Origin of the sequence: Vibrio sp. ArtGut-C1, from assembly GCF_002105475.1 — a bacterium.
Lineage (GTDB): Bacteria > Pseudomonadota > Gammaproteobacteria > Enterobacterales > Vibrionaceae > Vibrio > Vibrio diabolicus.
This window is the reverse complement of record NZ_NCTH01000016.1, coordinates 1-57671: the sequence shown is the minus strand read 5'-3', so window position 1 is coordinate 57671 and position 57671 is coordinate 1. Positions and strand designations below refer to the sequence as shown.

Annotated in this window: 52 protein-coding genes; 23 read left to right on the top strand and 29 right to left on the bottom strand. The window is 44.4% G+C overall.

Translation table 11 applies throughout. The features are described from left to right. Positions 1–12 precede the first annotated feature (12 nt). Positions 13–207 (top strand): hypothetical protein, encoded by a 195-nt coding sequence (locus B7360_RS14745; protein ID WP_005394200.1) that lies wholly within the window; start codon positions 13–15, stop codon positions 205–207. 98 nt (positions 208–305) lie between these two features. Here the strand turns inward: B7360_RS14745 and B7360_RS14740 are convergent, their stop codons facing one another. The 3 genes from B7360_RS14740 to B7360_RS14730 all read right to left on the bottom strand — a co-directional run bounded on the left by B7360_RS14740 (position 306) and on the right by B7360_RS14730 (position 5765). Further along, on the bottom strand, positions 306–3116 hold the full coding sequence (locus B7360_RS14740; RefSeq protein ID WP_085343860.1) for an Hsp70 family protein: 2811 nt from the start codon (positions 3114–3116) through the stop codon (positions 306–308). A gap of 61 nt (positions 3117–3177) precedes the next feature. Further along, positions 3178–5133 (bottom strand): Hsp70 family protein, encoded by a 1956-nt coding sequence (locus tag B7360_RS14735; protein ID WP_085343859.1) that lies wholly within the window; start codon positions 5131–5133, stop codon positions 3178–3180. Further along, complete coding sequence (locus B7360_RS14730; RefSeq protein ID WP_085343858.1) at positions 5133–5765, bottom strand: DUF2760 domain-containing protein; 633 nt, start codon at positions 5763–5765, stop codon at positions 5133–5135. Before B7360_RS14730 ends, B7360_RS14735 begins: the two co-directional genes overlap by 1 nt. A 289-nt stretch (positions 5766–6054) precedes the next feature. On the opposite strand from B7360_RS14730, the gene B7360_RS14725 reads away from it, so the two are divergent. After that, complete coding sequence (locus tag B7360_RS14725; RefSeq protein WP_085343857.1) at positions 6055–7596, top strand: sensor domain-containing diguanylate cyclase; 1542 nt, start codon at positions 6055–6057, stop codon at positions 7594–7596. Positions 7597–7679: 83 nt separating this feature from the next. Continuing rightward, a complete protein-coding gene (locus tag B7360_RS14720) occupies positions 7680–8210 on the top strand; it encodes a 3'-5' exonuclease (RefSeq protein ID WP_005394213.1) in 531 nt (176 codons plus the stop codon). 252 nt (positions 8211–8462) lie between these two features. Here B7360_RS14720 and B7360_RS14715 read toward each other — a convergent pair whose 3' ends face one another. The 3 genes from B7360_RS14715 to B7360_RS14705 form a co-directional block, all read right to left on the bottom strand. Then, entirely contained in the window at positions 8463–8903 is a 441-nt protein-coding gene (locus B7360_RS14715) for a TerB family tellurite resistance protein (RefSeq protein ID WP_085343856.1), read from the bottom strand. Positions 8904–9093: 190 nt separating this feature from the next. Further along, complete coding sequence (locus B7360_RS14710) at positions 9094–11034, bottom strand: alkaline phosphatase D family protein (RefSeq protein ID WP_085343855.1); 1941 nt, start codon at positions 11032–11034, stop codon at positions 9094–9096. A gap of 9 nt (positions 11035–11043) precedes the next feature. Further along, complete coding sequence (locus B7360_RS14705) at positions 11044–11394, bottom strand: hypothetical protein (RefSeq protein ID WP_005377676.1); 351 nt, start codon at positions 11392–11394, stop codon at positions 11044–11046. Positions 11395–11630: 236 nt separating this feature from the next. Here B7360_RS14705 and B7360_RS14700 point away from each other — a divergent pair, with 236 nt between their 5' ends. Continuing rightward, positions 11631–12935, top strand: coding sequence for a MipA/OmpV family protein (locus B7360_RS14700; RefSeq protein WP_085343854.1), 1305 nt, complete (start codon positions 11631–11633; stop codon positions 12933–12935). Positions 12936–12997: 62 nt separating this feature from the next. Beyond that, the gene (locus B7360_RS14695; RefSeq protein ID WP_225480717.1) at positions 12998–13417 is read left to right on the top strand and encodes a hypothetical protein; all 420 of its coding nucleotides are present in this window, start codon (positions 12998–13000) and stop codon (positions 13415–13417) included. Positions 13418–13496: 79 nt separating this feature from the next. On the opposite strand, the gene B7360_RS14690 is transcribed toward B7360_RS14695, so the two are convergent. Beyond that, positions 13497–14081, bottom strand: coding sequence for an FMN-dependent NADH-azoreductase (locus tag B7360_RS14690; RefSeq protein WP_085343853.1), 585 nt, complete (start codon positions 14079–14081; stop codon positions 13497–13499). Between the two features lie 185 nt (positions 14082–14266). On the opposite strand from B7360_RS14690, the gene hrpA reads away from it, so the two are divergent. The 5 genes from hrpA to B7360_RS14665 all read left to right on the top strand — a co-directional run bounded on the left by hrpA (position 14267) and on the right by B7360_RS14665 (position 22093). Next, positions 14267–18253, top strand: coding sequence for an ATP-dependent RNA helicase HrpA (gene hrpA / locus B7360_RS14685; protein ID WP_173670001.1), 3987 nt, complete (start codon positions 14267–14269; stop codon positions 18251–18253). A gap of 182 nt (positions 18254–18435) precedes the next feature. Then, positions 18436–18915, top strand: a complete 480-nt coding sequence (locus tag B7360_RS14680) for an outer membrane beta-barrel protein (protein ID WP_005394221.1) — start codon at positions 18436–18438, stop codon at positions 18913–18915. Positions 18916–19114: 199 nt separating this feature from the next. Further along, positions 19115–19630 carry an outer membrane beta-barrel protein gene (locus B7360_RS14675; RefSeq protein ID WP_005394222.1) on the top strand — a complete coding sequence of 172 codons (516 nt, stop codon included), beginning with the start codon at positions 19115–19117 and terminating at the stop codon, positions 19628–19630. Between the two features lie 372 nt (positions 19631–20002). After that, positions 20003–21583 carry a BCCT family transporter gene (locus tag B7360_RS14670; protein ID WP_005394224.1) on the top strand — a complete coding sequence of 527 codons (1581 nt, stop codon included), beginning with the start codon at positions 20003–20005 and terminating at the stop codon, positions 21581–21583. A 120-nt stretch (positions 21584–21703) separates the two neighbouring features. After that, complete coding sequence (locus B7360_RS14665) at positions 21704–22093, top strand: ATP-binding protein (RefSeq protein WP_085343852.1); 390 nt, start codon at positions 21704–21706, stop codon at positions 22091–22093. Between the two features lie 19 nt (positions 22094–22112). Here the strand turns inward: B7360_RS14665 and B7360_RS14660 are convergent, their stop codons facing one another. The 16 genes from B7360_RS14660 to B7360_RS14585 all read right to left on the bottom strand — a co-directional run bounded on the left by B7360_RS14660 (position 22113) and on the right by B7360_RS14585 (position 40494). After that, on the bottom strand, positions 22113–22751 hold the full coding sequence (locus B7360_RS14660; protein ID WP_005394228.1) for a sugar transferase: 639 nt from the start codon (positions 22749–22751) through the stop codon (positions 22113–22115). A gap of 10 nt (positions 22752–22761) precedes the next feature. Next, positions 22762–23949, bottom strand: a complete 1188-nt coding sequence (locus tag B7360_RS14655) for a glycosyltransferase family 2 protein (protein ID WP_085343851.1) — start codon at positions 23947–23949, stop codon at positions 22762–22764. Further along, the gene (locus B7360_RS14650; protein ID WP_005394230.1) at positions 23942–25060 is read right to left on the bottom strand and encodes a glycosyltransferase; all 1119 of its coding nucleotides are present in this window, start codon (positions 25058–25060) and stop codon (positions 23942–23944) included. The genes B7360_RS14655 and B7360_RS14650 overlap by 8 nt, the downstream gene beginning before the upstream one ends. Before the next feature lie 220 nt (positions 25061–25280). After that, positions 25281–26714, bottom strand: coding sequence for a chain-length determining protein (locus tag B7360_RS14645; RefSeq protein WP_006742947.1), 1434 nt, complete (start codon positions 26712–26714; stop codon positions 25281–25283). Continuing rightward, positions 26711–27835, bottom strand: coding sequence for a glycosyltransferase (locus tag B7360_RS14640; protein WP_085343850.1), 1125 nt, complete (start codon positions 27833–27835; stop codon positions 26711–26713). The genes B7360_RS14645 and B7360_RS14640 overlap by 4 nt, the downstream gene beginning before the upstream one ends. Before the next feature lie 115 nt (positions 27836–27950). Continuing rightward, positions 27951–29315, bottom strand: a complete 1365-nt coding sequence (locus B7360_RS14635; RefSeq protein ID WP_085343849.1) for an O-antigen ligase family protein — start codon at positions 29313–29315, stop codon at positions 27951–27953. Beyond that, positions 29312–30742, bottom strand: a complete 1431-nt coding sequence (locus tag B7360_RS14630; RefSeq protein WP_048626366.1) for a lipopolysaccharide biosynthesis protein — start codon at positions 30740–30742, stop codon at positions 29312–29314. The genes B7360_RS14635 and B7360_RS14630 overlap by 4 nt, the downstream gene beginning before the upstream one ends. Further along, a complete protein-coding gene (locus B7360_RS14625; RefSeq protein WP_074191436.1) occupies positions 30735–31907 on the bottom strand; it encodes a glycosyltransferase family 4 protein in 1173 nt (390 codons plus the stop codon). The genes B7360_RS14630 and B7360_RS14625 overlap by 8 nt, the downstream gene beginning before the upstream one ends. Positions 31908–31918: 11 nt before the next feature. Then, positions 31919–33103 (bottom strand): glycosyltransferase, encoded by a 1185-nt coding sequence (locus B7360_RS14620; protein WP_085343848.1) that lies wholly within the window; start codon positions 33101–33103, stop codon positions 31919–31921. A gap of 155 nt (positions 33104–33258) precedes the next feature. Then, a complete protein-coding gene (locus tag B7360_RS14615; RefSeq protein WP_085343847.1) occupies positions 33259–34329 on the bottom strand; it encodes a glycosyltransferase family 4 protein in 1071 nt (356 codons plus the stop codon). Further along, positions 34304–35827, bottom strand: a complete 1524-nt coding sequence (locus B7360_RS14610) for a sigma-54 dependent transcriptional regulator (protein WP_085343846.1) — start codon at positions 35825–35827, stop codon at positions 34304–34306. Before B7360_RS14610 ends, B7360_RS14615 begins: the two co-directional genes overlap by 26 nt. A gap of 264 nt (positions 35828–36091) precedes the next feature. Continuing rightward, positions 36092–36484, bottom strand: coding sequence for an Hpt domain-containing protein (locus B7360_RS14605; protein ID WP_085343845.1), 393 nt, complete (start codon positions 36482–36484; stop codon positions 36092–36094). 11 nt (positions 36485–36495) lie between these two features. Further along, positions 36496–37182 (bottom strand): AAA family ATPase, encoded by a 687-nt coding sequence (locus B7360_RS14600; RefSeq protein ID WP_085343844.1) that lies wholly within the window; start codon positions 37180–37182, stop codon positions 36496–36498. Next, positions 37182–39284 (bottom strand): SLBB domain-containing protein, encoded by a 2103-nt coding sequence (locus B7360_RS14595; protein WP_085343843.1) that lies wholly within the window; start codon positions 39282–39284, stop codon positions 37182–37184. The genes B7360_RS14600 and B7360_RS14595 overlap by 1 nt, the downstream gene beginning before the upstream one ends. Beyond that, a complete protein-coding gene (locus tag B7360_RS14590; protein ID WP_046875254.1) occupies positions 39281–40147 on the bottom strand; it encodes an OmpA family protein in 867 nt (288 codons plus the stop codon). Before B7360_RS14590 ends, B7360_RS14595 begins: the two co-directional genes overlap by 4 nt. A 26-nt stretch (positions 40148–40173) precedes the next feature. Next, entirely contained in the window at positions 40174–40494 is a 321-nt protein-coding gene (locus B7360_RS14585; RefSeq protein ID WP_085343842.1) for an STAS domain-containing protein, read from the bottom strand. Positions 40495–40917: 423 nt separating this feature from the next. Here B7360_RS14585 and B7360_RS14580 point away from each other — a divergent pair, with 423 nt between their 5' ends. Continuing rightward, on the top strand, positions 40918–41763 hold the full coding sequence (locus B7360_RS14580) for a DNA ligase (RefSeq protein WP_046875255.1): 846 nt from the start codon (positions 40918–40920) through the stop codon (positions 41761–41763). A gap of 12 nt (positions 41764–41775) precedes the next feature. Here the strand turns inward: B7360_RS14580 and B7360_RS14575 are convergent, their stop codons facing one another. Both B7360_RS14575 and B7360_RS14570 read right to left on the bottom strand, forming a co-directional pair. Continuing rightward, positions 41776–42777, bottom strand: coding sequence for a DUF3080 domain-containing protein (locus B7360_RS14575; protein ID WP_085343841.1), 1002 nt, complete (start codon positions 42775–42777; stop codon positions 41776–41778). 133 nt (positions 42778–42910) lie between these two features. Next, positions 42911–44281 (bottom strand): MATE family efflux transporter, encoded by a 1371-nt coding sequence (locus B7360_RS14570; protein WP_005396222.1) that lies wholly within the window; start codon positions 44279–44281, stop codon positions 42911–42913. A gap of 394 nt (positions 44282–44675) precedes the next feature. Here B7360_RS14570 and B7360_RS14565 point away from each other — a divergent pair, with 394 nt between their 5' ends. Next, the gene (locus B7360_RS14565) at positions 44676–45287 is read left to right on the top strand and encodes a riboflavin synthase subunit alpha (protein ID WP_085343840.1); all 612 of its coding nucleotides are present in this window, start codon (positions 44676–44678) and stop codon (positions 45285–45287) included. A 75-nt stretch (positions 45288–45362) separates the two neighbouring features. Here the strand turns inward: B7360_RS14565 and B7360_RS14560 are convergent, their stop codons facing one another. Next, a complete protein-coding gene (locus B7360_RS14560) occupies positions 45363–45557 on the bottom strand; it encodes a CPXCG motif-containing cysteine-rich protein (RefSeq protein WP_005396219.1) in 195 nt (64 codons plus the stop codon). Positions 45558–45810: 253 nt separating this feature from the next. Then, on the bottom strand, positions 45811–46677 hold the full coding sequence (locus B7360_RS14555) for a fructosamine kinase family protein (RefSeq protein WP_085343839.1): 867 nt from the start codon (positions 46675–46677) through the stop codon (positions 45811–45813). Between the two features lie 224 nt (positions 46678–46901). Here B7360_RS14555 and B7360_RS14550 point away from each other — a divergent pair, with 224 nt between their 5' ends. From B7360_RS14550 to B7360_RS14540, 3 genes are all read left to right on the top strand, one after another. Then, the gene (locus B7360_RS14550) at positions 46902–47876 is read left to right on the top strand and encodes a response regulator (RefSeq protein ID WP_005396215.1); all 975 of its coding nucleotides are present in this window, start codon (positions 46902–46904) and stop codon (positions 47874–47876) included. Then, positions 47876–48838 (top strand): GGDEF domain-containing protein, encoded by a 963-nt coding sequence (locus tag B7360_RS14545; protein ID WP_005396213.1) that lies wholly within the window; start codon positions 47876–47878, stop codon positions 48836–48838. The genes B7360_RS14550 and B7360_RS14545 overlap by 1 nt, the downstream gene beginning before the upstream one ends. A gap of 190 nt (positions 48839–49028) precedes the next feature. Next, positions 49029–49373 carry a DUF3802 family protein gene (locus tag B7360_RS14540; RefSeq protein ID WP_005396212.1) on the top strand — a complete coding sequence of 115 codons (345 nt, stop codon included), beginning with the start codon at positions 49029–49031 and terminating at the stop codon, positions 49371–49373. Positions 49374–49417: 44 nt separating this feature from the next. On the opposite strand, the gene B7360_RS14535 is transcribed toward B7360_RS14540, so the two are convergent. Next, the gene (locus B7360_RS14535) at positions 49418–49912 is read right to left on the bottom strand and encodes an NlpC/P60 family protein (RefSeq protein WP_005396208.1); all 495 of its coding nucleotides are present in this window, start codon (positions 49910–49912) and stop codon (positions 49418–49420) included. Positions 49913–50046: 134 nt separating this feature from the next. Here B7360_RS14535 and B7360_RS14530 point away from each other — a divergent pair, with 134 nt between their 5' ends. The 6 genes from B7360_RS14530 (at position 50047) to B7360_RS14505 (ending at position 54464) form a co-directional block, all read left to right on the top strand. Continuing rightward, positions 50047–52065: a methyl-accepting chemotaxis protein gene (locus B7360_RS14530; protein ID WP_085343838.1), complete on the top strand. Its 2019-nt coding sequence runs from the start codon at positions 50047–50049 to the stop codon at positions 52063–52065. Between the two features lie 207 nt (positions 52066–52272). Further along, a complete protein-coding gene (locus B7360_RS14525; RefSeq protein WP_085343837.1) occupies positions 52273–52692 on the top strand; it encodes an NUDIX domain-containing protein in 420 nt (139 codons plus the stop codon). Continuing rightward, a complete protein-coding gene (locus B7360_RS14520) occupies positions 52682–53095 on the top strand; it encodes an NUDIX domain-containing protein (RefSeq protein ID WP_085343836.1) in 414 nt (137 codons plus the stop codon). Before B7360_RS14525 ends, B7360_RS14520 begins: the two co-directional genes overlap by 11 nt. Next, positions 53096–53569 (top strand): hypothetical protein, encoded by a 474-nt coding sequence (locus B7360_RS25000; protein WP_085343835.1) that lies wholly within the window; start codon positions 53096–53098, stop codon positions 53567–53569. Positions 53570–53805: 236 nt separating this feature from the next. Then, a complete protein-coding gene (locus tag B7360_RS14510; protein WP_054867073.1) occupies positions 53806–54186 on the top strand; it encodes a hypothetical protein in 381 nt (126 codons plus the stop codon). Positions 54187–54233: 47 nt separating this feature from the next. Beyond that, positions 54234–54464, top strand: a complete 231-nt coding sequence (locus B7360_RS14505) for a hypothetical protein (RefSeq protein ID WP_048626379.1) — start codon at positions 54234–54236, stop codon at positions 54462–54464. Positions 54465–54554: 90 nt separating this feature from the next. Here B7360_RS14505 and B7360_RS14500 read toward each other — a convergent pair whose 3' ends face one another. Then, positions 54555–55376 (bottom strand): sterol desaturase family protein, encoded by an 822-nt coding sequence (locus tag B7360_RS14500; protein WP_012841839.1) that lies wholly within the window; start codon positions 55374–55376, stop codon positions 54555–54557. A 149-nt stretch (positions 55377–55525) separates the two neighbouring features. On the opposite strand from B7360_RS14500, the gene B7360_RS14495 reads away from it, so the two are divergent. Further along, positions 55526–56275 carry a tRNA-uridine aminocarboxypropyltransferase gene (locus B7360_RS14495; protein ID WP_054867106.1) on the top strand — a complete coding sequence of 250 codons (750 nt, stop codon included), beginning with the start codon at positions 55526–55528 and terminating at the stop codon, positions 56273–56275. A gap of 173 nt (positions 56276–56448) precedes the next feature. After that, positions 56449–57357: an N-acetylglucosamine kinase gene (nagK, locus tag B7360_RS14490; RefSeq protein WP_085343834.1), complete on the top strand. Its 909-nt coding sequence runs from the start codon at positions 56449–56451 to the stop codon at positions 57355–57357. Positions 57358–57671 lie beyond the last annotated feature (314 nt).

Here is a 57671-nt window from a genome sequence, read left to right as displayed (position 1 = left end):
GGAGTGTCACAAATGAAGAAGGTCACATTAACGTTTGTCGGGGAAGGTTCGGAGCGTATCGCGGATAAATTTTATACTTGGCTGGCTGATGGCGGATTAGAAGACAGCTTAATTGAAACTCTATCGGACAGAGAAGTGTCGGTGGTCGGTATTAGCGATATGGATAACGAAACGCGCGATGTAGTGATTACGACAGAAATGAATTAGCGCGTTGTACACGATAAAAACCAAAAGAATGCGATACAACAAAGCCCTTCGTCGGAAGGGCTTTGTACGTCTAACTCGTCTTCTTGTGTAGAGTGGATTTAATGATGAACCAGCGTTAAACCGCTTGGTAAAGCATCACCGAAGACGCGTTTTGATTCGCTTTCTGAAAGCTCTTTCACTTCTTTAACTAGTGATACCCAAGATTCGGGCACTTTACTTTGTTTCAGCTTCATTAGAACTTGCTCTCGGTAATCGTCAGAAATATCAAACAGGCGGTCACCCGTCTTACGACAAATCATTACGGCTGCGAAAGCGATCATTGGCTCTTTCTGCCAGTTCTGCTCTAACAACTTAGGCAACCACTGTTCTGCTTGTTCACGAGGAATGACGTTGTGCTGGCTGCCATAAAGTGGTGTGCGAGAAGCTAAACGTCCCATCGCCCACCAGTGCGCTTGTTCAAACTGGTTTTGGTTGATCGCTTTACTCAAGAACCACGTTGCCAATAGAACTTTATCTTCCACTTCTAGATGCTCTAGAGAGGCTGAAAGACGCACCATGGATTCGTAACCCATGTCTTGTGCCGCTTTGGCGGACTGTGGGTTTTTCATCGCGCTAGGGTGTAGGTATTTCGCGATGTCTGCCAAAATGGTTTCTTGTTGTTCTTGGCTTAGACCGCCCGCGATACGTCGCCAGAATACCCACCAGTCTGTCCAGCCTTGATGGTTTTTGAACTGAATATTTTGTTGATACAGTCCCCAAACTTGCTCAATACGCCAAGAGTCTGTTGGATCGCCAAAGCCCGGACGCAGTGCAAAGCCCGCCAAACGAAGCCAGTTTTTCTCGTGCTGTTCAGAACGACGGCGACGTTTACGACCTTGTGCAAAGGTATCAAACAGTTGACGTAGGGTAGTGAAATCCCACTCGTCGCGCTTGCCAAGTTTCTTCTCAAGATCTTTTGCTAAGGTTTTGATCTCTTTGCTTTCCGCGCTTTTCTTATTACCGCTGTAAAGGCGAGCGATCAGCTCCTTACACTCGTTCAACTTAGGGTGAAGTTTAACTTGTTCACTGTCGTCGGTTTGCTTGTTACGAACTTCGAATTCCAGCTCCCAACGTTTGCTGTCATCTTCTGCGCTGACACATTCCATCTTAAGTGTGCCGACTTCGGTCAACTGACACGCCAGTTGTACTTCTACACGCTCTTTCTGGTTGGCTTGCAGTTCAGCGCCTTCACCTTCAAGGGTGGTGATATAAGGCGGCAGAGGAGCAAATAAGTCAGGATCAACGTCCACCATCACACCGTTTTGAATAGCGGTGTTATTGGTTAAGGTGTCGTGGGTAGAGGTCAGCAGGTTAAAGCGAACGGGTTCACCTAGGGTAAGCGAGAAACGACGACCACTTAAGCGGATCTCGTGTCCTTCTTCTGTACCTTTTGCAAGCAAACAGAGCGCTTGGCCCATCTTGTTCTTCTTTTGAAGGTGCAAGAAGTAAGAACGCGCTGCACCACCACCTATTTTTAGCTGTGCACCACGACGTGCTTTACCAAACGCAACGGCACCTAGTGCAACCGACCAATCTGGATGTGGGTTATCTAATACCGTAACTGGTGCGCCGCGCCAGTCAGAAAGTAGGGCGGTGACACGTTCAGTCACCAGATCACTGTTAAACACGCCTCCGTTCAATAACACGCCAACTGGAATCGCGTTTTGTTTATCGTCTTCAATGCCAAGAGCGGCACGAGCGACTTGCTGGTGCTGAGTTAAGAACTCGGCAACGTGCTTGCTCACCGCTGGGTCAGCAACGTATGGAAGGCCAAACTCGACAACCGCGCTACGACGTTTGTCTGGTACGTCACTGAAATCAGAAAGCGGGAAGAAGCCATCTAATGCGATTTGGTGCACTTCTTGTTTGCTTAGAGCAATACTCTTTGTGCCCCCAAGTAGCTTAGAGCCGCTACCTAACATGGTGATCTTCACTTCGTCAGGTGCGCTCGCTGAAAGCAGGTTCTCTTTCGCTTTACGTGTTTGCTGAATTAGCTTTGTTAGGCTTACTGCAGTGAGCTTCTTACTTTGATTGAAGCGGCTTTCTGCAAGGTGTGCTAATGCTAAGTCGAGGTTATCACCACCCAGCATCAAGTGTTCGCCAACGCCAATACGATCAAGGGCTAGCTCATCTTGAGAAGAGAAACTTGCTTCAATCAAGCTTAAGTCGGTGGTACCACCGCCCACATCGCACACCAGAATCAGCGGTAACTCTTTGAGCTCATCAGCTGCGGTTTTCTGATGGCGTGCGTACCAGTCGTAACATACGGCTTGTGGCTCTTCGAGCAGGACGATTTTCTTTAAACCTGCCAACTCTGCGGCTTCAAGCGTGAGCTTACGAGCCGTCTCATCGAACGATGCTGGAACGGTCACAACCACATCTTGGTCTTCTAGCTTGTTACTAGGATGTCGGTAGTTCCATGCTTGACGAATGTGGTTAAGGTAGCTTGCGCTGGCAATGACGGGAGAGACTTTATCTACGTCTTGCGCGCCAGCCCAAGGGAGAATGCCTGAGCTACGATCTACCGCTTGGTGCGATAGCCAGCTTTTTGCACTGGATACCTGACGTCCTTCCACCTTCGCGCCTAATTCACGAGCCCATTCACCAACGATGACATTGTCAATGTCGCCAGCAACAGGTTCGTTGTCCCAAGGAAGAGTGAGGTCAGAATGGGAGATTTGACCTACAGCTGGATGATAGCGGAAAGAGGGCAGAAGTGGTTTACGAACGACTTCGCCCGGACCAATCAGTTGGTCGATGTCAAATAGGGATACTTCGGATTGTTCAAGGTTGTCGGTGATTTCACAGTAGGCCACCACAGTGTTTGTGGTGCCGAGGTCAATACCAACAAGGAAACGAGGAGATGCCATACAAAACCAAACCTTCGTGTATTTAAAAACGGCACCCGATTGGATGCCGTTTGACTTCTAATTATTGTTCTTCGTTTGAGTCACTTTTCGCGTCTTCGCGCACATCGAACTCAACATGCCATTTTTGCCCGTTATCAGCGGCAATGGCTTCTAAGTAAAGCGTACCAAGCTCTGTGACACGAGAAGCTAGGGTAACTGGAACCACTTCACCTTCACGACGACCTTCAGATACAGGCAGCGTTACTTGAATTTCTGGAAGCTCTTCAAGCTCTTCTGGTGCCCAGTAGTCTAGGTGAGTACCTGCTAGGTCATCACGACGAACGGTTGAGCCGAAGAATTGGAAGTTAACTGGCTGGCCGATGATCAAACCAAACTCTTGGCTTGGTACGTCAACGCTTGAGCCTTCTTCCATACCAAATGGTGCTACACACAGTGCTTCCATTGGAGGCGCCATGCCCGGAATCGCAGGCATCGCACTTTCGATACCCACGTAGTACGCCGAAGCAATACCGCCGCGGATACGAACGCCTTGACCACGACGCACAGAGCCGTAGTAAGCCGCACCGCTAGCAACTGCAAGGTCTAGATCCACACCTGTTAGGCGTTTCGCCATTTCAGCATCTGCTTCTAGTAGCCATTCGTTGATCGTGTCTTCTAGACGAGTTGCTAGAAGTTTCGATTTCAGAACACCGCCGTTGAATAGGATTGCAGTTGGCTTGATGAAGTCAGCCGATTGCGCTGCATCCGCGCCAGGCATACCTGGCATGTTTGCAAATGGGTTGAAATCTTGAGCTTGCGCTGATTCACCGTCGCTTTGCGCGTGTGCTTGCTTAGACAAGAATGCTGCAATGTGGCGAGTAATACCCGCATCTTGTGCGTACGGCAGACCCATTTGCGTTAGTGCACCACGGTTACGTTGAACAGGGTGATCAGTAATCGCAACTTGAGGGAAGAAGCCGTCAACCAGTGTTTGTTGTACTTCTTCTTGAGTCAGTTCTGTTTTCAGAGTTGCGCCAAGCAGTTTAGAACCACGGCTTGGCACCACGATTGGTACTGACTGAAGTTCGCTGTCGTTCAATAGCGCTTCTTTCGCGTCACGACATGCGTGCGTCATCGCCTGAACTTGCCACGGCTGTAGCTCTTTGCCTTCTTGCGCTAGCTTCATCTTCAAGCGGTACGCAAGTGCAAGGTCCATGTTGTCACCGCCAAGTAGGATGTGTTCACCTACCGCGATGCGGTTCAAAGTTAGGTTGCCGTCGTCTTCAGTTACTTCAACCAAAGAAAGGTCAGTTGTACCACCCCCGATATCGACCACAAGCACGATGTCGCCAACTTCAACTTCGTCGCGCCATTTGTCGTTGCTGTTATCAATCCAGTTGTAAAGTGCTGCTTGTGGCTCTTCTAGAAGCGTTAGGTGCACAAAACCAACGTTGCGTGCAGCTTCGGCTGTAAGGTCACGAGCCGCAGGATCGAAAGAAGCTGGAACCGTAATGGTAACGTCTTGATCAGCAATGTTGTGATTTGGGTTTGCGTGATTCCAAGCATCTTTTAGGTGCTCAAGGTATAGCTCTGTCGCGCGAAGAGGGGATACTTTTTCCACTTCTTCTGGGCTACCTGCTGGCAGGAATGCATCACGACGATTCACACCAGCGTGGCAAAGCCAAGATTTTGCACTAGCAACTAAACGAATTGGTGTTTTTGAACCTAGGTTACGCGCGATAGCACCAACCAGAGCTTTTGGCTCACTCGACCACGGAAGAACGCGTGATTGCGGGTTCATTTCGTGTTCGTGTGGTTGGTATAGGAAAGAGCCTAATTGGCTACGAGTCTCTACCGTACCCGGCGCAGTCAGCTGCGGGATAGGCATTACTTCTACGCGAGCGTCTTCGTCGTGCGTATCAACAAAAGACATGACACAGTGTGTTGTACCTAAGTCGATACCAACACTGAATTTAGGCGTCTGTTGAGTTTCAACAGACGCTTCTTGAGAATGGTTTTCTTGGTTCATGTGTTCCATTACAGCTCAACCTCGGCTGGAGCAATCACAGATGCATCGTAGTTTTCAGCCAGTTTAGGCAGGTTCATAGACGTTGCCTTCCAACCTTTGTGAACTAACGTGCCGTGGAACGGCGCGCTGCCTGTCACGTTACCAGTTAGGCGGATTTCTTGTGGGTTGAAGCCTTCTTCAACCGTAATACGAGTTTCTTCTTCTTCGTTACGAACGTGCGCAAGTGTCACGTAATCGTTCAATACTTTTTGACCGCCAGTGTGAATAACACGAGCCGCAGCGCCTACTTCTTCATCAGAGAACGAAGTTAGGTCTTCTTGTAGGAAGTCGATCAGACGAGCTTCTTGCTGCATGATAGAAAGTAGCTGCATTGCAGAATCAGTAGAAGCTGTTGCGAGTTTCGATTCAACTTCAACGACTTTTTCTACGACCTTCTCAACTTCAACGACTTTTTCTACTTCGACGATCTTCTCAACTGGCTTCTCAACTTCGACGATTTTCTCGACCGGTTTTTCTATGACTTTCTCAACCACTTTTGATTTGCGAGAGACCGCGACTAAAAGAAGCAAAACGCTCGATGCGGTTAGGCCAGCGTGAAGCATATCGAACGTTTGAGGAATTAGGTTCAAATCAATGTTCATGACGTTTTTTCTCTTTCTATTGATTATTGGTGCTCAGTATTGGCTCATATGTGTTCACTAAAACGATCGTCTTTGCGATCTTGCACCAAGTTTAGACATTAAAATGATGACGGATGGTAGCATATTCAAGGCTTAAGGCTGTAATAATTCGTGACTATACCGTACGAACAGCGTGAAAAATCGACGATCGGACTGCCCAGCATAGGTTGTTGCTTGATGTTTGTGCGTTGCTAACGCAGTATTTCAATAGATCCCGAAGTTTAACTTACGGAAGTATCAAAATTACGATATGACACAAAGCACCGCTCACAAGAGCGTTATCAAACGACATTCAGACTCTATTCTAGCTTTTGCAGCGACGTTGTGTGTCACTGCTGGTGTGGTCGGTGCTGCTTATACGATGCAGCAACGGTATACGCAGACGACGTTTGATACTTTAGCTGACCGACAAGCAGAATCACTGAAAGCGAACGTCGAAAATGATTTAAAGTTCATTGGTGCAGGTGCAAACTTTTTTCATTCGATTGAACGCACCTATTGGTCTTCGTTCCCAATGTATGCGGAACAAGTAATCAATAGCTCGCGAAGTCTAATCGGACTTCAATGGATGCAAAAGGTCGAATTCGAAGACCTTGATGAGCATATTTTAAAGACCCGTCAAACATTTCCTGATTTCCAACCGTTTACCGTTCCTAAAGATGGCCCCAAAACCTACGGGTACATTTTTGAACACAAAGAGCCAATTTTTATCGCATCGGATATTTATCCAAGAACACCAGAAAACCTTTCTCTATTAGGTTTCTATTTTTCACGTAAACGCTTCGATCTCATCTTGGATGATATATCCACAAATGGGCGAGCAAATGTCTCGGATAAAGTTCGCTTACTGCAAGATGGGTATGACAAGTCCATTCCTAAAACTGGGCTGCTAGTGTTCCATCCAGTGTTTGACTTCGAGAACAAACATTTATTAGGTGTAGTGACAGGGGTGATTCGAAGTACGGTTTACTTTGAGGATTTGATCACGAAAACCGCGACTGAGCTAGATATGTCGGTGCGCGTAGAAGATTTAGGCTTTGACGCAGCAGATGACCCCGTTCTCTTCCAAAGTTCAAACTGGGATAACATTCGAGGAACGGTTATAAGCCGTACCATTCAGCTGCCTAATCGTGAGTGGCGGATTGATTTTAAACTTTCTGATGCCGTCTCTGCTTGGGAGCGTTCTATTTTAGCGGGCACGACATTAGCCGGGTTGGTAATCGCCTTTTTGATTAGTTGGATTGTGAATTTACAGTCGCGAGAAAAAGAGCGCTTGGCGGTCATGTTAGAGCTTAAAACCGTCGAATTAAAAAGGATGGCTGAGCGTGACCCTCTAACTCAGTTACTCAATCGCCGAGCGTTTAACGATCATTTGCTTAGCCAGATAAACAAAGGTGTTAGCTTCGCATTGGTTGGTTTTGATATCGACCACTTCAAAATTATCAATGACAAGCACGGTCATTTAGGGGGAGATGAAGCATTGCAGCATGTGACTAAGCTAGTCAGTGCGAATCTAAAACCTGGAGACCGATTTTATCGTGCTGGTGGTGATGAGTTCTGTATTATTTCTAAAGTCATTGATAAAGAAGCACTGGAAGCTTATTTGGAAAAGTTGCGGAGCATCGTGGCAAGTACGGCTTTTGACTATGGTGATGCTTCAATCATTTGCACGTTAAGTATCGGCGCGGCTGTCCATAAAGATGAAGATCCTGAAAGCTTGTATCACAAAATGGATAATCAACTTTATTTGAGTAAAAAAAACGGTCGTAATAATGTGTCGATTGGCGATTAAATGGGCGTGCAAATTCGAGTTTTACACCGTGTTACGGTAGAATCGCACGCTTTAAAATTTTATGTTAGGAATCAAGACAAGCTATGAACCATAACCGTATTGTATGCTTCGATTTAGAAATGTGTTGCTGGAACGAAAATGGTGTCGGCAGCACGGGTGAAATTATCGAAGTTGGGTTGGCTGAAATAGATTTGTCTAGAGGCGAGATAGTCAAGCGAGCTCAATACTACGTAAAACCTGAACATGATGAAGTTTCGCTGTTTTGTGCCGAGCTAACAGGTATTACGCCGCGTAAAATTGAAAAACAAGGGCGCCCATTAGAAGAAGTGCTTAAATCCATGGTTAAGAACTTTGGTGGTCGAAACAAGATTTATGCATCATGGGGCCGAGATGACCTCATCCTGCTTGAAGAGTGTAAGCAAAAAGGTATTGAAGCACCGTTTACGGAGTTCATCAACTTAGCAACGCTTTATCGCATTCAAAATCGTCTTAAGGATAAGCGTATTGGTCACCGAGCCGCTCAAGAAGCAAAAGGCATTGATTGGGAAGGGCGCCAACATTCTGGTTATGTGGATGCGTACAATTTAGCGAAGCTTGCTCTGACTATGCTTTAATAGTCCGCTATAGATAGGCAAACTTGTAATCAAATCGTCATTCAACCATTGTTGTTTTGTCATGGAATCTGTTTAGTGTAGAGCTCGTCAAACACATTCATATCTTGACCAGTATTTTAATAACAATGTCGTTGGCTTATCGAAAAAACGCGCGTAATACGCGTTTTTTTATGGCTATAGAACTCAATCTTCGCCATCATTTCACGGTAGACTTGAAATAGCTTGCGCGACTTACATGTTTACCTTGTTTCCTTACTGAGATTGCAACTTTGCTCGAATGAACTCACTGTGATCAACGTAGAGTAGTTCTGCTGTTTTGCGGATCACTGCATCTTCTAGTGGATCAATTTCGCCATCGGCATACGCCACTTCCCACATGCTTTTGATTAAGTTGTAGCGTGTTTCTTGAGTCAATTCTCTCAGTTGAGAAGTAAAATCGTACAGAGACGCGGAGTCTTTTATTTTCTGTTGCGCTTGCTCTAACAAAGCATTTGATTCTTCTTCATTTAATGACAGAAGCTTCATCAATAATGAACGCTTTGTTTTTTGCTCTTTATCATCGACGTTATGGTCTGCGCCAGATACTTCACACAGCAAGCACGCGATAGCCATATTCGGAGAGAGTGTGTTGGTTTGACTTAAATCAGAGCCTTCAATGAGCTGTTTAAATAATGAGGTAAGAGAGTTAAACATATTGAACACCGAGCTATTGTTTATTTGGTTAACATGGTCATAAATACGGTAGATCTCAAGGTGTGGTATCAAATTTAGCACGCCGTTGACAGTCAAGAGCTTTGCTCATCTACCCAAATCCCTCGTACTTTTTAGTTCAGTCAAAAATGACTTGTCTTCAAGAAAGGGCAAGTCATTTTGGGAGCGAGATTTAGCCTTCTGCACGAGTTGGTGGAAAATGTACCTCTTCGCCATCGCTCGTTAGAATGCTAATTTGGCTCGGCTTTCCTTCGTCATCAAGACGCAGCTCACCAATGGCGCTGTGGTTAACTAAGCGATAAAAATTGTGCGAACTTGGTGCGCGTTTGTAGATCTTTAGCCGCTTACGTTTTGTGAACCAGTTTAAAGGCGAACGAGGGCTATATAGAAGCCTATCTAGACCATCACAAATATTGAGCAATTGGGTTGGGAACTGATTTTTAATCCCGCTACAGGTGATTTGATAGATATTCGGACTATTTTTTCGGTAGCGAAGTTTAATGTCGTATGCAAAAGAGTAGTGCACGTCGCCAGAGAGAATAACGAAATTGGTCGGCGTCTTAGTATGTGTAAAAATACTAATAAGCGTATTCGCACTTCCGGGGTGCGCCATCCAGTTTTCAGCATCGACCATTAATGGTTTACCAAGCATCGTTACTACTCGCTGCAGTGCTTCGATAAATTTCACTCCGAACATCGGCGCGGCAGAAACAATGATAACTTTGTCTTGATGAACAAGTTCTTGGTGGAACTCAATCATTGCTTCCCAGTCCATTAACCCAGAGGGCTTGTTCATTTTAGACTCAGAACGCCAGCGTCTGGTTCGCGTATCTAGCACGACAACTTTTGGCGTCGTCGGAATGGTGTAATGCCAATTCTCAAAGCGATACAAATATTGAATAAATGCATCTTGAGTTTGTGAGGAACGCTCGTTGAAAAAGCGTTGAGCGATACTCATAAACTCATCATTGAATTTTTCTGGCGCGTTTCCCCACCCTTGGCAGAGCCAGTAGGCAATCAGGCTGTTGCCTATAATACGTTTTGCAAAGGCGTTGCTGTACGCGGCTTGTTCCCAGCCTATGGTAAGGTTCCAATCGTCGGTGACATCGTGATCATCAAAGATCATGTAGGTTGGAATGTGAGCAAGTAGGCGTTGAACATTATCTAGACCTGAGACGAATTTATCTATTTGAGCTTTTTCTTCTCGCCATTGCTGTTGCCATTTGGGGTCGAGAGTTGCTCCGCCGACAGTAAACTCATTTTCTAATAAGCGATCTGTCCGAATAAGCTTCCATAAGGTCGGAGACCAAACCAATAAGTACATTGCAAAGCATTCGGCAAAGCTTATTAGATGGTTTTCACACTCTTTGGCGCTGAATATTGGCGTCCCTCTGCGCGGGAAAAACGTACTCAGTAAACTGCCATCATTCACATAATGAGGCAACAATTTGTCCCGACCATAATAACAAGCTGAGTGCTGGTAGAGGGCATTGGTATTTTTTATCGGCGCTTGCTTGAATTCTTCGCCCGGTAAACCGAGTAGGGCAATGACTTGTTCGATGGCGTCCAGAGTAGGGCCTGCAACATGGTCTGCATAGATTTGATCACCACTCATGATGAGCATATCCGGTCTTTCTTCAATGGATTGAGATGCGATTTTATGATCCGCAGCGACCAATGTATCTTTACTGAAGTGGTGGGGATTCCGGCACGAGCCATGCAGAACATAATCTGCTTTTTCGCTGATTAGGAACTCAACGCCCAAATTTGGACAGTTATCTCGTTCATAAGTCAGGTGAGGGAGCAGTTCCGTCACTAAGCCATATTGCGTTTTTATTTGATAGCGTAACGCTTGATGGGTTGGAAACTCGCCTTCTAATTTAAGTAAGCAACACCACGCATTGAGGCCGATTTGAAGCTGTTCTTTTTGTTCACTTAAAGGGGCTTGATAAAGGATGGAGGCATTTTCATCCGTAATTTGCACCATACCCTCCAAGCGTTGGGTGGTGACTAGCCAAATATTGATTTCAGTTGCGGTCACTTTACGTAGGATCGGACCTGCAACGACAAGAGGAAGTGAAGAAATTTCAGTCGTGTTCATCAATGCTGGCAAAACGGCTCCTTATGTGTCAGCTTCTTCTTCTAATATTTCGATAACTTGCGAGCTACTAAGTTCATGTCCCATAAGGAACAAACCAAGCATCGCATCGGCTTTTGACGCGTTATCACTGTCTTCATCCAAAATTTGCTGAAGCCGCGTTCTGATTAGATCTATTTCGTGCTCGACGAAGCCGCGTCCCTCCTCGTCTCCCTGACCATCTTCTGGAGCATTATCAAAGTGCAAAAATAACATGTCCCCATCAAGTTGAGTCCCTATCAACCTTTCAGGCAGCCATGCTTCTCCCATCACAATGTCTGGGTCCGTGTCTGCGGGTAAATGATTCAAGGTAGAGATGAGTTCTGATGCTTTCACTTTTTACTTCATTATGTTTGATTTAGAACTAAGCTAGAGTTTTAAGAGCTTGTTACGATAGTAAAATATTCACAAATAAGCTCATCTAGTCGTGCTATGTTAATATAATCTTGGGACTCAAACTGTCACGAGGATGACAACATTTGTCATTGTAACGGCTATCATCAGAAGAACATAAGCTTTAAATGGCAAATCATTGATGTTTGCCTGCTTCTCAACCAACATTTTTCGAACTCATGAAGAGATTAATTCTAACAACACTCACTTTGCCTTTAGCTGCGATGGCTTCTTCTGCGTATGGTGTAGAAGAGCAAACGTGGGGAATTGCAGCGATGTATCGCACCGCATCGATCCCGTTTTATACCGCCGATAATGACTCGACGGTGAGTACATTTGTACCAATGATGTTCTTTGAAAACGAGCATTTGTATATTAATGGCATTGAAGGCGGCGTTTTTCTGTATGACGAGAGTGATTCTGACTGGCGCGCGAGTGCGATCATGCGATTGAGATTTGTTGATATTCCCATGTCGCTACAAAATGCCAATGAAGGGGACAGAGTCGACTTTGGTGGTCAAGTTCGTTATAGCATTAACGACAACTGGCGCGCGGAAGTAGAACTAATGACGGACGATGAACTCCAGTTTCACTCTAATTATCGCCTTGCCGCTAATTATGCGTTTGGTGATTGGGAGTTAGAGCCATCTATCACGATTCGATACAAAGACGCTGACTTCAACAGTGAATATTATGCGTTTAAAGATGTTACTGGGGAAAGAATTGGAGCAGGACTTGACGCCAACCTCGGCATCAAAGCGCGTTATCATGTGACTTCCAACTTGTATTTATTGGGGGAGACGAGTGTCACTCGCTTAGATGATAATGCCTACAACAGCCAGCTTGTAGAGGACCGATATCAAGGTGAAGTGTTTGTCGGTTTTGGCTTTTTCAACGATAAAGGCAAAGCTCCGAAATCAGCACTGAGCAATAAACCATACCTACGTATCGCGCATGGTTGGGCGACGCCTTCAAATATTGGTGAAATATTTAGCTTTGAGAGAGAAAAAGACCCATACGACAATCAACTTACTTCATTATTTTATGGGCACCCGCTAACGGACGAGTTGTTTGGTTTTCCTCTTGATATTTATTTAACGCCAGGTTTGGTTCATCACTGGTCGTCCAGTGTACAGTCCGCGAGCACAGAATACGTGATGGCGATTAAGGCTTATTATACCGTTAATTGGCCAACGACTTGGCGATTTGGTGTTGCGGAAGGTATGTCATACGTCGACAACATTACCTACATCGAAGGAACCGAAATGGAAGACAAGGGTTATACACCAAGTAAGCTACTGAACTACTTAGACTTCTCGTTTGATGTAAATATAGGTGACTTATTCAACCAAAAAAACTGGGAAAATATGTGGGTGGGTTATTCATTGCATCACCGCTCAGCAATTTTCGAAAGTGCGTCCCAGTTTGGGCGCATTAAAGGCGGAAGCAACTACAATACAATTTACTTCCAGTTCGAGTTTTAGAGCATCGTAAGATGCATATAGGTCGGATTTGCAACTGACTTCTTTATCGCCCATTATGAGTAATGATGAATAATACAATGCTGCTTTCAACGCGAACCTTCGTGTATCGTGCCAAAGTTAAGGCTGTTTGTGATGCATCTGATGAATCGGATGGCATGAGCACCATGAGTATCGACTCCTCATTCAATATTCAAATTGAGGCGATAAACTGTACCAACGATGAATTTGCCAAGCGCTTTTTTGTCGTCCACGGGGAAGGACATTTAGAGAGTGATGAATGGTTAGTGTTGTACGTCAATTCTCTTGAGGTTGACGTTGGAGACGATCTCGAAATTCCGAGTGATGTCGCGTTTGATGCGATGATTGAGAATATGATAAACGAAGCTGAGCAGTCTTTGGAAAAGCTCTATCACGAAGCGCTACACAACTTAGAGAAAGTGAATCGCTCTGGGAGAAATAAGATAACTTCTAAACACGATTAGGGTATTTTGATCGACAAGGGATTGGCGCGAACCAATCCCTTGTTATTTGTATTCTACTTGTTCTTGAACTTAGGCCAATTTACGCTATCGCTGCAAGTTGGCTCTGCGCTTCAGAAATGCCTTTCGCAGCGAAATCTTCACCCATGTTTAGCGCTTCCGCATAAACAAATTCCACATCAGTTATACCAACGAAACCTAGCACGGTACGCAGGTATGGTGTGACGTTGTCTGTTGGTGAATCTTTATGGATACCACCGCGAGTCGTGATGACAATCGCTTTCTTACCTTCGATCAAGCCTTGAACGCCGTTTTCTGTGTATTTGAATGTCACGCCAGCGCGAGCAATCAAATCAATCCAGTTTTTAAGCTGAGTCGGAATCGTAAAGTTATACATTGGTGCGGCAATAACCAAAGTGTCTGCGGCTTTTACTTCTTCAATAAGGGTATCCGACAGTTCGACAACCTCTTGTTGTTCTTGTGAAAGATCTTCCGTTGCGCGAAGTGCAGTGGCAACGGCGAAGTCCAAAACTGGTAATGGTTTTGCAGCCAAATCACGAACAGTTAGCTTGTCTTGGTCTACATTTTTGATGAAGTCTTCAACCAGTTTGTTTGATTGAGAGTAATCGCCAAGGATGCTTGATTTTAGAGCTAGTACACGAGACATAATGGTTATTCCTTAAATAAGTGCTTTTGACTATGGGAGCCATTATAAGCGAGGCACGTTGGTTAAAAAGTATAGGGATTCGCTGAACATGTTCGAAAAATTTGAATGTGGTTTCGGTTATCTTGTTGCAGATCTTGTGTGATACAATCCGCGCAGTTTTTGTAATGAAAAGAATAGGAAACGCTTTGACTTCGTCACAGCCCCCAAAAAAGAATCCCGCTGAAGAGCAAGCGACACCGTCAAATGGTGTGCAAAAGGCGACAGCGAAACAAGATAAAGCACCTCAGGCTCAAGTGAATAGCGCGGCGTCTCTACGTAAAGCGTTAAGCCAGTGCATGATGCGTGACCGCTTCCGTTTAAGTAAACGCATTTCTGGTGCGAGCAAAATTAAGAAAGACGCAGCACGTAATGCTGTGTTTGATGAAATTGCACTCGACATTGCTAAATCGATGATGGTTGCGGAACAACGCAGCAACTACAAACCAACGATTGAATACCCAGAAATTCTGCCCGTCAGCCAAAAGCGTGACGACATCGCTAAAGCGATCGAAGAAAACCAAGTGGTTATCGTCGCGGGTGAAACCGGTTCAGGTAAAACCACTCAGTTGCCAAAGATCTGTGCAGAACTTGGTCGCGGTAAGTTCGGCCTGATTGGTCATACTCAGCCTCGTCGTCTTGCGGCGCGCTCGGTTGCGAACCGTATTGCTGAAGAGATGGAAACCAAGCTTGGTGAGTTTGTTGGTTACAAGGTTCGATTCAACGATCAGATCTCTGAAAATACCCAAATCAAATTGATGACAGATGGTATCTTGCTGGCTGAGATTCAGCACGACCGTTTCTTGAATCAATACGACACCATTATTATCGATGAAGCGCACGAGCGCAGCCTTAACATCGATTTCATCTTGGGTTACTTGAAAGAGTTGCTACCACGTCGTCCTGATTTGAAAGTGATCATCACGTCGGCAACCATTGACCCAGAGCGCTTCTCAAAACACTTCAACAATGCACCAATTATTGAAGTGTCAGGTCGTACTTACCCAGTAGAAACTCGTTACCGTCCATTAAGCGGTGATGACGACAATGATCGTGACCAACTTGAAGGCATCTTCGAAGCGGTAGACGAATTGTGCGATGAAGGTTTAGGTGACATCCTGATCTTCATGAACGGTGAGCGTGAAATTCGTGATACCGCAGATGCATTGTCTAAACGCAATCTGAAGAGCACCGAAATTGTGCCGCTTTATGCGCGTTTGTCGGCTGGCGAGCAGAACAAGATTTTCCAACCTCATACTGGTCGCCGAATTGTACTGGCAACCAACGTGGCAGAAACCTCGCTAACCGTTCCGGGCATCAAGTATGTTATCGACCCGGGCACGGCGCGCATTAGCCGCTACAGTTACCGAACTAAGGTTCAGCGTCTTCCAATCGAGCCAGTTTCTCAGGCGAGTGCGAACCAACGTAAAGGTCGTTGTGGTCGTGTGGAAGAGGGTATCTGTATCCGTCTGTACTCAGAGGAAGATTTTGAGTCGCGCCCAGAGTTTACCGATCCCGAGATCCTGCGTACCAACCTAGCATCGGTTATCTTACAGATGACCGCTCTTGGCTTGGGCGACATTCAAGCCTTCCCATTTGTGGAAGCGCCGGACAAACGTAACATCCAAGATGGTGTTCGTTTGCTGGAAGAGCTTGGCGCGATTAATTCTGAGGTAAAAGACCCGAAAAAACGCCTGACTTCCATCGGTCGCCAATTAGCTCGTTTGCCAATCGACCCACGCTTGGCGCGTATGGTTTTGGAAGCGCCAAAATATGGTGCGCTTAAAGAAGTGATGATCATTGCAGCAGCCTTGTCGATTCAAGATCCACGCGAGCGTCCTTCAGACAAACAACAATCATCAGATGATAAGCACCGTCGTTTCTTCCATGAAGAGTCGGACTTCCTGACGTTTGTGAATTTGTGGGAATACATCCAAAAGCAGCAAAAAGCGTTGTCTAGCAACCAGTTCCGCAAGCAATGTAAGCAAGACTATTTGAACTACTTGCGCGTGCGTGAGTGGCAAGATGTGTACTTCCAAATTCACCAGTCGATGCGTGAAATGGAATTCAAACTTAACGATGAGCCTGCTTCTTACCATGGTGTACACAGTGCGATCTTGGTTGGTTTGTTGTCGCACATCGGTATGAAAGACCAAGAAAAGAATGAATATCAAGGCGCGCGCAACGCTCGTTTCCATATCTTCCCTGCATCGGGTCTATTTAAGAAACAACCTAAGTGGATAATGTCAGCCGAGTTGGTGGAAACCTCGAAACTTTGGGGTCGCATCATTGCCAAGATTCAGCCGGAGTGGATTGAGCCATTAGCCAAACATCTTATCAAGCGCAGTTACAGTGAACCGCATTGGTCGAAGAAACGCGCGGCGGTGATGGCGCACGAAAAAGTCATGCTTTACGGCGTACCAATCGTACCGAAGCGTTTGGTCAACTACGGCAGTATCGATCCGACCGTTAGCCGCGAAATCTTTATTCGTAGTGCATTGGTTGAAGGTGAGTGGGAAACCAAACACGCGTTCTTTAAGCAAAACCGTAAGCTTCTGCAAGAAGTGGAAGAGCTTGAACACAAATCTCGTCGTCGTGACATCTTGGTGGATGATGATGAGCTGTTTGATTTCTATGACCAACGTGTTGGTACCGAAGTGGTGTCTGGTAAACATTTCGATACGTGGTGGAAAAAAGCATCGAAAGAAGATCCTGAACTGCTGAACTTTGAAAAAGAGATGCTGTTCAAGGGCGACGCTAGTCATGTCACCGACTTGGATTACCCGAACTTCTGGCATCAAAATGGTTTGAAGCTCAAGTTGAGTTACCAATTTGAACCAGGCGATGATAGTGACGGTGTCACAGTGCATTTGCCGTTGCCGATTTTAAACCAAGTTGAACCAGCGGGCTTTGACTGGCAGATCCCGGGTTTGCGTCATGAGCTTATTGTTAGTTTGATTAAATCGCTGCCGAAGACGATTCGTAAGAACTTTGTACCTGCGCCAAACTATGCCGATGCATTCTTAGCACGCGTAACAGCAATGGAAGCACCGCTGCTAGACTCGCTAGAAAAAGAACTGCGCCGCATGACGGGTGTAGAAGTATTGCGTGAAGACTGGAACTTGGAACAAGTGCCTGAGCACTTGAAAGTCACGTTCCGAGCGGTTGATCATCGAAATCGTAAACTGAAGGAACATAAAGACCTTCACGAATTGAAAGAGAGCTTGAAAGACAAAGTTCAAGAAACGCTTTCCAAAGTGGCGGATGACGATATTGAACAGCAAGGTCTGCATACGTGGAGCTTCGGTGAATTGCCAAAAGTGTATCAACAAAAACGTGGTGGCTACGATGTAAAAGCGTATCCAGCACTTGTTGATAGCAAAGACAGCGTTGAAATCAAACTCTACGAAACGGAGTACGAGCAGATAACGGCAATGCGTGCTGGTCAGCGTCGTTTGATTTTGTTGAATGTGCCGTCTCCAATTAAATATTTGCACGCTAACTTACCGAACAAATCGAAGTTGGGTTTGTACTTTAACCCTTACGGCAAAGTGCTTGATCTGATCGATGACTGTATCGCCTGTGGTGTCGATAAGCTTATCGAAGAGCAGGGTGGCTTAGTTTGGGAGCCAGAGAAGTTCGAAGCGTTGAAAGAACACGTTCGTGCTGAACTGGGTGATACCGTTGTAGAGATCGCTCAACAGGTTGAGACTATTCTGACAACGGCGTTCAGCATCAATAAGAAGCTAAAAGGCAAAATCGACTTCACAATGGCGTTTGCTCTGTCGGATATCAAAGCACAAATTGAAGGCTTGATCTTCAAAGGTTTTGCGACGGAATGTGGCTGGAAACGCTTGCCGGATATTCTTCGCTACATGCGTGCGATAGAGCGTCGTATGGAGAAGTTGCCAATCGATCCAAACAAAGATCGTTTACATATGCTGAAGATTGAATCTGTGACTCAAGACTATAAAGAGTTGCTGAACAAGATCCCGAAAGGTGTGGCCATTCCTGAAAACGTAAAGGAAGTGCGTTGGATGATTGAAGAGCTTCGCGTGAGTTACTTTGCTCAACAATTAGGCACTCCTTATCCTGTTTCTGATAAACGAGTCAAAAACGCGATTGATGCTTGCTAATCAACCAGTAAAATAGCGTCAGATTTGTAATTATCGCGTATGAGGTTACTGGTACACTAATTGCTAGTAACTCAATAAGCGTAATTTTTTAGTTCTGGGAGGCAATGGTTCGCCTCCCTTTATTTGTAGTACCAACGACTGAGTTATGCAGACGTGGGAATAATAAAGAGTAAAGGTAGATGATGAAAAAAACTCTATTAGCAGTGGCGCTACTTGGCGCATCTTCTGCGGCAATGGCAGATTCTTGGATTTACGGTGGTGCAACAGTAGGTCAGTCTGACTACAAAGGTGAGACGGATACATCATACTCTGTTCACGTTGGTACAGGCATCCTACCTATCATTGGTATTGAAGCAGGTGTGACGCAACACGGTGAATTTAACGTAAATGGTCAAGACACTAAGCTAACGTCTTACTACGCAGCACTTAAGCCAAGCATCGACTTTGGTCCACTGCATGTGTATGCAAAAGGTGGCTTCCACCAGTGGGACAAAGAAGTGAAAGGCGGCAAAGACGATGACGATTTGGATCTAATGTACGGTGTAGGTGCTGAGTACTTCATTTTTGGTCCGATGTCTGTTGGTGCTAGCTACATGAACTACACGGCGGGTAAAGACGATATCGGCACGTTCTCTGTTAACGCAACACTGCATTTCCTATAAGCGTCTAGCTTTCTAACACCCATATGAAAAACACCGACTTTATGTCGGTGTTTTTTTGTCTGGAAGTCACAAAACAAAAGTTGAACATAAATTATTCACTTTTGGATCTTAAAATGCTCATGCTTTCCAATATATAGTGGCGATTAAATGCGCATATTTGCGTAATGTTTCGCTTAGGAATCGCTCAGGAAGGGATAGTATGAAAAAAACACTCTCGTTATTAGCTCTAACGTTGTGCTCAACATCAGCAATGGCTGACTCATGGATTTACGCTGGCGGTCAAATCGGTCAATCTGATATCGATAGCGAAAACGATACAACCTACGGTATTCATGTAGGTACTGGTATTTTGCCATTCATTGGCATTGAGGCAGGTTACTTTAACCATGGCAAGGTGGATTTATCACTGAGTGGCAGCAGGGGTAGTGCTGATTTTGATTCATTCTATTTAGCAGCGAAACCAAGCATCGACTTTGGGCCGCTTCATGTCTATGCCAAAGGTGGCATCAATGCATTCAATGTTGATTATGACGGCGGACTGAGAAATCTAGATAAAGATGATGGTGTCTCCTACATGTATGGTGTCGGTGCCGAATACTTCTTGCTCGATAATGTTTCTATTGGGGCAAGCTATCAAGCGTTTGGCGTGGATATTGACAGCGATAGTGACACCGTGAGCAGTGTGACGGGGAATATTACCTTCCATTTCCTATAATAATCAGTCTCTATGAAAACTTTACTGACTTGGTTTCATCGCTATCTTTGAAACCAAGTCAGTGTTACTTATCTCAATTTACGCGCCCATCAATGATAAAGCCACAGAGCGCAAGTATTTCCAGTGCTTTTCCAACGATCAAATTACGATAAAATCAATCGTTAGACCTCATAATTTTTGTGTTGATATTACTTTGTTCTCATCTGCCTTTAACTGAGCCAAAAATGCAATAAATGGCGATTTTTTGCAAAAATATGTGATTGCTGCTAAACTTCGCCCCGCTTTAAAACTTTAGAGTTCAAATTAATGGAGGGCGGTATTGGAGTTCTTCTCACCTGAGGGGCGTTTCAAATTCACGTTAAATTTGTATTTATGGATAATGCATTTAAAAAATATAGTATCGACACAACAGACTATCAGGTTGGACAGGACAACGTTCAAAAGTGGGGATTCGACATACATAACCCCGTTTTTGGCATCAGTGCGGGTCTCGTTGTTTTCTGTCTAATTTCACTTCTTCTTGTTGAGCCAACCACTGCTCGTGATGTATTAAACGGTCTGAAAAACGGAATTATCGAACAGTTTGATGCGTTCTTTATGTGGTCGACAAACTTCTTCTTATTATTCGCTGTTGCTCTTCTTTTTTCTCCGCTGGGTAAAATCCGCTTAGGTGGCAAAGAAGCAACGCCGGATCACTCAACCGTTTCTTGGTTGTCGATGCTCTTTGCAGCAGGTATGGGTATTGGCCTTCTGTTCTGGAGTGTGGCGGAGCCGACCGCGTACTTCACTGATTGGTGGGGAATGCCACTAAACGCAGTGCCATACACAGAAGAAGCGAAATCTCTAGCGATGGGTGCCACCATGTTCCACTGGGGTGTGCATGGTTGGAGTATTTACGCACTCGTTGCACTAGCACTTGCGTTTTTTGCTTTTAACAAGGGTTTACCGCTGTCATTGCGCGCGGCGTTTTATCCAATTTTTGGTGACCGAGCATGGGGTTGGTTAGGGCATGTTATCGACATTCTTGCCGTTTTATCCACGCTGTTTGGTCTTGCAACGTCGCTGGGTCTCGGTGCTCAGCAGGCGACCAGTGGTATTAACCATGTCTTTGGTCTAGAAGGCGGCATTGGTACACAAATGATTGTGATCACCTTTGTTACCTTTATCGCGGTGCTATCAGTAATTCGTGGTATTGATGGTGGTGTTAAGCTACTGAGTAACGTCAATATGGTGGTTGCGTTTGCCCTGCTTATTTTCATTACCTTTATAACGTTTGATACGGCGTGGGGTTCGCTACGAGACACAACAATGGCTTACATTGAAAATATTATTCCGTTGAGCAACCCCCACGGTCGTGAAGATGAAACTTGGATGCACGGCTGGACGGTATTCTACTGGGCTTGGTGGGTATCTTGGTCACCGTTTGTTGGTATGTTTATCGCGCGTGTGTCTAAAGGTCGTACGGTTCGAGAATTCCTGTTCGCAGTGATCGTTATTCCTACTGTCGTTACCTTGATTTGGATGTCTGTATTCGGTGGTATCGCGCTTGACCAAGTGGTGAATAAAGTCGGTGAGCTAGGTGCAAATGGTCTAACTGATATTTCACTGACTCTGTTCCATGTTTACGATGCGCTACCGTATAGCTCAGTGATTTCAATGCTTTCTATCGTGCTGATTCTGGTGTTCTTTATTACATCATCAGACTCTGGCTCACTGGTTATCGATAGTATCACTGCGGGTGGTAAGATTGATGCACCAATTCCACAACGTATTTTCTGGGCTTGTATTGAAGGTGCAATTGCAGCCGTTATGCTTTGGGTTGGTGGCAAAGAAGCCTTGCAAGCATTGCAGTCAGGCGTGGTTGCAACGGGATTACCGTTTACCTTTGTTCTGTTGTTGATGTGTGTAAGCTTGGTTAAAGGGTTAAGAACGGAACTGTCAGCTTACAAATAAACACTATCCACTATTGGATTTAAATGCCGAGCCTAATGCGCTCGGCATTTTTATTTCTACTTTTCTTTTTCAATAATTCCGTTACAGTTTGGGCTTATTCCCACCTCATTTAACAGCATTATGTCACTGGCTAAACTCATTCTTATTCGTGGACTTCCAGGTTCAGGTAAAACAACCTTAGCAAAGCAATTGGCGATAGAGCTTGGTGCTAAGCATTTTGAAGCTGACATGTATTTTGAAAATGATGAAGGTGATTATCACTTTAACCCGACTCAATTGCCCCAAGCGCACGAATGGTGTTTTCAGCAAACTCGAAAGTGGTTGAACAAAGGGAAAGTCGTGATTGTGAGTAATACGTTTGTTCGGCACTGGGAGATGAAGCGTTACTTGGACTACTGCGTGAAGAAGCGCATTGAGGTAGAGGTTAATGTGTGTCGCGGCGCGTATCAAAGCATTCATGATGTGCCACCAGCGACCATCGAAAAGATGCGACGCCAGTGGCAAGAGTGACCGTTACCAGAACCAGGGGTTACTGACCTCGTCCGTCAATCATCACAACGAATGTTTTGCTCATGATTGAAAGGTCCATTGAAATCCAAGAGTAGAACGAACCTAAGCTTAGTGCGTAACTGTGATCAAAACCAACTTTACGTCGTACATCTTCAATGCAAGCATCATAGCCTTGGTTAACTTGCGCTAGGCCCGTAATTCCCGGTAATACGCCATATGTGCGTTCTACAAAATAAGGGATTTCATCTTCCAACTTTTGGTAGAAAGCTGGGCGCTCTGGACGTGGCCCGATCATCGACATTTCACCTCTCAACACATTAAACAGCTGTGGTAACTCATCTAAACGCGTCTTACGTAAAAAACGTCCTACTGGTGTGATTCGAGGATCATTTTCGGTTGCCCAAACTGCACCGGAGCGTTGCTCCGCATCAATATACATGGTGCGAAACTTCATGATCTGAAAAAGATCCATTTTTTCTGGTGTACAGCGCCCAACACGCAGTTGACGATAGATCACTGGGCCTTTGGATGTGATTTTTATAGCTAGCGCGATAAATGGGAATAGTGGTGCAGTGACGAGCAAAATAAACATTGCAACCAGTACATCAAACGTTCTTTTCGCGTGGCATACATTTGAATCGTAGCGTGAGTTTTTCATGATGCTTTCCTTATTGGTTGACGCGTTTCCAACGCCCATTTTCCATTCCTAGCAAATACTTCATACCGCCGATGAAATTGGCGAGATGACCAATGACGATGTAGCTAATCAGTTTAAAAGGCTTGACTGTGTTAAGTGCAGGCACCAAGTAAGTGACAAGTGCGATACCATAAACACAGGCTTGAGCGAGCAGCACTATTTGAAACAGCGGGTTGTGTGCCAGTAGCAGTGAACAAACCAAGCAAACAATCATCAAATAGGGTGTTGCTAAGCGCAGAACCTTTCCCGATAGAAATGCAAAGGCAGTGCCACGATAGCGAGGTAGCAGTAATTTCTTTAATTGCATGAGCTGCTGCATGTTACCCGCTGAAATTCTTAGGCGTCGCTTGAAGTCTGCGTCGTCTGAGCTTTGTTCGAGTTCAAGAGCTAGCATGTTAGGTTCGTAGATAGCGTTATAGCCTCGCAAAACGATTCTCATAGGGAGAATAAAATCGTCATTAATGGTGCTGACTTCAAGTGGTTCAAATAGGTGGGTTCTGAATGTATAAAACGCACCGTGAGAACCAATCGTTGAACCTAGCAAGGATTCTTGGTGCTTCACTCGAGACTGGTATTGCCAGTACGCTGCTTCACCTTGGTTATCGGTACTCATTATTTGATATGTCGCGTTAACCACTCCAACCTTCTCATTTTGATAATGCTGACTAGCTAGCAACAGAGAATCGCAAGAAATCAATGCCGATGTATCACTCAGTGCGGTAATGTCCGAGCTAACATGACGCATTTCTTCGTTGAGTAGGGCAACTTTACCGCGATTGACTTGGTGGTCATTAATGATGAACAGTGTATCGGAGCAGATTGCTTCTTGAATCGTCGCTTGAGCAATCTCGGCTGTGTTATCTGTGCAGCCATCACATGCGATCACCACTTTCAATTTATCTCTTGGGTAATCTAAGCTCGCAAGGTTGCGGATCTTTTCTGCTATCCATTGTTCTTCATTGTAGGCGGGCACGATGACAGTAATAGATGGTAACTGACTGTCTGTTTGAGAGGCTTTGTAAGCTCGCTCTACAAATGGTGCTGTGGTTTTTTGCTGTTTTAAAGGAAGCCATTTAAGTAGCAATGGATAACCAACATGATGATAGACAATCAAAAATGCGGATAAACCAAAACCTGTAATCCAAAGTAAATCATTCATAGCTAGCCTCCTTGGCCAAACGTGAGTAGCGACCCACCATGTCTCTGATATCAAAATGTTTGAGAATAAAAGTTCGAGGAGAACCATGGGTTGATTTCAATTGCAGCGACAAAGCTTCCGCCAAAGAGAACACACGGTTGGCTTCAACCAATGTGCTGTTAATCGGGCAGAGCGTCTCTTTCACGCCACCAACATCGGTTGCGACACAAGGAACGTCACATGCTTGAGCTTCTAGTGTTGAGAGAGGGAAACCCTCTTGAAGCGACGGTAAACAAAATAAATCGAGGCTTTGGTAAAAGCTGGGCATATCGTCGACCAAGCCTAAAAAGGTAACGCGATCCTCAAGTTTTAACGTTCTAACTTGTGCTTCCAATTGAGCTCTCTGAGAACCATCTCCAGCAATGGCTAGGTGTGTGTTTGGCGTAAGATGAGAGAAGGCTTCGATAAGCACTTTATGGCCTTTAACTGCTTCTAAACGTCCAGCTACTCCAATTACGGTTTTGTTGGCTGGAAGCCCAAACAAGTTTCTCTTGGTTGCTTGATTACCGCTTTGAAATTTCTGGCAATCGATTCCATTGTGAATGGTGCAGACTTTGCGGTAATTCAGTTTTGTTTGGATTTGTTCGGCGACAAAGTTCGCATCGGCAACCACATGTGGACGAATCATTTTTAGCAGTAGGGACTGCAGTCGAGCTGACTTTCTGTTATTCAGATGCCAGGCGTCGTGCTCAGTATGGATAATTACTGGCACCTGCGCTAAGCGTGCCGCAATCCCACCATATAAGAGTGGTCCGATATGGTGAGTGTGGACCACATCAGGCTTAAGTCCTTTGAGCATGGAAGTCAGCGTACTGATGGTTTTTCCGCTGAATCCAGGTTTCTTATTGAGAAAGTGCAGCTGGCCTTGGTAGGGCGAGAGTTTTGACCAGCATTGCAGTGCTTGCGCTTTGCTTCCCTCTAAACTTACGACAAACACGGAATGATTCGGTTGCGCAAAACGAAGCATCTCTAATACGAGCGTTTCCAAACCGCCAGGAGCTAAGTGCTGCACGACGTGTAATATCACTTTTTTATTGCGTTGAGTGCTATTTTGTTTCTGTCTGAATTCCATTCTCAAACCCTCGTTGAGTTCTTTGTTTCTTTAGGAATTGCAGACTGCGTGCCAATAAATTAAGTGTTTAAAAACATGAGGTTAATGGCAGTGCATATGAAGGGCGATGTTTATTCTCAATTTGAGATTCATATTAGTGGAAACCTTATGCGGAGTTAGCATAAGCACAAAAAGAAAAGCACTCGCTGAACGAGTGCTTGTAATGGAGTGTTAACGGCTGTTAGCTTCCGTATACCACTTTAGGTAGGGTGGTGATCACAGGAACGCCAAGATGCTTTTCTAATGCTCTTTTAGAGCGGATAGAGTTATCTGCTAACTCAAGTATCGTCGCTAATCCAATGCCCAAACCCGCGCCACCGATAAACCCTAAAATGACAAACACAAAACTAGGTAAGTTAGACGGAATGGTTGGAGTGAAAGGTTCATCAATGATTTTCACGCGTTTATTCTCTTCAAATACGCCAAGTGAACCAGTTAATTGAGCCATTTCATAACGCTCCACAAGGTCATCATACATTTCTCTTTTTACCGCGACATCACGAGCTAGGCGGTTGATTTCTGTTGCTGTGCTACCAAATCGATGCGCATTACTTTCTAACTCTTGAATCATTGTTCGTAAGCTATTGGTTTCTTCTGTGAGGGCTTCAAAGCGTCCGCGCATAATTTGCAGTTGGTGAAGCTGAGAGACCAGAAGAGGCTGAGCTTCTCCAAGACTGTTTACGGTGGTATTGCTTGCGATATCCCAAAGTTGGGCGCTGTTTAATTCCGGTTGTTTAGAGTTCAATAGTACTGAGCGCTCTTGCTCCAAGCGGTTTAACTCTCGTAGCTTGCCTTGAACCATGCTATGCGCCTCAGTGTACTTGGCGCGAAGCAAAGTGAGCTCACTACGAATGTCGATGATTTGTTCTTCAAGCTTACCGATAACCGGGTTGGTTTTAGAAAGTTGTTGGTCCAAACTACCTAGGCTTCGGGTAACACCAGCAAGCTCCGCTTCTTTTTCTGCCAAGGTTTGTTTAAGGCTTGCCAGACGAGTCAGGCTTTGTGCTTGCATTTCAGGCGTCGCGTGAGAGTAAGTATTCTTGTATTCCGCGAACGCTTGCTCTGCTTTATCCAGCTCTTCTCTGCGTTTATTAATATGGATGGTTAAAAAGTGACTTGAATCTTTAATTGAAGATCGTTCAGGAGCTAAAAGCTGTTCGACAAAATGTTCGCTGACGGAGAGTAACATCGACTCCATGCCATTCGGTTTGCCACTTCGTAGTTGGATTTGAATGAAGTCCTTACCAAGCTGCTGAACAGACAAACGCGACGCGAGATCTTTAATGATGAACTCTTGCTCTTTGGCACTCATTTCGTCACTAATCAGCGCTTGTTCTTTGGCAACTGAGTACAAAACATGTCGGCTTTTTAGCAAGGTACTGAGTGCGCTCAATCGATCTTTCAGCATGGTTGAGACGGCAAGATCTTGAAGGAATGGGTTCATTTTCGCTGTCTCTTGGATAAGCATACTTGTATGAGCGACATAAGTCGTCGGAACCAGTTTACTTACGATGAAACCCAGCACAGGCAATACAAGCATAGGAATAACGATCATGTAGCGACGTCTCCAAGCACCATGTAACAGTACACTGAGGTTTTCTCTTAAATCGTTCATAGCGCCCTCACTAATTTATCAACTTGGTTGGCTCTTGCTTCCCAGCTTTGCTGTTGAACAAATGACTTTGAATCTGTCGGTGGTGGTAGGAGGTGATTGAGACTGGCACACACGTCTTCGACATCTTGAACCACATGGAGCATATGTTTGTAGGGCATTAATGCAGGAAAGGGCGTGCTGATAACAGGGGTTCCTGTTGCCAAGTACTCAAGAAGTTTTAGCGGATTACATGCCTTGATTTGAGCGTTATCAACAAAGGGCAACCAACTGGCATCCCAGTGTTGGGAGTAACGTGGCAGAGTGTGATGCGCTCTCGGGCCCAGGTAGTATACGTTGCATCTTTGTGGAAGCGGATTATCACTGAACTCGTTAGGGCCGATGAACACGAGATCCCAGTCAGGTGCTTGGTCTGCGACTTGGGCAATTAAGTCGTAGTCTAACCATTCAGACAAACTGCCATAAAAGCCCAGCACTTTGCGACCATTATTAGGAAAATCTTCAGCCTTAGGTGCTGGCTCAGAAAACAAACTAAAGTCGACACCGTGAGGTAAAGTGACGGTTTTACCAGATGAAAATTGAGCGGCGAGTTTGTCACTTGCTGTAAAAATCACATCAGCCGCGTTAACCAGTGTACGTTCATGCTTGGCAACCGTGTCGTGGTCAACACCAGCTAAAGCGCTAAAGTCATCGCCACAATAGTAAATTAGCCCACGTGAATTCATTTCCGCACAAACATCTGCGGCCGTCGGGAGAGATGTCCAAAATATAGGCTTATCAAAACCAAGAGCGTGTAACTGTTTATTGAGCTGGTATTTCATCATCTTAGCCGCTACTTTTCTTGCCAGCGCAGAGCTTGGAGCAGGAATAGTGAGTAGGTTAATGGTGTGAATATTTGGGTTTATTTCAGACTCTAACGTTGGCTTATGCGATCCAGCGTTATTAAACACACGAGCGAGCTTGTTTAACGCACGTTGCATGTCTTTAGCGGTCAGCCTAGGTTGACGCAGACCGATTGAGTTAACCCAAAGGATGCGGTGGCTCGTTGCTAGTCGTTTGACAATGTGTTGGGTGGAGGAGGGTAACCCGCCAAAATCTTCTCCAAATACTACGATGTCTGTCATGTGGCTCTCCTTGAGTCTTCGTTATTTGATTACTAATCAAGAGAGTAATCACAATACGTGCCAAGGATTTATTTGATATAAAACAGGTAATTAGACTTTCTATTGGTATTTGAAATTAGGGTTTCTCATTTTGACAATCACTTTGAACGATTCGGCTAACGACAACCGTTAATGCTGCCAGAATGTAAATTGGCCAAGTGAAACCTTGAGTGAGGAAAGTACCTGATACGATGGTCCCGATCAGCCCACTTAAGACTGCGTTTGCTCCAACAGAGAGGGTGTAATCCGATGTTGGCGTCAGTAGTGAAATAGAATGCAAAGAGGTTCGAATCAATGACACAATCAATGTAATGAACACGGCGAGTCCAACAAACCCCGTTTCTGCTAATACGCCAAACCAAGTACTGTGTACGGCGTGATTGATGCCATCCCAGTGAGGGCTATAGAAATAGTAATTGAAGTAGAAATTATCAAGCCCAACCCCAGTTAACGGATGGTGGAGAGCCATTTTAAATGCGGCTTCCCACGCGTAAAGTCGTCCCATCGCAGAGGCATCTATACCATCCTCGGCTGCGCCACCCGATTCTCGCCCTGAGATACCAGCAAATGCGTAGAGTACGATGGCTGCGACGGCGCCTAGTACTAAGACTAACGTTTTGCTTTTGATGTGCTTAAAGGCAAAGTACGCAAATACCGATAGAGAGCCTAACAAGCCCCCGCGGCTTTGTGTCTCAATAATCGCAAAAAACAACACCAAACAGGTAACAAGTGCGAAGAGCCGGAGATGCTTAGGTGAACGTTTCTCCATTAACTGACTAACGGTAAAGGCGAGGGGAAACATTAATACCAGCGCCAAGTCGTTCGGATCGCCGAGTACTGAACCTATGGAGCGTCCAATCGATACGCGCGTCCCTTCGACTAAATCAATGCCATTCGCTGCGTTTTGTAATGCGACTAAACCAATCAACAATCCGGCGAAAATTATTGCTTTCGACATTTGTGCTAACTGAGCCGGTTTGGTAATAAGCCAGGTGATCGCCAATGTCATAATGATGATTTTCCAATAGGTATTTTTGAAAACTGTAATGGCAATGTCACGACTGGAGGCGAAGACGATACCGATGATCACCAGCCCCCAAAATATGCACAGCCATTTTAATGAAGGGTGCCAAAAAGCCGTAAGCTGGCGACTTATCAAAAGGTGGAAAGCAAGTGCGGCCAGTGCCCCCAATGATAGTAGCAATGGGATTTTAAAGTTATAGATAACGGGAAACGCTTCATGAATACGAAAGAATGAAAAAATAACGAACAGCGTGACAAGCCAAAACGTTTGGTTGAGAACGAACAGTAAAGCCAGCGGGGCGAAACATAATGCGACAATCAAAATAGGGTGAGGCATAACAATCCAAAGCAGGCCGATACAGAAGGTAATCGTCAGCGCTGCGATGGACTGCTTTCTTCTCACCTTGGTTTCAGTCATAACGAGTATCTCTTCACCTGTCCACGCCACTTCACCATGTATCGAGTGAGCGCATTTAGCGTCTCTTTACTCATATAGCGAGTGGCTATCCCTGCCAGCAAAGTGCATGTCAAAATGCAAATTGCGATGGCGATGCCTATTGATTGTGAAGAGTGAAGCAGGAACAGTGCCACACCGGAGATAATCTGCAATAAAACCATCAGACTTAGGTGAAAAGGCAACGGCATGCATTGTTGGCCTACCACATAAGTAAGGCCAAGCTTACACAGTTGAGCGTAATAAAGCGCAATGAAAACTCCATAGATACCCAGGGACGATAGGCCAAACAGCAAAGCAATTGCAACGCATGCTGAGACGACATTAATACCCAGTAACCAGCGAGTACGACGCTTGTACAAAATGGAAATATTAATGAGCTCGCTCCACTCTTTTAGCATGGCGATAGGCAGTAAGAACAAGCTGAACAGTACCGCCTCATGATAGGTTTCTGGTAACAGGTAAGTGATCATCACCATTGCTAATGTGCCGACTGCAACACTTAAACCGGTAATGTAAATCATGCCTAGATGAGTGATGCGCACAGCTTCTGTACTCTTACGACCTTCTAGGTAATTAAATCGACGTGGCATCCACCACATGCCAAATGGCTGAACTAAAATACACATGCCAACCGCAAATTTTACGGCTATCGCGTAAATCCCTAAGGTCGCAAGTGAGGCGTTCGCGCCGATGAACCAGCGTTCAGCTCCATTGAGACAAAACGCAACCAATCCAGCCATCATCATTGGCAGACAGTAATTTAGGTACTGTTTCGCCACTGTCAGATTTGGAAGAGTCATGCTGTAGCGGTTAATGATGTGCAGCCAGACAAACTGAGTAATAGCAGCCAACAAGCCACCCCATAAAACAGAAATAACATGTGGGTGAACAGACAGCGCCGTGATGATGAAAATGACCTGAAAAACAGTGGTAGTCACCATGACGTTAAGTAGGGTTCTTGCTTTGTCGTCCTGTGTTCTCAACCAAGCTGTGCCGATTGCGATACTGCCTTCTAGAACGATAGCAAACATAACAATAGCAAACTCGACTCGCGTAAAAGGTGCAGGAATAGGCGCGAGCATAATGATAGCGAGTAGGCATAAAGCCACGATGCCAGCGATGAACAAAGCAAGTGAGTACAGCTGGTTTAGAAGGCTTGTGCGCGTATTTTGATCCTTTTCAACCCCTACGAATCGATACAGCGCTTCATGCAAAGCGAAACTGACGAATAAGGTTGTGACAACGCCAAAGGTGGTAAGCAGTTCAAGCTTGCCCATTTGTTCTGGTGAGAGAAAGTGGGGCAATACAGGCAGCATGATTAAGCTGATGCTTTTGTTTATCACTAACGCGATAGCGAACAGCGACATATTGGTCATTGCTTTAGACATGGTCATATCCTTTGATGTATCGCGGTGTTTTGAGTTTACAATCGCCATTCGGTGCGGATTCTGCTGCAAGATGCTGAGCGATTGGCAGATAACAACGTTCGGCCGTATAAAGTTGAGAAACGTTGAGTGCTTCGATACCCATTGTCACTTTCATCCATGGAGACTCATTCAAAAGGCGAATTGCGTTATGTAACGACGCCACATTGTTTGGTGTGTACTTGATGCAATTGCGGCCGTGCGTTAATACGCGATCCCAGTAGCTATCATCATGTGGGATGACGATGCACATGCCTGCTGCGAGAGCTTCTAAAATGGATAACCCAAAAGGTTCGTTAACACTGGTGGAAACAAACACACCACACTGAGAGCGTAGGTCATCGAGGTTATCTGGGCATTCATGCCATTCAACACCTTTTGTGGTGAAGTCTGGTGTTGAATATTCCACACCTGCCACATTTGGTTTGATGTAACACACGGTAGATTTGATCTCTTTTGTCTTATCAAGTGTTAAAGCATCAAGAAAAAGATCGATGTTCTTCCATTTTAGTAAGCTAGCTGCCCAGAAGACGCGGTTTGAAATCGGATTTGCTTGTTTTGGCCAGCGGTCTCTCGATAGTCCGTTAACAAACGTAGAAGCATTCAAACCACACCAATAGCGTTCAGTGGCTGGCTTCTCGGTTTTGAGGTAAACCTGTAAGGCCTCTAGCATCGATTCTCGGGTGTTTGCCAAGTAATAAATTGCGGATGCTTTTACCAAGCAGTAGCCGGAAGATCTTGAACGACCAATTGGACCATGAACCATTTGTACCACAGGCTTTTTGCTGATTAATCTCAGTAGGTACAAAGGCATATCATTACTCGGGCAAGATAGACCTAAAAAGCTATCTATCTTTGGTAGTTTCATGCACGCAAAAATCAGTTGGATAAAGTAATACGCGTTCATTAACCAGTAAGTGATGCCATGAGTGGAGCTCAGTGGTGATGGTTTGATTTTGATAATCTGCACACGAGGCGTATCACTAAGCAGTGACTCCCAATGCTCTGGATTCGTGGTCAGCAGATAACCAATTACGTTCAGTTTATCGCACTGTTTGAGGAGCTCTGCATTCGCAATCTTAGAACCACCTTGCATTGGGATGGCGTCGAACATTAATACACGTTTCATGACTGGGCTCCTCAATTGATACTCAACCAGCGTGAAAGAGGCTTCATGCAGTGAGTCATTGGCATTGGTGTAATACTGTTGTTCTCAAGCTCACCTTCATAAATACGTTCAATGGCGCTTATAGATGCTGCAGTCGTGAGGTTTTGGCTAGCATGAAGATAGGCGTTTTCAGCTAGCTTGCTTCTTAGAACTACATCTTGCATGACTTGTTGGATAGCGTTTAATAAGCCTGCCATTCCGCGATTCTGGTACAGTAGCGCAGAGTGATTATGCTCGAACAACTCAGGAATGCCTCCCGTTTTAGGAGCCACGATAGGCAGTTGAGCTAAAGCCGCTTCCCCGAGCACGAGACCAAAGGCCTCTTCATAGGCGCCGCTAATAAAAGCGTCTGCATTCCCAGACATCCATGCACCAGCATTGCTTTTTTCCCCGACAAAGTGGACTCTGTCTTGGATACCGAGATCCGAAGCAAGTTGTTGCAATGTTTCTCTTTCTTCGCCATCGCCAACGATAACAAGATGAGGATTATCGTGATGATAATTGTGCATGCGCATAGCGCGAATAAGGCGGTCGAATCCTTTTCTTTTAATCAACGAACCCACCGAGAGAAAGGTAAACGCTTGTGGAGGTATTCCGAGGTGAGTCTTGATATCAATGGGCGTATCAGAGTCTTGAAGCGATACACCGTTGTGCACAACATAAAGCTGGTCTTCTGGGTAACCGTCCTGAATAATTTCACGACCGACATCTTTACTAACGCAAATCAATTTTGGGGAGAGGTGTAACCCAAGAGAGAAGCGATCTCGCAATGTATAGTGACAATGAAGTTGGGTGACAAGTGGGATGTGATTCATGCGTGCAGCCAAGCACATCCATTGACAAGGACCACCGCTATTAACGTGTACCAAGTCGATATTGTGTTTTTCAATCAGTGCTGAGCCCTGTTTGATAAGGCTATTCCATCCGCTAATATCCCAGCGAGGTGCACTCCAGCCACCAACGAGATTGAAAACAGAATGTTCCGCTTCAATTCCGAGCGATTGACACTTATCGATTAGTGGCTGGCAGTTTGACCACACGAATGGCTCAAACTTATCACGGTCAATCCCCGAGATGAGATCCAGAAGTACCACTTCACTGCCGCGAATCCAGTTATCACCATAATGAACATATAGAATGCGTTTTGGAGTAGTCATAAGTCACCTCTGTCTCATCATTAACTTGTGTTAACTGCTGAGTTGCAACAGAGATGCCAAAATATGCCATTAGTTTATGTGTTTGAATATTATTAGATATTTGTGCTTGGCCTTAAGGGGATAAGCAATATTCTCATATTGAGAACCAATATGGCTTATTGCTCCGTTTCAATTTGATATTTTCGTAGCAATACAGGAATAACGCTTTGCGCCGAGAAATCATCAATAATGGTCTGCCGAGCGTTTTGACGAATGTGAGATTGCTGCGCTTCATCAAGAGACATCCAATGTTTAAGGCATTGAGCGAGAGATGGGACGTCATCGACAATAAATCCATTTTCGCCAGTTTGGATAATATCGGGCAAGCGACCCACGCGTAGGCTCATCACGACTATTCCTCTAGCCATTGCTTCAAGCGCCGCCATAGGCAGGCCTTCATAGCGAGAAGAAATTACCAGCACGCCAATGTTTTTCCAAACGGTCTCCATTTCAGTTTGATGACCGAAAAATGTCACATTTGAAGGGGCAATGTGGGCGAGTGATTCTCTTTCTGGTCCATCACCGTAAACACTAAAATGCAGTGTTGGGCAGAGCTTAGCTATTTCGATAAATTGGTCGGCACCTTTTTCTTGGCTCAATCGGCCGACGAAAGCGATTTCTTGATAGTTGAGATTACGATCGGGAATCGAAACAAAGTTATTCAGCAGCTCCGAAGGGAAAATGACTTTACGCTGAATGCTTGGGCTGACGGAAAAGCAGTGGTTAGAGAGGTAGCCTGAACTTCTATCAAGCCAATCATAGAGCCACAGTTTGCCCGAGGATGATTCTCCTGCATGATAAGTTGAAATCAAGCGAGGAAATGTGCGCGTGAGTAGCTTGGCACAGCGCGCTAAGATTGACGCTTTGTAACCGTGGGAGTGAATGACCGATGGTTGGTGATTGGCGACCGCGCTTGTTAGGTGTTTGATCTTTAATGCCTTATGTGGCTCACCAGACAAATGGTTCAAGTAACTCACAGGGATGGTGGATTCTTCTGCTTTTTCTACAATCTGTGCTGGTGGCGAGTACTCAGTCGTTAAGACAACACGTGCTTTGTGCCCAAATGTCATTAATCCACGAGCAAGCTCTATGACGTGACTTTCGATACCGCCAAACAGGCGGCTATCAAGAAAAATCCAAATTTCACCAACGTCAGGTTTCTCAAGATTGTTCGAGATTAATTTCATCCGCTTCCCATGCTTGTTTTTTTCGGTAAACCGTAGATGGGCTTAGCTCCAGCATTACGGCGGCATTGAGAACGTTGCCATCACAGTATGCGATTGCGTTTTGAATCGCCTCACGTTCCACTTGCCACATAGGGCGAATGGTTCCATCAGAGTTAAAGTACGGCGAGGCAGCCGCTGAGGATTGTATGTTAGGTTCCGGTGTCGGTATTGACGGTTCTCTAGCGGGGGCCGACTGTTCCTCAACATACACAGGTTGGGATGTTATTGTTGTAGGGTTTGCTGGCTCTTGAGTCACATGTGCGGGAGTGGATGTTCTCACCGTTTTAGACTTTCTAGTCAGTTGAGCGGGTAGGTGATTCAGCGTGACTTTTTCGTCATTATTAAGCACCACAATGTTACGTATGATGTTTTGCAATTGCCTTACATTACCCGGCCATTCGTAGTGCTTGATGATATGTTGAGCTTCGCTGTCGATTGTTGAGAATTTCTTTTTGTCCTGTTTGGCATAAGTGGTCAAAAAGTGCTTGGCTAGCGTGACAATGTCACTTCCTCGCTCGCGCAGAGGGGGCATATCGATAGGTATTACGTGTACGCGGTAATACAAATCTTCACGAAAACGACCTTCTTCCACTTCTGTTAATGGATCTCGGTTGGTGGCACAAATGATTCGAACATCCACCTTCATCTCTCGAGTGCCACCAAGCGGTGTGTAGGTTCCTGTTTGAAGAAAACGGAGCAACTTCTTTTGCATCTCAAGTTCCATTTCACACAGTTCATCGAGAAAAAGCGTACCACCGTGAGCCAGCGTCGCAGCACCTTTTCGGTCTGTTGTGGCCCCGGTAAATGCGCCTTTAACATGGCCAAAAATCTCACTTTCCATTAAATCTCGTGGGATAGCCCCGCAGTTTATAGCAATAAAAGGTTTGTCTTTACGGTCGCTCTGACGGTGCACGGCTTCAGCACAGACTTCTTTACCTGTGCCGCTTTCACCCACAATAAAGACACTGGCAGATGTTGGAGCAACGGCATCAATAGTTTTATATACCGCCTGCATTGGGAGACTTGAACCGATAAATCCGTGATAGTTATGGCGATCAAACTTGGACTGAATATTTTCTACTAAATCTTCCAATTTGGCGCGTTTGAGGTGTAATGCAACAGAAGTTTTTAGGCGATCAGCGTTAATAGGTTTTTCTAAGAAATCTTCCGCACCTTTTTGAATTAGGTTAACGGCTAAGTCTACGCTGCCGTGCGCTGTAGCAATAATAACGGATGTCGGAATGTCATTCTGGTTGATCCAATCCAATACGTCTTCACCAGACATATCGGGCAGTTTCAAATCGAGAATGATGAGTTGAGGTTTGCTTCTTTCAATAAATTGAATTGCTTCGCGACCTGTTTCAACATGAAAAATGTCATAAGGTTCGTCTTTCACATACTGCTTATAAAGTATGGCTAGTGAAGTAGAGTCTTCTACCAGTAACACCCTTGGTCTCATAGTCCTATCCCAACGTAGTTCGTTTCACTTTTATGATTTTTGTCAGCACTATTATTTGTATTTGGCGTGATGAGCGAGTTATATGGCTTAGTGCTCTCTAGTGCTGAATATTCTCAATTTGAGAAAAGCGTTATCTAAGTATTAGCACAAGGTGGGAAATTTGCGAAAAATCCATACTTTTTAATTGATTAAGTTAAATTGTAAATGTCTTAGATGATATCGGCATCGCACTTTAATAAGTGCGATGATTCATAAGATAATTTATCATTGAAACGGTTCCTCGAACCCTTGATCTTTTCGCTTTTCTAGCGCGTCAAATGATTCATTTGCCAGCTGGGATAGAGACTCACAGAGAGCCAATGCTTCTAGTGTTTTTCCTTCCACACAATATTTCTCAATCATTCTTGCTTGTCTGGAAAGCGTTCGGTTACCTAAAGCAAGGGCAGAGCTGCCGAGTGTATGAACTTCGAACTCTAATGTTTGGAGGTCTCTCGCGCTTAATGCTTGCTCTATTTTCTCCATGCGCTCTCGTGACTCTTCAATATAGTGTTCAATCAGCGTAGGGATGATTTCGGCGCACGTATCTTTGATCATTTGCTGGAGAATGTGTTCATCCACCAATTCTTGTTCGATAGTCGGTGTGTTATTTGCAGTCATATTGGCGCTCCCTATAACATAAACAGTTCACTTTTCTTAATTTGTTGAGATATCTTGTCTTTCCACTTTTTGGGTAAAAAGCGTAGCTTGGAAACTTGGCGGATCAACTCATCTTTCAGGCTAGGTGTATGCTTCATATTCAGCACAGAACCAATCAAATTCGCATCGCTAGCATCAAGTAGTTTTTTGGCTTGTTCGAGTTGGGTTGCCGTCGTAGAGCCATAATGTGCGACTAATAAGGTGGCATCACATACGCCCGCAATCACTTGAGGGGCAATATTGCTTCGGTTGACACTCAGAAGTGGAGATGTGTCTATCACGACGCGCTCGTACTGCGTTAACCACTCTGCAATATTGCGCTTCAGCATCGTCGGGTCTCGGTACGCCAATTGAGTGCTGGCGAGAGATGGAGCAGGGAGGCCGACTAAGGTTTGATGCGTATTTTCTCTTGTGATCAGGTGGCCAACTTTTTCTGTATCATCAAACTCGTGAATGGTGCGATACGCGGGCTTGAACAGGTTAAGATCCACATACAAAGTATTGTGTCCAGCTAAAACCAGACGCTCTGCTAGAGATGAAGCCACGGAAGTGACGCCGTCTTCAGACTTACAACCCACAACACAAATCGTTTTGTGGCCTTTCTGTTCACTCTGAAGATAAATTTGCTCAATCTCAGCGTGAGTGGCAGGAATAGTCATTACAACGCTCCTATTAACACGATGGTTGTGGTGATTTGTAAAATATCTCTTAATCCGGCTCTCGCTTTTTCAGCAAAGCTTTCGTCTTTATGTGGAATGTAAATAGTGTCGCCTGCACGGATGACTGGTAAATCATAAATGTTGGCGGTTTTGCTAAAGTTCACCAAATCAAATGTTCGAGCTTGGCCTTGACAGCAAGACATGTTGACCACACTGATTTTTTCAAGATACGCATTGTTTGTCGGGCCTCCTGCTTCGGCCAGCAAGTCAAGTACCGTCATGTTGTCATTAAATACATAGCGCCCAGGGTCTCTTACTTCACCTAATACACGCACGGTGGATTCTTTGGAGCGATCCAACCAGTTTTTGTTTTTTTCCGGAATATAAATGGTATCGCCGGGACGAACGTGGGGCAGGATAGACTCATCGCCCGTTTCAAAGTACATCGACAAATTCAATTTACTCACTTTGGCATAGCCTAGGCCTCGGTGCGTCACACGAATATTGTGAATATCGGCATCCATTGTTGGTCCATCGGCGGCAGATAAAATATCCAGAAAGTGCATCTCTTCAGTAAAGCGATAGCGGCCAGGGGCATTGATTTGACCGAAAACATATATCGAGGCATCAGAGCTCTGGCTTACCCATTGCGATTTGTTGTCTGATGGATCGTCAGGTAATGCATGGACTCTTACTACCGTGCCAGCAGAAACTCGGGGCAGATTCGATGTTGGTGAGCCATCTAAAATGTATTGATCTAAATCGAACTGTGTCATTTGACCATTATTGGCGACTTCAATTTTGGTGGTGTCAGCTCTACGTGTTGGGCCGCCAACATGCGCAAGCAGATCAATTAAATCCATTTCGTCTGACCATTCAATACGTCCCGGGCGCACGACTTCTCCCATCACAGCGACCGCTCGACTTGGCGCCACTTTTAGCCATGACTTCTCGTTGAAATCGGTTTTCTCAGGGACGAAAATCGCGTCGCCAGGTCCGACATTCGGTGGTCTAACCGAAGACAGCCCCTCGGTATGCGCGGTTAGGTCGAATTTGATGACCTTACCATCGGCTTTTATGACACGAATTTGGCGAGATTCTGCATAGCGAGTAGGCCCGCCTGCATTGGCGAGAATATCCATGAAGCTAGCGTCTTGCTTTCCTTCATACGCGCCAGGGTGGGCAACTTCACCCATGACATAAACCACATTTGCACCCGCTTTGATTTCTTCTTCCTGTTTTGGAACAAAGATGGTGGCACCCGGTAGGATTTCTGGTAGTAAGCTTTGATCACCCGTATCCAGATACTTTTTTAGATTAAACATGGTTGGGTTGTTATTTGTGATCACGCGAATTTGCTCAACACTAGCATATCGTGTTACGCCGCCAGCTCTCATCACGACATCAACGAGCGTGGTGTTCGGTTTGTAAGAGAATGAGCCGGGAGCATTAACTTCACCAAAGACTTTGATGGCACGAGCGGAGTCTGCGCTGTCGCCTGAGTTCGCGAGTTTTGCTGCATCAAATTCTTGCTCAATATTTCCAACGAGTGGAGATGCTGGAACAAACAGTACGTCCAGCGATTCCAATTTCGGGAGCTGGCTATTATCACCAGTATCAAGGAAACGTTTGTAGTCAAACTCGATGTTTTTGTCGCCGCGTTTAACGATCATTTTATCGAGCTGAGCACCAGCGCGAAGGCCGCCAGCTTCGTATACAAACATTTGAATGTTGGAACCTGAAGGTAAGGTATATTCCCCGGGTTTGACCACGTAGCCTTGGACCGACACTAATAACTGTTGTTGTTTGATAAAGACTCGAGCGTTGTTTACGTCACGATACACGGTTTTTAGCGTTTCGATAATCACGTCTTGGAGCTGTTGCTCATTATATCCAGCAACAAATACAGGGCCGACTTCCGGTAAGTTAATACGCCCACGGCGATCGACTTGAAACCCTTTATTTAAAGAAGCTTCTCCAGGTAGGTTAATCTGAATTAAATCGCCGACCTTAACAGTATTGTTTTCATCAGCTGACGAAGTAGGTATCCAAGCGACCAAGCACAAAAGAACTAAGGTGATAAATGGTTTCATCGTGTTCATAGCGCACCCCCTACAGATAGATTGCGATTTACTGAGGTATCGCTATCTGAATTAGGGCTAATAACCTCGATGCTTACGCGGCGATTGGTTAAACGCACGGCAGGTGTTTCACCCTCGTAAAGCGGCAGGCTATCTCCCACAGATTTGGTGGTTACGCGTTCTGATGTGATGCCAAATACAGTCAGGTAACGCTTCACTTGTTCTGCACGCGCTTGAGCGAGTTTCTGGTTGTAATCTGGTGAGCCAGTGACATCGGCATGCCCAGTCACCACAAGAGTTAGGTTAGGGTGGTCACGTAAAATGTAGGCAGCTTCTGCCAAATGTCCCATGTACTTTGGATTAATTTCTGCTGAATCGACAGCAAATTGATTATCAATATTGAGGAGTGCATAAATTTCAGCGACGACGTTCAAATCGCTACGCAATGCTTCAATATCATCGGGTGGCGTACAAGTGGTTTGGCTTAATACATAGTCGAGTTGCTGTTCAAGTTGGTTTAAACGTCGACGTTGAATCACCAGATCGTTAGCTGCATCGAGTAGAAGTCCGCCTTCTAGCTCACGTGCGATTCTGTTTTGCTTCTCAAGCGCTTGCACTACTGCTGCAGGAAAGCACCAGCGTGCGCCTTCTTGAATCAACGCGTCTAGGTGTAGCTTGGTGAGTTGCCAATCAAACCTCAACCCATGCTCTGGACCTAACGGCTCATCGGGCATGACTGGGGAAAACTGATAATTTTCAATTGAAATATCTTGATAGTTTTCCGCCAAGCCACCTTTTCCGTGGTCTGGGTAGTCAAACGACGAACAACCAAACATGCCGACAACAAGACCGCTTACTACATATCGTCGTATAAGATTTACCATGCCAACCTCCGTTTAAACCGGTATTTTTAGTGTCCTTTTGAGTTAACGGGAATAGCATGGTTAATACGAAGCAAGCTCATGATTTCTAAAGGTTGGCCTGATACGTTTTCAATACTCATGCTTCTTTCAAGTTCAACTAGACGCTTATATAAGTAAACAATGGCACCAATCCCTGAAGAATCAAGAAATTGGACGTGCTGTAGGTTAATTTCGACTTCTTTGTGATGATTGTCGTGAATTACTTCATCAATGTGATGTTGTGCTTGTCGACAGCCACTTGCGTCTAAGTCACCAAAAAACTCAATGGCTAATTTGTCTTGATTAATTTCTAGTTTGCGTAATTCCATGACTCTATCTCCGTTTGTTTTCTCTACTTGGATATAGAGCAGGTAACGTGCCAAATTTAAATGCAAATAAAATCAAATGGTTATGATTTTTTGATAATGTCATTCAAATTGAGAAGGAATAGGTTCTCAATTTGAGAATCAAAAACGCATAGATAGACGGCTTGTTCAGGAGAGATGTCGAATTAATATCGAGCGCTAAAGCAAGAGTCTCATCGAGATTAGATTGCGACTTGATTTGAGACTCACCCATCTTATTGTGAACAATGTGTAAATATTAAATGCAAAATCTGTCTAAAGTTTATGATTGTCCTTGCAAATCATTACTTAAGTTGATTGTTCTGAGTCGAAGAATGACTAGTAACAAATAGGTCATCGAGAGGAGTTACGGTTCAATAAAGGCGCTTTTTTGTACAAGGTCTTCTTATGCCATTAAAAATGACATTAATCGCGCTGGCTGTTATGACAGCGTCTTCTCAGCTTCAAGCTGATACTTCTCTCACACCTCCAGTTTCTCTTGCGCAAAGCTATCAAGATGGTATCGATGTATCTGAATACTGGTATAGCGAAAAACTCGACGGCATTCGCGCCTATTGGACAGGGCAGCATCTCGTGACGAGAAATGGTAACCGAATCTACGCTCCAGATTGGTTTATAGATTCACTACCTGACTATCCGTTAGATGGTGAGCTATGGGCGGGACGAGGCAATTTTCATCTCGTACAACAAACGGTTTTGGATAAAACGCCTGTGGAGTCAGCTTGGCGAAACATTGATTTTATGATCTTTGATATGCCGTATTCTGCTGGTGATTACCGGAAGCGTTATTACAACATCAAAGACTTAGTGCTCGAAGTAGACCAACCTCATATCAAATATGTCGAACACCGAGCGATCCAAAATGAAGCTCACCTGTTTGCGCAATTGGATAAGATTTCAATATCCGATGGTGAAGGGGTGATGCTACGTAAGGTATCAAGTCGTTATCAAGCTGGACGTGGTAGTGATTTACTTAAACTGAAACGATACGCGGATGATGAAGCGCTAGTCGTGGGCTATAAGCCAGGCACGGGGCGTTTATTGGGTATGATGGGGGCGATGTTAGTTCGCTTACCCGATGGTACAGAGTTTTACATTGGTAGTGGGTTTACCGATGAAGTGCGTCGTCAGCCTCCGAAAATAGGTTCAACCGTCACGTTCAGGTACAACGGTTTTACTCATACCGGTAAGCCACGTTTTGCCCGATTCTTGCGTGAGAGGCTGAAGGAATAGAACGCTCTGCACTTACTCGTTGCCAACGGTTACGCCGCACCGCTTGAAGAGACCCTGCCAAAACTGAACGTGGTTTAGGGTTTCTTGTCTAAAGGTTTTGTGTGCTTCTTTTATGCCATATTGATGACCATGAAGTTGCATACGCTTTTCTATCAAGGTGGCGCCATCATGAAGTTGCTTATAGGTACTGTCTAAATAGGCTAAGTAAGGTTGCACTTCTTCAACGTAAATAGATTGGAAGACATTTCTTAGGTAGCGGAACTGGGTCACGTCTCGGTTTGGTCCGCACAACACATTATTCTGATGTTGTTCAAGTAACTGAGTCGTAGCTTTTAGCCAGTGAGAAGCGTTTATCATCGAATAGTAAAGTCGTCCGATTAAACGAGATTTCTCTAGCTCTTCTTGATATTGCACAATCTCAATATCGGGCAGACGTGAAATGGCGCGATGAGGCAAGCCGTACATTTCACTGAAAAGGCGATAGACGTCGTTAATACGTGCAACATCATTTGGTGTTTCTTGAGATAGCCAATCCGACGCGGTTAGCTGCTTTTGCATTGCATCACTCGCGAGTAGTAAGTTGTCGAGATGAATGTCTAAATGTTGCCACTTAGTCGAATAAAGCTCTGTCAATGTAGTACGTTCTTCATCGCTGAGCTGAAATTCGGATAGACATCGATTCATGACTCGTAACAGTGAAGTTTGGTAATCAAAATCATGAAATGCATCCTGCACCTTACCAAGCTGTGAGTTTTTCTCGGCAAGTAGATTGAATAATCCACACTGGCGTAATTGGTAGCTTTCTAGTAAACCAATCGATAGCCTTGGCAATGGCTCGAATAAGTCACGTTTTGCAGGTATGGTCACCGTAGATTGCGATTCGATTGGAAGAGTAGGAGCGTCCAACACATTGGCGACACGTTGGTGATACTTGTCAAACATGGCGTTTTCTGGGTTGAACCAGCTATCGCAACCGTTAAGAAACAAGACTAAGAACAATAAAATAGACCGCACAAATATCCTTTTTATAACTTCGTATTCGTCACCCAGAGAGCAGACTCTACTGGCTCACAAGCTTGCTATAAGTATACTCAACAGCGTTATTATTCGATCAAAAAAGCCAGCGTGTGCTGGCTTTTTCTTATTATCACTGAACTGAAAAGTTCAATTGCACCTCTGGTTCTTGGCGGTGCATCCAGCGCATTCTTACCCCTAACATAAGTGCGGCAGAAGAAAGGCCGATGATAAAGCCTAGCCAGAAACCTTGCGCACCCATTGGCTCGACGATCCAGTCTGTGCGGCCAAGGACGTAACCCATTGGTAAACCAAGAATCCAGTAGGCGATAAAAGTACGGTTGAAGATGGCTCGCATATCTTTATAGCCACGCAGTGCACCTGCCGCGATTACCTGAACTGCGTCCGTACATTGATAAACAGCAGCAAATACGAGCAGTTGCATCGCTAGAGTGATGACCTCTGGGTTGCTAGTGTAAAGTTCGGCAATCCATTCACGAGACAATACGGTTAATATCGCTGTAAGAACAGATAAACCTAGACCAACCATTATGCCCACTCGTGAAGCAACGCGAGCGCCATCAACGTTTTCTTCGCCAAGTCGGTGTCCAACACGAATACTTACTGCCGCACCGATACTCATTGGAAGCATAAATACTAGCGACGAGAAGTTAATCGCAACCTGGTGCGCCGCAACGATGATTGGTCCTAGTGGTGAGACCAATAGTGCAACGACAGCAAATAGTGTTACTTCAAAAAACAGCGCTGCTGCAACAGGAAAGCCGAGCCTGAACAGACGAACTTGCGCTTTCCATTGTGGTCGATGCCATTCACCAAATAAGTTGATGCTTTTAAGTCGATCTGATGTCATTACATAAAGCAATAGTAGGGCAAACATAACCCAGTAAACAATCGTGGTTGCAACACCACAGCCAACACCGCCTAATTCAGGTGCGCCAAACTTGCCATACACGAAAATCCAGTTTAGTGGAATGTTGAGCAGTAAACCGATAAAGCCAATGACCATTGCTGGTTTCGTCAATGACATACCATCCGTAAAGCTTCTAAGCGTTTGAAAAAGCAAGAAAGCAGGCACTGCTAAGATAACAGCATGAATGTATCCCACTGTTTTTTCTGCCATCAACGTTTCAACATCCATAAATCCGAGAATAAATTGGGTTTGAAGCAGCACTGCAATAATCGGCACACTGATCAACAATGCCAAAACGACGCCTTGTTGAATTTCAAACGGGATTTTTACTCGACGACCAGAGCCATTTAACTGTGCGACAACAGGGACTAACGCCATTAACAAACCCACACCAAATAAAATGGATGGAAGCCAAATACTTGAAGCGACAGAAACCGCAGCCATGTCGGTGGCACTAACGCCTCCGGCCATAACGGTATCAACAAACCCCATACCAGTTTGAGCAACAGATGCGATCAATACCGGGGTCGCCAATTTGATGAGACTTGATGCTTCTTCTTTATAGCGATGCACGAAAAATACTCCAGAGCGGAACAATAAGTTGAAAGAATGAGAGCGCTCGAGGACAAAAGATGTGGTGAACTGATCTGATGGTTGATTTTAGTCACGATAAGGTGAAAAAATGCCTCGGAGAAACTCCGCGCAAATGATAAACAATTGTATGTTTATATTCCATAGTTAGGTTGCGAATAGTGGATAACACTAACTTAATGCTCGCTAAGCTCAGGATACGCTAATACTGAGAGCTGTAATAAATCATGTTAATGTTAGAAGCATGTATGAGAACAAGGCTCCATTTTTCAATAGGTCGTTGCTCTATAATCTACAGGTTTTATCTCGATACACAGTGCAGTGCTTAAGGCTCTGTCATCGATTGCAGCTTGTATGAAATCAATAGGTAAAAAGAATGTTTACAGGAATAGTTCAGGGTACGGCTAAGGTCGTTAAAATTGATAAAAAAGAACGCTTTCAAACGCACGTTGTCGAGTTAAGCGATGAGCTTTGTAAAGGATTAGAAATAGGGGCATCTGTCGCTCACAATGGCTGCTGCCTGACCGTGACCAATATTAATGGCAACCTTATCAGCTTTGATTTAATGCAAGCGACATTGGCTCTCACCAACTTAGGCGAGCTAGTTGAAGGTGACAGAGTAAACATTGAGCGAGCTGCCAAGTTTGGTGATGAAATTGGCGGACACAGCGTGTCTGGCCATATTAGTTTGATGGCTGATATTGTCGAGATCATCGATACGCCTAATAACCGCACGATTTGGTTCCAACTGCCGCAAGAATCAATGAAATATATATTAGCGAAAGGTTATATCGGCTTGGATGGTTGTTCTTTGACGATTGGTGAGGTTGAAGCGTGTCGTTTTTCAGTACACCTAATTCCAGAAACCTTGCAACGAACACTCTTTGGAGTAAGACAAGTAGGGGACCGCGTTAATATTGAGTTTGACCCTCAGACTCAAGCCATAGTTGATACTGTTGAGCGAGTTCTCACAGCAAAACAGCTTTAGAATGATAAAAAGGAGCCAAGCGCTCCTTTTTAATTCAAGTGACTTTGTGTTTCCAACGCTTATACGCTCGAGTTGTTATTCGTAATTGTCATCGATAAACAGTTCGACTTTATCTTGCAGCTCATCTACTCGCATATTTAAGTGAATGGCATGGCAACAAGCTGGGCAATCATCATAAAACTCTTGGTCACCATTACTTGCATCTAGTGTAATGCCGATTGAATGTCCACAATGGGGGCATTTGACATGCCTTTCGGTATAATTTTTCATACAACAACTCCTAATATCGCAGGGCTTTTAAACACTCTATTCTTTAAGGAAGTACAGCCCTTCACTTACTTTGCCTACAAGGAAAATAGGCACAATCCAAAGTTAAGTCTCCTTTGATATTAGGTGGAGTTGTTGCTAATTGAGTCGAAATAAGTATAAAACTTGACCCCAAACTCAACCTTGAGCTTAGGGTCATTTTCTGTAGTGATGTGCCTCGAGGTTTTACATCTTGAAATATGCAGTGGCTTCCAAATTAATAAGAAATAATTTTATTAATAACTTGTTGAGCCTGCTCCAAATAATGGCCGCCAAATAAATTGCAATGGTTGAGAACATGGTAAAGGTTATAGATATCTTTACGCTCTTGATAACCAGCAGAAAGTGGTATAACAGATTCATAACCTTGATAAAATTCCGGCTGAAATCCACCAAACAGCTCAGTCATCGCAATATCACACTCCCTGTCACCCCAGTAGCAGGCGGGATCGTAACAGATAGGGCCACATGCCATGAGAGCCGCATTCCCGTTCCATAAATCGCCATGCAGCAAGGAGGGCTCTGGAGCATGGTTTGCTAGCAGTTGTTTTACGACATCTATAAAGTCGTCGATATCAACTAAAGTGACGCCTTTTTCTTTAAGGAGCTGTAATTGCCATCCTATGCGTTGTTCAGCAAAGAAGACACACCACTTCTTGTGCCACTTATTGGGTTGTAGAGTGGACCCGAGATAGTTATCCGTATCAAAACCAAATTCCTTTTGCTCGCCCCATTGATGAAGGTGAGCTAATTGCTGTCCTAATTTAAAGCTGTTTGGGCCATCTTCTAATGGCTTTGTTGGAAGGTAGTTAAGAATTAGGAATGAGGCATTTTTGGTTTTACCAACCAACACAACCTCTGGAACAAATAGGGTGGATGTCTCACGCAAAAGATGCAGACTTTCTGCTTCAACTTCAAACTTAGACAAAAACTCGCGATCGTTAATTTTCACGAAATAGCGCTGTTCGCCGTCATTAATCATGTAGCTTTCACTGATATCCCCGCCAGACAGTCTTACTTTTTCCGTGATCTGGTACTCGAATAATAAAGTATCAGAAAGCTGTTGCGATATTGCTTGCCACATACAAAACCTCGCGAATCTATTTGACCACCAACAGTTTAGGATAAATAGCAAGGTGTTGGCGCTACATTGAGCATACTTCGTAAAGAAACCTTCCTCTCAGTGTAGTCAATTTGTATAAATGTGAATCAAATCGCTTATAAGCCTCTGATTTGTCGTCATAGCATATGGAGATGAACGTATACAACAGGTATTATTATTTTTTTGACGTTAGTTCCATTGGTGACATGAAAATACTGATATGTGATGACTCAGCGGTTGCAAGAAAGCTCATTGCGCGCTCCATCGTACAAGATACATCATTGCACCTGATCGAAGCTCAAGATGGGTATGAGGCGCTAAATATTCTTGCGGAGCAAAATATCGATATTTTGTTTCTCGATTTAACGATGCCGATCATGGACGGTTTTGAAGTCCTCGAGTCATTACCTGTTAGTCACTACCAGACTAAAATCGTCATTATTTCTGGAGATGTTCAACAAGAGGCAAAACAGCGCTGCATAGAGCTAGGTGCTCAAGCTTTTATCGCTAAGCCTCTGACAGAAGAGCAGGTGATACCGCTCTATGAACAATTGGGGCTGCACTATGCGTTCAAGCCTAGCCATTCGATTGATCCTAAAAGCCAGATTTGCGAGGAGTTCTCCTCATTGGCCAAATTCCGCGAGATTGCAAACATTGCCCTTGGTAAAGGGGCTGCGATTATGGCAGACCACTTACACGAGTTCATCCAACTTCCTGTTCCACATGTTGGTCCGTTATCCTACGGCGAACTTCATATGACGCTTGTCGACGTTGTTGGGCGTGATGGCTCCGTCGCGGTTGCACAGAGGTTTGTTGGTGGCGGTATTCATGGTGAAGCTCTGGTGTGTTTACGTGGTAGAGACATCAATCAAATTGGTGAGAAGTTAGGCTATCTGCTTGAGTTTACACCTCATAATGAAATCATTTTGAATATCTCGAACTTACTGGTTTCTTCATTTCTCACATCGTTAGGGGATCAGCTAGACAAGCAATTCTCACTTCGTCAGCCAGGCATTGTGGATACGTTAACGCCTTACTGTGAAGAGCAGGGTGAATTAGGTGAGCTGTTTACTATCGAATACACCTACATGGCAGAAGCGCTCGATTTTGAGTGTGAGGTACTGTTTTTAATTGATAAACCATCCGTAGAAATTATTTATGAAATCATGGAGCTAATCTAATGTCCGATATTACGCTGGACATAGCAGACTTTCATTGGGTCACACAAATTCTCGATACGATGGACTCAGGGCTTATCGTGTTGGATCAAGAGTATAAGGTCTGTGTGTGGAACAGTTTTATGCAGTCATACAGTGGCGTTCTGTCACAAGAAATCCTTGGCCAATGTTTATTTGATCATTTTGAAGAGCTGCCAAAAACTTGGCTAGAAACCAAGATAAAAACCGCCGCCGATCTGGAAACTCGTTCCTTCTCTAGCTGGGAAAACCGACCGTACCTTTTTAAATTCAACAATTTTTCTCCGGTTTCAAACAGCAGTGATTTCATGTATCAAGACATCGTAATCACCCCGTTAATCGGGCTCTCAGGAGAGGTCAGCCACATTGCTATTCAAGTGAATGATGTCTCTGAAACGGCAAGAAATCGCATTCATTTGAAAGAAACAAATCAACATTTGTCTGAAATCAGTCGCAAAGATGGTTTAACAGGTTTATTTAATCGTGCTTATTGGGAGCAATCGCTGAAAGAAGAGTTTGCTCACCTAAAAGTTATCGACGGACCATGCTCATTAGTAATATTTGATATCGACCACTTTAAAAAAGTGAATGATACCTATGGTCACCCGACGGGAGATGAAGTCATTCGTCGTACTTCTTCGTTATTAAGAAAGACAGCAAGAAGCAGTGATGTGTGCGGTCGTTTTGGCGGAGAAGAGTTTACGGTATTGCTTCCTCATACGAATCAAGAACAAGCTTGCTATTTCGCGGAGCGTTTACGTAAAAGAATTGAGCAAGAGATCGTGAAAGTGGAAGATTTTTTGATTAATTACACGATAAGTATTGGTGTTTGCGAGTATAAACCTTATTTTGAAACTCACACTCAATGGTTAAAGAGTGCCGATGCTGCGTTGTATCGTGCAAAAGAAAACGGTCGTAACCAAACTTGTTTGCATGAAAATGACTGAAATACAAAAAGGTTTGAAGAAACCCTGTATCCGAACGCAGTGAGGCAAAGCGCAATTGTTTGAAAAACATCCAGTTGGTTCGTGAATGTTTGTTAATATGAAATAAGTTAATGAAATTTTCTCGGCATGTCTTACTATTGAAACTATTCCGCTTTCAGCTTCGAAGGCTTGCAATAAACGGAGAAAAACAGTGGTTTTAGAAACCGATGGATATCTCGCTCTTATCGAGCACTTGTCGCTAAATCTAGATATTTTCACGACTGAAATTGGCGACACTGGATCCGAAAGCATCGAAGATGTCGTCACCGATATGGTGGCTTCAAACATCATGGCGATCTTTGAGCAAAACCCAGAGCTTCACTCAAGCGTACGCTTCAAATTACTAAAAGAGGCGGATGCGGTTGTTGAAGATCTTGGCGAGATATTGGCTGGTGTATGGCATAAAAAAGCGACTAATGAACAGATAACGTTCCTTGATGAATACATCGCTTTGGTTAAAAACCTATTCGATACTGCCGTTGCTACTTATGATTGATATTGTTTGATACCAGTCATCTCCAATTCTAAAAGTAAGAAGAGTTACATTGTAACTCTTCTTACTTGCCAAAACTTAGATGCCCAGTATGGGTTGTCGATTCTTGAAATGATCACACCTTTAGACGTTGACGCATGCATGAACTGCTTGTTACCCAAGTAAATCCCTACATGATAGGTCGTCCGTCTTGTCTTAAAAAACACCAAATCTCCTTGTTTGGCGTCCGTCCAATTTAATTCCACACCTTGTTTCGATTGTTGTCTCGTTGTCCTGGGTAACGATAGCTGATAAGCCTCGACAAAGGCTTTTTGCACAAATGCCGAGCAATCAATACCAGATTTTTGTGTGCCGCCTAAGCGATAAGGTGTGCCATGCCATTCTGTATAAAACTGGAACAAGTCAGGGTTATTGTCCAATAACTGATTTGTAGGTGTTGTCACTTGCACTTGCTCGCTAGGTTCAGGCCCAGAAGAGCAGGCGCTTAGTAGCACACTGATTATCAAAGGAAAATATACTCGACGCAAATCACCACCTGTCATCTCTACGACTCACAACTGAAATATTAGTGTCATAACCAATCCATAGTATGGGCTGCAAATCACGGTTTTGTCTCACAAATGTGACGGAATCACTGCAAAACCGATTCAACCTTAAGAAAGAATAAAAATTGATTATGGCAAAGCGAAAACGCTCACGCACATCACTTTCACTGATTCAGGCTGTTAGTGCAACATTTTTAACTATCATAGCTCTTGTTATAACCCTTTCTGTCTCAAGTTTCAAAGGAATGGAACAGGTAGGAGAGCAATTTGAAGACTTGTCGCAAAAAGCGTTACCAATCGCGATGGCGAACGCAAAGTTAACCAGGAATGTATTGGAGATGGTTAAGCTACTCAACCATGGTATGCAAATTACTGAGCCAAAAGAGTTGCCTCTAATAAAAGAGCAAATCGATTCACTTGCGACTCAAAGTAAAAGTTTGGTTGGAGAAGCTTCTGGTGTTGCTGAGCAACTCTCTGAGGAGTTAGATACAAATTTAGCGCGTTTACATAACATCACGCAGTCCATTTTACTGAAGCAATCTTCAGTGATAAAAATTCAAATGGATATTGATGCAGGAGTTGGCGGGTTCCGCTATGGACTCAGCTCTATCGGCCCGGAAATGAATCGAATTAGCTCGTTTCTTAGTGCCGAAAATCCTGAATCGAGTGATGCCGCCAACCGATTTATTGCCTCAGCGAGCTCAATGGAAAGCACGTTCTTAGTAATGATGATGCATTCTGAGCTGAGCAAAGCCGAAAAAGAATACCGAGAAATGCGTAACCGTATTGCAGGTATTAATCTCGCCTATGAAGATTTCCAGTCTTTACATCCAGAAGTAAGCGAATACGCAAGCCTAACGGCACCGTACGAGATGGTGAAGCAAGGCTTTAGTGAAAAGGGCGTGCTGCGTTTGATCCTCGCCAAACTAGAACAAGGGGAATTGCAACGTTCAGAGTTTAAACAGGCTTCGATTCTTGCGGATGAAACCATGCGGTTGCTTGATCAAATATCACAAGCTGCTGGTGAGTTGATTGCGGATAAAGAGAGTGTGGTCAATGAGACCATTGAGTCGGTGAGTGTTATGATCGTTTTTGCGGCGTGCGTGATATCTTTCATTATTCTGGTTACTTGGTTTAGCCTTAAGTCATGGACAAACCGAGGGTTAAGGAATGTACTAACGCGTCTTTCAGCACTTACCGAGCATGACTTTCGTGACAATGCAGATGAGGTCGGCCCTTATGAGCTGAAAGAAGTAGCACGAAAGTTGAATCAAGTGATCGATTCCACACACGATTCCATTCAAACGGTGACGCGCAATTGTGAAATGCTTTATCAGACGGCTGAAGTAAGCCACAGTGCAGCTGAACAAACGAGCGATGGGCTGACGACACAAAATGAAGCGTTGGCGAGCATGATCACGACCATTACGCAACTTGAAGCCTCCATTCGTGAAATAGCAACAGTGACAAATGCCTCGTCACAGGACTCGATGCTTGCTACCAAGCACACTGAAAAAGGCGTTCAAGTTGTGGAACAAAACCGTGAACGTTTGGAATCACTTGAAAGCTCTTTGGATATGAATGAGCAATCTATGTTAGAGCTAAACCAACGTGTTAAGCAGATTCGTGAAATGGTCGATATGATCAGTGGTATTGCTGACAACACAAACTTGCTTGCTCTCAACGCAGCAATAGAAGCCGCTCGAGCTGGTGAACAAGGGCGTGGGTTTGCAGTTGTCGCGGATGAAGTCCGCAAACTAGCAAGTGATACTTCTCAACAAACAACGAACATCCGAGCAATGATGAGCGAGCTTATTACTGCCGCAGAGCGTTCGCGCCAAGCAGTCAATGATTCAAGAGAAGAAATGGCCCACGCGCTGCAGTCCAGCAATGAAGTGAAATCGACATTCTCTGATATCAACCTCGCGGTTAAGCACATTCAAGAGCGTGTTGAGCAGATCTCTGTTGCCACGGAAGAGCAAGAACGTGCGACGGCGGATGTGTCTCAATCCATCAATAATATTTCCGAGCTTGGAGAGCGTACAAAGCTACAACTTGAATCCATGGTTGAAAGCTCTGAACAAGTGGCAGAAATTGCAGGGCATCAACAAGCGATGTTGCATAAATACGAGCTACATCAGTCTGCCTAAGTGACATGTTTTTATCTTCTATAAGCAGAACTTCGGTTCTGCTTTTTTGTTGCTTCTACGCAACTTCTCATTGCTATTCAAATCGCAAAAGTGAGTTATATCGCATCTTGCTCATTTCTTAAGGGCTGAGTTATCACTACGTGGTGTTAATGCTATGTCGGTAAAACAAGATGGCTAGAATGTTGTCCGAATTCAAAGGAATGAATCATGCAACTATTACAAAGAGCCAGCCTTATACTGGTTAATCATCAGCAAGAACTTTTGCTTATCCAGCGTTTTCAAAACGATAGACACTATTGGGTTTTCCCCGGCGGTAGTGTTGAAGTTGGAGAGCAGCCTGTTGAAACTGCGAAAAGAGAAGCGCTGGAAGAAACCTCATTGAAACTCAATTGGGTTGAGAAGGTTTTTGAACTCGAAAATCAAGGGCGCTTAGAAACCTATTTTCTCTCTTATGTCGGGAACTCAAAAGTGAAACTGGGGGCTGGGCCAGAGCAAATCAGAAAATCAGATGTTAATCAGTACCATTTAAAGTGGGTGCGTGTAGAGCAACTTCATGCGATTCCTTTATATCCAGAACAAGCCAAAGCTTTCTGCTTAAACAACGAGGAGTGGTTTTGTGATCGATAAAGTTTGTCCCGTCGTTCTGCGTAAGCAAAACCAAGAGCTCCTACTTTTTAAACATCCGTTGGCGGGTATTCAGTTCGTCAAGGGTACTGTTGAAGTGTTTGATGAAAGTTACATCACGGCTGCAAAACGGGAGCTGGCTGAAGAATCTGGGATTACGCACGTTATCTCCGCTCGATATTTATGCTCATGGGACAGTGGCTTTCAAAATCAAGCATGGCATTTTGTTTTGTGTGAGTGTGCGGACCTAGCGGATTCATGGACGTTTCATACGCAAGACGATGGCGGACATGATTTTGCGTTTTTTTGGCACGATATAGGGAGCGATATTTCCTCACAGGCGCATACTGTTTTTCAGCACGCACTGGAAAAAGTTCGAAAACTGATAGACCAAGGAGCGGTGTAAGTGAAGTTGCAAGTTGGAGGTTTAACAAAGAAGAACTTGTTAAAGCACTTGAGTCAAAAAGGTGTTCAATTGAATGCCTTCGCCCAACAACTATTCGATGATGACAAAGTCGAGTGCTCAGATGACATTCAATCGATCTTTTTAACGATAAAAACACCGTTTGACTTCGGACTTTATTTTGGCGCGACCCTTGGAGAAATGATTGAAGTGGCGTCGACACAAAATCTATCACCTTGTCCTTTAGCTGTTGCGCCATACCTCCGCTTACAAGAAATTGACTTGGCGAAGGGAGAGTACCTTACTGTGGTGTCTTCCCCGCTTTCGAATGACAAAGCTTATCCACGTGGTTTGTATCTACGGGATCTCGACGACGGATTCTGGCTACGAGGCTTTAGATGCTCGGAAGATTGTATCTTTCCGCCGTCGAAAAAGTTTGTTTTTGTGTCTGAAATAGTGAAGGAGAGTAGAGTGTGACATACCTTTATCATCGCGCGCCTGACAACCTTTCTCACCTTATCACTTGGGAAAACTAGCGGATTTGAGCGAAATGCCAAAGCTAACACTATGCTTCTATCAGGAGCGAATAAATTTCTTTCGCACGCCTCACGTAGTGTTTAAAGGCACTGTCGATCTCAAAAATGGCTATGAGATTACAAATGTTTAACTGACTTCTATATGCTTTGCGCATTCATTCAGATAAGGAAACGATAATGGATAAATTCGTCGTGTTTCTCTTATGCCTTTTTATGACAGTTGGCGGTGTGGTTCATCTTTATGACAACATTGCTAACGGTTTTTTGCCTTATGATTTTGCGCCACGCTGGTTGAATATTTATTGGAGCGCATTGGGGCTGTTAGACTTACTAGCGGTGTATCTGTTGGTGAAGCACCGTCGTTCCGGATTAGTACTTATGCTATTGATTCTGACGACCAATGTTATTTTTAGCTCGCACGCTCACTATGCATTAGAAATATTGGACAACAATGCCGCACTTCAAATGAAAACACTCTTTTTAGGTTTTTCATTCGGCGTATCTATCTGGTTATGGAACGCGCGTAAACATCGACAATCACGCCAGATATTTCGTTAACTTTCACTTTTCATCACTCAATTAAGGATAGTAAACAGGGATTCGTTATGAACGACTTTAAAGACTTGGCCAGTTTCGCTGGTTTCAGCGTACTGACAGGTTTAAGCTTTGGTACCACTTTCTTCAGTCTGGCTTTTCTATACAGCTCAATAGAAGCACAACAAGCAATGAATACTAATGCTTTGGTGTGCACGGTGCTTGGTGTGGCTGGTTTATTTGTTGGTATTACTCAGTTAAACAAAAAACGTCAACTAACGGAGAGTGAATCCATTAGCTAGCATCGTAAGGATGAAGTGGTGTTTAACTGGTTGGTGTTTAGTTTTAGTCTATTCGCTTTGTTTACGCACTTCATCCACAAAAACTTTTCTTCAACTGTTGCGTCTTCTTCGGTTATAGCGAAAAGGTTGCGTTAACAGCTTGTCTAATCGTTGTTCTGCTTCATTCCTAATTTCCGGTATACCAATTACGACATCATCATGGCCAAGCTCAGGCTGAGCTCGATATGTCCCAAAAAGTCGATCCCAAACAGAAAGGAAGAAACCGAAATTCGAGTTGGTTTCTTTTGCTATCACGGAATGATGAACGCGATGCATGTCTGGCGTTACTATGACGTTTCGCAGTTTCTGATCCGCTGATAAAGCCAGTTTTGCATTACTGTGATTAAACATCGCACTGGCATTGAGCACTATTTCGAATACCACGATAGCGATAGGAGAAACGCCTAAGATAAATACGGTGGCAATTTTGACACCCATCGAGATGATGATTTCGATAGGATGAAAACGTGCGCCAGTGGTGACATCAATGTCGAGATCGGCATGGTGCATTCGATGAAGCTTCCACAGTGGCTTTACATAGTGAAAGACCACATGCTGAACGTAAATGACGAAATCAAGCAGAATAACCGCTAGAAGCACGTTTAACCAAGCGGGCAGGGAGAGCAAATTAAATAGTCCCCATTGTTGCTCCTGAGCGATAATTGCAGCTTGAAAGGCCGCGATAGGCATGACTAACGCAACAATCAAGCTATTCACAGCAACCAGTGATAAGTTATTGACCCAGCGAAACCCACGTGAAGCGGTAAGTGTTTTTCTCGGCAGTTTGTTTTCCCAAAGGGCACAAAGTAATAATACGCCGAGAAAAAAGCCTAATCTTATCCACGAGGGATCTTGAAACGTCGTTTCTGTCACTGTCATTTCCTTATTTATTACTTTATCTATGACCGAGATAAGGGTGAAATTATTTCAACAAACAGTAAGGTGCTTTGAAGGGCTTATCTTGAGGCGAAACCATAATGTCAGTAGAATCGCGCTCTACTTTTTACTTGGCATTACTTACCATGAGAATTCACGCTTTCCACCGTTTATATCAGTACCGACAATCTATCTCAACCAAGCCTTTCAACGCGCGTGGATGTAAAGTGGTTCGTTGCCAATATTGCCAGGTTTCTGAGCAACACTGTTTGTGCGATCTTCAGCCAAACATCAAGGCTAATATTGCATGTATGTTGATTGTTTCTGAAAACGAAGTATTTAAACCAAGTAATACCGGTCGCCTAATTGCTGATACGATTCAAGAGACTTACGTGTATCAATGGAATCGAACAGAACCGTCTGAGGAGATGCTGGAGCTACTACAGGATGACAACTACCAACCAGTGATTGTATTTCCTGCAGACTATGTGGATGACCCATCTCGTTTAATTGAAGATCTGGAGCCTGCGCGATTAATAAACGAAGAGGCTCAGAACAAAAAATGGTTGCTGATCTTTATTGATGGTAGCTGGCGTGAGGCACGAAAGATATTCCGTCGGTCTGATTTTCTTAAATCTTTGCCTGTGCTTTCTATTGAGCCAGAATCTCTGTCTGAATACATCATGCGCCGTTCTGAGAATGAGCAGCATCTTTCAACCGCCGAAGTCGCGACGTTAGTTTTGAAACAAGCCGGTGAGAATAAAGCATCGGAATGCCTGCAGTTGTGGTTTGAAGCCTTTAGAGAAACCTACATGTTGACCAAGACCCGAGTCAAAAACGATCCCAACCGACCGCATTTAAAACGTTTCAAAGAGTGGGTGAAAACCGAGAGCTGACTCTAAGGAATGAACTTTTGTTGATGGCATGTTGTTCAACTGGCTGCGGTGAGGGTATAAATCTGCATTCGGTCACGGTTTGCAGGCGTACAGATATGGATAATGCCACTAGTTTATACTTTTGACTCCAGCCATTTTTGGAGTCGTTTAAGCATTTTTTAGGAGAGAAATACATGTATTACGGCTTTGATGTCGGTGGCACTAAAATTGAATTTGGTGCATTTAACGAGAAGCTTGAGCGTGTAGCGACGGAACGTGTACCTACACCAACAGACAACTACGAGCTGCTGGTTGATACCATTGCGGAATTGGTTAACAAATACGATGCAGAGTTTGGCTGCGAAGGTACGATTGGTCTTGGCCTACCAGGTATGGAAGACGCCGATGATGCAACTGTACTAACAGTTAACGTTCCTGCGGCAAAAGGCAAACCACTTCGTGCTGATCTGGAAGCTAAAATCGGTCGCAGCGTAAAAATTGAAAACGATGCAAACTGTTTTGCGCTATCAGAAGCATGGGACGAAGAGCTTCAAGATGAGCCTTCCGTACTTGGTTTGATCCTAGGTACTGGCTTTGGTGGCGGTTTTATCTACGATGGTAAAGTTTTCTCTGGCCGTAACCACGTAGCAGGTGAGGTGGGCCATACTCGTTTACCTATCGATGCTTGGTTCCACTTAGGCGAAAACGCACCTCTGTTGGGGTGTGGTTGTGACAAGAAGGGGTGTTTAGACAGTTACCTTTCTGGTCGAGGCTTCGAGCTTCTGTATGCCCATTACTACGGTGAAGAGAAGAAAGCGATCGACATCATTAAAGCGCACGCAGAAGGTGAAGCGAAAGCCGTCGAGCACGTTGAGCGTTTTATGGAGTTGCTGGCTATCTGTTTTGCAAACATCTTTACAGCGACTGACCCACATGTTGTTGTGCTGGGTGGTGGTCTTTCAAACTTCGAATTGATTTATGAAGAGATGCCAAAACGCATCTCTAAACACTTATTGTCTGTGGCTAAGTGTCCTAAGATCATCAAAGCAAAACACGGTGATTCAGGCGGTGTACGCGGTGCTGCGTTCCTAAACATCAAGTAGTGACTGAAACCTTACTCGATATAAAGTAAGAAGAAATCTAAAGCCCCGTTTAGACCATCAAGGTAAAACGGGGCTTTTTACTTATATATCGAAGTAACTCATATACCCAAGTAACTTCTATATGCTGGGTATAGAGCACGAACAAAAATAGCATGCATAAAAAAACTCGCGACGAATCGCGAGTTTTCTGTTTACAGCTAAGCTTATTTGTTCTTTTTGCCGAGCTATGCTGATTTCTGGTGTATGGAAGAGAAGGGAAGTTGCGGTGTAATCTGTTGATGTAGTTCTCGCCAGAACAATTAACAGAAAGGTAC

Coding starts and splice junctions, on each gene's coding strand:
- B7360_RS14495 (WP_054867106.1), top strand. CDS start 55,526: ATGAGAATTCACGCTTTCCACCGTTTATATCAGTACCGACAATCTATC.
- B7360_RS14590 (WP_046875254.1), bottom strand. CDS start 40,147: ATGGTAAATCTTATACGACGATATGTAGTAAGCGGTCTTGTTGTCGGC.
- B7360_RS14510 (WP_054867073.1), top strand. CDS start 53,806: ATGGATAAATTCGTCGTGTTTCTCTTATGCCTTTTTATGACAGTTGGC.
- B7360_RS14585 (WP_085343842.1), bottom strand. CDS start 40,494: ATGGAATTACGCAAACTAGAAATTAATCAAGACAAATTAGCCATTGAG.
- B7360_RS14545 (WP_005396213.1), top strand. CDS start 47,876: ATGTCCGATATTACGCTGGACATAGCAGACTTTCATTGGGTCACACAA.
- B7360_RS14630 (WP_048626366.1), bottom strand. CDS start 30,742: ATGTCTAAAGCAATGACCAATATGTCGCTGTTCGCTATCGCGTTAGTG.
- B7360_RS14700 (WP_085343854.1), top strand. CDS start 11,631: ATGAAGAGATTAATTCTAACAACACTCACTTTGCCTTTAGCTGCGATG.
- B7360_RS14615 (WP_085343847.1), bottom strand. CDS start 34,329: ATGAAATTAATCTCGAACAATCTTGAGAAACCTGACGTTGGTGAAATT.
- B7360_RS14730 (WP_085343858.1), bottom strand. CDS start 5,765: ATGAACATTGATTTGAACCTAATTCCTCAAACGTTCGATATGCTTCAC.
- B7360_RS14715 (WP_085343856.1), bottom strand. CDS start 8,903: ATGTTTAACTCTCTTACCTCATTATTTAAACAGCTCATTGAAGGCTCT.
- B7360_RS14580 (WP_046875255.1), top strand. CDS start 40,918: ATGCCATTAAAAATGACATTAATCGCGCTGGCTGTTATGACAGCGTCT.
- B7360_RS14725 (WP_085343857.1), top strand. CDS start 6,055: ATGACACAAAGCACCGCTCACAAGAGCGTTATCAAACGACATTCAGAC.
- B7360_RS14635 (WP_085343849.1), bottom strand. CDS start 29,315: ATGACTGAAACCAAGGTGAGAAGAAAGCAGTCCATCGCAGCGCTGACG.
- B7360_RS14530 (WP_085343838.1), top strand. CDS start 50,047: ATGGCAAAGCGAAAACGCTCACGCACATCACTTTCACTGATTCAGGCT.
- B7360_RS14550 (WP_005396215.1), top strand. CDS start 46,902: ATGAAAATACTGATATGTGATGACTCAGCGGTTGCAAGAAAGCTCATT.
- B7360_RS14565 (WP_085343840.1), top strand. CDS start 44,676: ATGTTTACAGGAATAGTTCAGGGTACGGCTAAGGTCGTTAAAATTGAT.
- B7360_RS14655 (WP_085343851.1), bottom strand. CDS start 23,949: ATGAATGATTTACTTTGGATTACAGGTTTTGGTTTATCCGCATTTTTG.
- B7360_RS14595 (WP_085343843.1), bottom strand. CDS start 39,284: ATGAACACGATGAAACCATTTATCACCTTAGTTCTTTTGTGCTTGGTC.
- B7360_RS14645 (WP_006742947.1), bottom strand. CDS start 26,714: ATGAACGATTTAAGAGAAAACCTCAGTGTACTGTTACATGGTGCTTGG.
- B7360_RS14660 (WP_005394228.1), bottom strand. CDS start 22,751: ATGAAAAACTCACGCTACGATTCAAATGTATGCCACGCGAAAAGAACG.
- B7360_RS14675 (WP_005394222.1), top strand. CDS start 19,115: ATGAAAAAAACACTCTCGTTATTAGCTCTAACGTTGTGCTCAACATCA.
- B7360_RS14670 (WP_005394224.1), top strand. CDS start 20,003: ATGGATAATGCATTTAAAAAATATAGTATCGACACAACAGACTATCAG.
- B7360_RS14605 (WP_085343845.1), bottom strand. CDS start 36,484: ATGACTGCAAATAACACACCGACTATCGAACAAGAATTGGTGGATGAA.
- B7360_RS14610 (WP_085343846.1), bottom strand. CDS start 35,827: ATGAGACCAAGGGTGTTACTGGTAGAAGACTCTACTTCACTAGCCATA.
- B7360_RS14650 (WP_005394230.1), bottom strand. CDS start 25,060: ATGGAATTCAGACAGAAACAAAATAGCACTCAACGCAATAAAAAAGTG.
- B7360_RS14680 (WP_005394221.1), top strand. CDS start 18,436: ATGAAAAAAACTCTATTAGCAGTGGCGCTACTTGGCGCATCTTCTGCG.
- B7360_RS14525 (WP_085343837.1), top strand. CDS start 52,273: ATGCAACTATTACAAAGAGCCAGCCTTATACTGGTTAATCATCAGCAA.
- B7360_RS14620 (WP_085343848.1), bottom strand. CDS start 33,103: ATGACTACTCCAAAACGCATTCTATATGTTCATTATGGTGATAACTGG.
- B7360_RS14505 (WP_048626379.1), top strand. CDS start 54,234: ATGAACGACTTTAAAGACTTGGCCAGTTTCGCTGGTTTCAGCGTACTG.
- B7360_RS14740 (WP_085343860.1), bottom strand. CDS start 3,116: ATGGCATCTCCTCGTTTCCTTGTTGGTATTGACCTCGGCACCACAAAC.
- B7360_RS14600 (WP_085343844.1), bottom strand. CDS start 37,182: ATGACTATTCCTGCCACTCACGCTGAGATTGAGCAAATTTATCTTCAG.
- B7360_RS14560 (WP_005396219.1), bottom strand. CDS start 45,557: ATGAAAAATTATACCGAAAGGCATGTCAAATGCCCCCATTGTGGACAT.
- B7360_RS14745 (WP_005394200.1), top strand. CDS start 13: ATGAAGAAGGTCACATTAACGTTTGTCGGGGAAGGTTCGGAGCGTATC.
- B7360_RS14695 (WP_225480717.1), top strand. CDS start 12,998: ATGATGAATAATACAATGCTGCTTTCAACGCGAACCTTCGTGTATCGT.
- B7360_RS14690 (WP_085343853.1), bottom strand. CDS start 14,081: ATGTCTCGTGTACTAGCTCTAAAATCAAGCATCCTTGGCGATTACTCT.
- B7360_RS14625 (WP_074191436.1), bottom strand. CDS start 31,907: ATGAAACGTGTATTAATGTTCGACGCCATCCCAATGCAAGGTGGTTCT.
- nagK (WP_085343834.1), top strand. CDS start 56,449: ATGTATTACGGCTTTGATGTCGGTGGCACTAAAATTGAATTTGGTGCA.
- B7360_RS14535 (WP_005396208.1), bottom strand. CDS start 49,912: ATGACAGGTGGTGATTTGCGTCGAGTATATTTTCCTTTGATAATCAGT.
- B7360_RS14665 (WP_085343852.1), top strand. CDS start 21,704: ATGTCACTGGCTAAACTCATTCTTATTCGTGGACTTCCAGGTTCAGGT.
- B7360_RS14640 (WP_085343850.1), bottom strand. CDS start 27,835: ATGACAGACATCGTAGTATTTGGAGAAGATTTTGGCGGGTTACCCTCC.
- B7360_RS14720 (WP_005394213.1), top strand. CDS start 7,680: ATGAACCATAACCGTATTGTATGCTTCGATTTAGAAATGTGTTGCTGG.
- B7360_RS14735 (WP_085343859.1), bottom strand. CDS start 5,133: ATGGAACACATGAACCAAGAAAACCATTCTCAAGAAGCGTCTGTTGAA.
- B7360_RS14555 (WP_085343839.1), bottom strand. CDS start 46,677: ATGTGGCAAGCAATATCGCAACAGCTTTCTGATACTTTATTATTCGAG.